The organism is Microbispora sp. H10885, from assembly GCF_014161415.1.
In the GTDB taxonomy this organism is placed as follows: domain Bacteria; phylum Actinomycetota; class Actinomycetes; order Streptosporangiales; family Streptosporangiaceae; genus Microbispora; species Microbispora triticiradicis.
Genome location: NZ_JABBWY010000001.1, coordinates 744,802 through 800,950, shown reverse-complemented (window position 1 = coordinate 800,950; position 56,149 = coordinate 744,802). Strand labels below are relative to the sequence as shown.

The window sequence follows — 56,149 nt, the reverse complement described above, 5'->3', positions numbered from 1 at the left end:
CTGCGACGCCTTGGCCAGCTCGCCCTCGACCGCCGTACGGAACGACCCGAACAACGCGGTCGCCGCGAGCACGGCGGTCGCGATCGCGATGCCCTTGGTGATGGCCTTGGTGGTGTTGCCGACCGCGTCCAGGGAGGTGAGCACGCGGGCGCCCTCGCCCTCGACGTCGCCCGACATCTCGGCGATGCCCTGCGCGTTGTCGGAGACCGGGCCGAAGGTGTCCATGGACACGATCACGCCGACCGTGGTCAGCAGACCGGTGCCGGCCAGGGCCACCGCGAACAGGGCCACGGTCACGTTGCCGAAGCCGAGCAGGAAAGCGCCGTAGACCGCGCCGCCGATGAGCAGCGCCGAGTAGACCGCCGACTCCAGGCCGACCGAGATGCCGGACAGGATGACCGTGGCCGGGCCGGTGAGCGAGCTCTCGCCGATCTCCCGGACCGGGCGGCGGTTGGTCTCGGTGAAGTAGCCCGTGAGAATCTGGATGGCACTCGCCAGGACCAGGCCGACGAGCACGGCGCCGATGGCGATCAGCCGCGGGTCGGCGGTGACCGCCGCGACGTCCGGCGACGCGCCGGACAAGCCGGCGAAGCTCGACGGCAGGTACGCGAACGCCGCCGCGGCCACCAGCACCGCCGAGATCGCGGCCGAGATGAAGAAGCCGCGGTTGATGGCGGACATCCCGGAGCGGTCGCTGGCGCGGGGGGCGGTGGTGAAGATGCCGATGACCGCGGTGATCACACCGATCATGGGGACGATCAGCGGGAAGACGAGGCCCTCGGTGCCGAAGGCGGCCCGGCCCAGGATCAGGCTGGCGACCAGGGTGACGGCGTACGACTCGAACAGGTCGGCCGCCATGCCGGCGCAGTCGCCGACGTTGTCACCGACGTTGTCGGCGATGGTGGCCGCGTTGCGCGGGTCGTCCTCGGGGATGCCCTGCTCGACCTTCCCGACCAGGTCGGCGCCGACGTCGGCGGCCTTGGTGAAGATGCCGCCGCCGACCCGCATGAACATCGCGAGCAGCGCGGCGCCGAAGCCGAAGCCCTCCAGGACGTTCGGCGCGTCGCCCTTGTAGACCAGCACCACGATCGCGGCGCCCAGCAGGCCCAGGCCGACCGTGAACATGCCCGCGACACCGCCGGTCCGGAACGCGATCCGCATCGCGACCCGCTCGCCCGACTCCCGGGCGGCGGACGCGACACGGACGTTTCCGCGTACGGCGAGCCACATTCCGATGAATCCCGTCAGGGCGGAGAACACCGCGCCGACGACGAAGAACACGGATCGGCCGATCCGCTCGCCGGTCGAGCCGGCCGGAAGCAGCAGAAGCAGGAACGGAATGATGACGACGAATATCGCGAGCGTGCGGAACTGCCGCGTGAGATAGGCCGCGGCGCCCTGCTGCACCGCCCGCGCGATGTTCTGCATCCGCTCGGTGCCCTGCCCGGCGGCGAGCACCTCTCGTACCAGTCCGCCCGCGACGGCCAGAGCGAGCAGCGCCACGACGGCGACGACGATGACAAGGGTGAGATGGGAACCGTTCAAAGCTACCGCTGCGCTTTCGCCAGCGGCGTGATAGGCAGACATCCGTCCTCCTCGGCCAGACGGGGTTTCGGTCCTCCTGCCCGGACGACGCTACGGACGAACCCTCTGGCCGTGCGGCGCACTCCCCGGGCGGTTGGCAAGTGCCGCTTCCGGTTGCATCCGCAATACCTTGGCCGGTGCCGGGAGTCTACGCAGCGACGCCGCGGATATGAAGGCCCTCGTGCCCGGGAATCGGGTCGGCGTCCGATGATGAACGAACATTTGCACCACTATGAAGGTGCTTTGACCAGCGCGGTCAGGATCATGTCCGGCACCATTCCCCTGGTTACGACACATCCTTGCTCTGGATTTCGGACAACCAGAACCTCTGCCGACACCTGCCGGCGGACCCGTCGGAACGCGGGCATACCAAAAGATCGAGTGTCACGCCGGGGGCGACACTCGATCTGTACGGTGGTCGGCGCGCGGAGCCGGAGAGCCGGAGCCGGAGAGCCGGAGCCGGAACGCGGGAGTCAGAACGCGGCGACGCCGTTGGCGGAGGCGGGCCAGCTCATGCGGATGCGCATGCCCTTCGGCCCGGGAAGCACCTCGACGTCGTCCGCCAGCCCCGCGATGACCGCGATGCCCAGATTGTCGATCTCGGGCATGAGGCTGCCGTTCGCCTCCAGGACCTGAGGCATCACGTCGTCGCCCGGAGCGGCGTCGGTGACCGTCACCTCGAAACGCCCCGCGTCGTCACGTAACTCGATGCGTACGGGCTCCCCGGGGCAGTGGAGGCGGTGTGCCTCCACGGCCCGCGAGCACGCCTCTCCGACGGCGAGCCGCACCTCGTCCAGGATCGCCTCCGCCACCCCGGTGCGCCTGGCGATGGCCGTGGCGACCAGCCTGGCCGTACGCACATGGGCGGGCAGGGCGGTGAACGTCAGCTCGACGGTGGCCATGGTGCTGGTTCCCCGGCCCTCACTTGTCCCGGCCGTGGGCTTCCTTGGCCTCCTCGACCGAGGCGTAGATCCCGAAGACCTTCGTCAAGCCCGTGATACGGAAGATCTTCAGAATGCGCTCCTGTGTGCAGACGAGCTCCAGGGAGCCGTCATGCGCCCGCACGCGCTTGAGACCGCCGACCAGCACGCCAAGGCCCGTCGAGTCGAGGAAGTCCACCTTCTCCATGTTCACGAGCAGGTGGAAGTTGCCCTTGTTGACCAGGTCGATCAGCAGCTCACGCAGTCTGGGCGCGGTGTAGACGTCGATCTCACCCTCGACATCGACGATGGTGAGGTTGTCCTCGGAATGGTGGTCCAACTTCAGATCCACAGATCCTCCAGCGCCTTACTTGCGTAGGTCTCCATACGGGTCCTGCATCCTGGTAGTCCAGAAGCACGACCCCGACGCGCGGCATTCAACCACGCTACGACTCCGTGTCTATACGAAATCACGACTCCGGGCGACTCTCCCCGCAGATGCCAAACTGGAAACCAGTGACTCCGACTTCTTCGTCCTCTGCCCGAACAGGCGACCTTCTCACCCGCCTGCTCGCGGTTCCCGCACGCCGGGGGCGCGTGACCCATGTGGAGCATGTTCCAGCACGTCATGCGGGTGAGGCAAGATGGCCCGACTGGGCCCCCGATCTCCTGGTCTCACGACTGAGCCTCCAGGGGGTCGAAGGGCTGTGGGAACATCAGCTTCACGCCGCCGAGCTGGTTAAACGTGGCCAAAACGTGATCATTGCCACAGGGACCGCCTCCGGAAAATCACTGGCGTACGTCGTCCCGGCCGTCACGGAGATCTTCTCCGGCGGCACCGTGCTGTACCTCACCCCCACCAAGGCGCTCGCCGCCGACCAGTTGCGAGCGTTGCGGAGGTTACGGCTGACCCAGGTGCGCGCCGCGACGTACGACGGGGGCACCCCGCCGGAGGAACGCCGGTGGGTCCGGCAGAACGCCAACTACGTGCTGACCAACCCCGACATGCTGCACCGGTCGATCCTGCCGAGGCACGCGTCCTGGTCGTCCTTCTGGCGGCGGCTGCGCCTGGTGGTCGTGGACGAGTGCCACGGATACCGGGGGGTCTTCGGCTCGCACGTCGCCCAGATCCTGCGCCGGCTGCGCCGGGTCTCGGCCAAGTACGGAGCGTCCCCGGTGTTCCTGCTGGCGTCGGCCACCGCGAGCGACCCCGCCGCCGCGGGAATGCGCCTGACCGGCCTTGAGATGGCCGAGGTGACCACGGACGCGTCACCGAGGGGTTCGACCACCTTCGCCCTGTGGGAGCCGCCTCTGACCGATCTACGCGGGGAGAGCGGCGCCCCGGTCCGCCGTACGGCCACGGCCGAGGCCGCCGACCTCCTGGCCGACCTCGTGATCGAGGACGTCCGCACGCTCGCCTTCGTCCGCTCCCGCCGCGCCGCCGAAGCCGTGGCCCTGTCCGCGCGGCACACCCTGGAGGAGGTCGAGGCCCTCGTCGACGACGATCCGCCGTACGGGGAGGACCACCCCTGGGCGTCCCCGCTGCCGGACGAACCCGGCGAACCGGCGGAGGCGGCGGAGGTGGAAGAGGCGGTGACGGCCCCTGCGGCCACCCGGAGAGTACGACTGGCGGACCGGGTGGCGGCCTACCGGGCGGGCTACCTCGCCGACGACCGCCGGGTGCTGGAGAAGGCCCTGCGGTCGGGGGAGCTGACCGGCCTGGCGACCACCAACGCACTCGAACTCGGCGTCGACGTGTCGGGGCTCGACGCGGTCCTCATCGCGGGATGGCCGGGGACGCGCGCCTCACTCTGGCAGCAGGCGGGCCGGGCCGGGCGCGACGGGCAGGACGCGCTGGCGGTCCTGATCGCCCGGGACGATCCCCTGGACACCTACATCGTCCACCATCCGGAGGCGGTGTTCGGGCGCCCGGTGGAGGCCATCGTCCTCGATCCGGACAATCCGTACGTGCTGGCTCCGCACCTGTGCGCCGCCGCCGCGGAGATCCCGCTCGGCGAGCAGGACCTGGAGATCTTCGGCCCCTCGGCGCGGGACGCGCTGGACGACCTCGTGAACCAGGGGCTGCTCCGCAGAAGGCCCGCCGGCTGGTTCTGGACGAGCCGGGACAACGCGGCCGACCTCGCGGACATCCGCGGCTCGGGCGGCGCCCCGGTCCAGGTCGTGGAGGCGTCGACGGGCCGCCTGCTCGGCACGGTCGACGAGCCCTCGTCGCACACGATGGTCCACCCGGGCGCCGTCTACCTGCACCAGAGCGAGACGTTCGTGGTCGACGTGCTCGACCTCGACGCCGGAGTCGCCCTGGTCACCGCCGCGGAACCGGACTACGCGACCTTCGCGCGGGACGTCACCGACATCCGGGTGATCGAGTCACTGCGTTCGAGGGACCTCGGCCCGGGCACCCTGCACTTCGGGTCCGTGGAGGTCACCCGGCAGGTGGTCTCGTACCTGAAGCGCCGCACCCAAACCGGGGAGGTGCTCGGCGAGGAGCCCCTCGACCTCCCGCCCCGCACGCTGTGCACCCGCGCGGTCTGGTGGACGCTGCCCGACCCCGCCCTCGCCGGCCTGCGCGGGGAAGGCCGCCCGGCGAATGCCGGAGAAGCGGAGCGTACGGCGGACGCCGGGTCGCGGTCCGCAGGACGCACGAGGGATCCCGGGTCGGGGTCGGCGAACACCGGGTCGCGGTCCGCAGGACGCACGAAGGATCTCGGGTTGCGGTCCGCGGATTCCGGGTCGCGGTCCGCGGGGCGCTCGGCGGACGCCGACGGCCCCGCGGCCGGGCACGCGGTGGACCTCGGCGGGGCGGCGCACGCGGCCGAGCACGCCGCCATCGGTCTCCTCCCCCTCTTCGCGACCTGCGACCGCTGGGACATCGGCGGCGTGTCCACGGAGCTCCACCCCGACACCGGCCTGCTCACGGTCTTCGTCTACGACGGCCATGACGGAGGCGCGGGCTTCGCCGAGCGGGGGTACGCCCGGGCGTCCGACTGGCTGACGGCGACGCGTGAGGCGATCGCCTCCTGCGAGTGCGACCGCGGCTGCCCGTCCTGCATCCAGTCCCCGAAGTGCGGCAACGGCAACGAACCACTCGACAAGGCAGGAGCCATCCGCCTTCTCGACGTCCTCCTGGGCCCCTGAGACTCCCTGGTCGCCCTCGCCAGGCCGCCGTCCCAGCCCGCGGGCCGGAGCCTCGCTGGAGCGGTAAGCCGCGCGCGGGCGGCGGGGACCGGCGGGGCAGCGGAAGGCGGTCACCACCCGAGGCCAGCACCCGAGGCCACGGCCCGCGGTCACTTCCCCAGGCCACGGCCCGAGGTCACCACCCGAGGCCAGCACCCGAGGTCACGGCCCCTGGTGGGGTCACAGGCCGCGGTCCCCCCGTCACGGCCCCGGGCCGGCCGGAAGTCGCGGCGGCGGTCAGAACTCGCGGCGGCGGCCGGAGGTCGCGGTGGCGGTCAGAAGTCGCGGTGGCGACCGGAGTAGGGATCGTCGTCCTCGTCGGTCCACACGTCGGGCTCGGGCTGGCGCAGCGGCCGATCCGGAAACTGACCGCCGGCCATCGCGCCCGCCGCCACCGACCCGGCCGGTACCGTCGCGGCCGGAACCAGCGGGACCTGCTCTACCGGCACGCGTGCCGGGGCGGCGCGCCCGTCACCCGGCTCACGCTGCTCCCGCTCCGTCTCCGTCTCCCGCCCCGGCTGCGTCCCCTGCCCCGGCTTCGGCTCCGGCTCCGTGTCGGTCGGGGACACGGCGGGGCCATGGCCGGGCAGCGTGATCTCGCCGCTCGTGTCGGGCTCGTGGGCCGCGTCCGGGCCGGACCGGGTGTCGGCCTCCGCTTCCGGTTGACCTCCGCGGCTCTTCGGCGTCGCCAGGATCACGGCGGGGCGACGGGTGGGTGCGTTCCCCCGGCTCTTCGCGGTGGCAACGCTGCCGGCCGTCGCGGCACCGCCGACGTCAGCGGCGTCCCCAGCCCCGGCGCTCGATCTGCCGATGATGGGCTTCGGCCGGGCGGCGGCGGGTTCTCCGTCTCCCGTGGTGTCGCCGGTCACGCCCTTGCGCCGCAGCCACGCCCCGAGATTGGCGCCGATGAGCAGCAGAATGACGGCGATCGCCACGTACACGCCGAAGTTGAGGCCGCCGAGCGGCAGAAAGGACGACTGGGCGGTCGTCTTGGGCGCCTCGGTCTGCTCCGGCACCAGGACCGGCTCGGTCTGGTCGCTTCCGCCGTTCGCCTCCGGCAGTGTGAGCTCCCCGTCCTTCGGCAGTTTGGGCTCGGGGTTCGGCACCGTGGTGGGAAGGTGGGTCTTCGGAGTCTTCGCGGCAGGTGACGTGACCGCCGACTGATCGGGCCTCTTCGACGGCGACGGCGTGGCAGAGGGGCTCCGGGAGGCCTTCGGCGCCGGAACCGTCACATAGACGGGGGCGGAGGGGGGAGAGGCGATGGTGCCGCCGACGCCGTCCGCGCGCACCGCGCGCACGCTGACGTCCACCTTCTGCCCGGCCGTCCTGGCCGGGAGCGTGAGGCTCGCCCGGCAGGTGGAGCCGGGGCAGGCGGAGTCGACGGTCACGGAGCCGGACTTCCCGGCCTTCGCCGAGGTGATCTCGTACTTCTGGAGGTCGGGCTCGCTGCCCTTCGCCCAGCTGACGAGGACGGTCGTGGCGTTCTTCAGTTGCGCTCCGACGCCGGAGGGAGCCTCGGGCGGACGGCTGAGGACGAAGGTCGAGGTGGCATAGGTCTTGTGCGTGACCTCGCCGAGAAGGGTCACCGTGAAGGTGCCGTTGGGGGCGTCACCCGGGTCGAACGATCCGCTGATCGTCTGGTTCGCTCCCCCGGAGGCGATCTCCTGCCGGGACACGGAGGGGCCCTCGACGAACAGGGACATCTTCACCTGGTACCAGTCCGTCTTGGCGGACACGGCCACCGGGCCGGGCGCCTTGACGACCTGCCCGTTCGAAGGAGACAGGATCTCGCCGTCCGCCGCTGCCGGGGAGGCGCCCGCCAGCAGCGCGGACACCACCGCGATCGGAACGATCAACGCCGCGGTACCAAGCCTGGGAACCCCGGTCACGACGCATCCCTTCGTGGAGAACCGTCCACCCCTGCCTCGGCCGGCCGAAGGCGTGGGGCGACTGAGAGTACGGGGCACTTTATGCCAGCCGCCCCCTCTTGGACGTTATGTCTAAGAAGATGTGATTCTATTGCGACACAAGTAGTTTCATATCGCGGAAGATCTGAAAAGCGCCGCGTGCCGTCCGTCAAGTAAGCCGCTGGTCGACGGCCTCGATTCGCGTGGCCGTGCCGACTACGCCTCGCCGAGTGCCACCACCGTCGTGGGCGGCGACTTGTCCGCCCGCTCACTGACACCCGCTCCCCCTCATGCCGTCGCACCGGCCGGCCCGGCCGTCGCGGACGCGACAGCCGTCGCCGTGCCGAGGAGCGGCACCTCGAACCGTACGGACACCTCGACCTCCGCGACGCCCTCCGCGATGGCGCAGGACCGCAGGGACGCATGGTTGGCCACCGCGATGGCCTGTGCCCGGCCACACGCCTCCTCCGGAGCCGCGAGGGTCCAGCGGGCGGCGCCGAGCGCGGCGAGGTCCGCGGCGCTCTGCGCCCGGAGCCGCGCGACCCGCGCGAGGCCCACCTGGACGACGACCATCGCCGCCAGCCAGACGACGGCCATCAAGGTGATCGACCAGATGGTCGCCGAGCCCCGCTCCCGGGCAGGACGCACCACGTCCGCACCGGCGGGCGCGCCCCTCATCGGCGTTCCTGCGTTCCGACGTCGTCCAGGTGAGGCGAGGAGCGGCCGCCACCATGCGCTTCGCCCGGGCCGGCGTCCCGCTCCCGCCTCGTCAGCGCTCCGGACATTTTGGGCGCACCCGACGATATGGACAGCGGCGGCAGAGCCGGGGTCGCGGGTCCTGGCGATCCGCGCGGAGTCGACGGCATGGACCGGGCGGGCCCGAGTGTCGCGGAGCTGAGCGACCCGGGCGGGGGCGGGAGGACACCGGGTTCGGTGTCGGAGACGGCGCTCGCCCTGAGGCGAACCGGGGGCAGGAACGACCTCCACAACGGCCGGACGTTCGCGGTCACCTCGACCCGGACGGTGCCCGCTCCCGCAGCGACGGACACGGTGGCGTCCGCCGGAGCCAACCGCAGGACCACCGCACGCACCTGTTCCGGCGCCTCGCCCCGGGCAGCGGCCCGGGCGCCCGCCCGGGCCGCGTCCACACATCGCAGCTGGGCGTCCGTGGCCGCCACCGCCCACAGGGAGGCGGTCAGGACCAGAACCAGTGCCGGAAGCGCGACAGCGGTTTCCGCCGTCACCGAACCCCGCTCCGGCCGGCGCGTCGTCTCAGGCATCTCAGGCGGCCAGCTTCAAGGCCTTCTGGATCAGCGCGGCCAGCATGGACCGCACCTCCGCGCTGGTGACGATCTTGTAGAGGAGCGCGGCGAAGCCGCAGGCGGCGATCGTCCCGACGGCGTACTCGGCGGTGGACATGCCCGCGTCGGCCCTCGTCCTCGCCTGCACCACCCATTGGATGCCCAGCTTCCGCGCCCGGCTTGTGGCCCTTCCGACGGCTCGCCGCATACCCGGCCATCCTCGCTTCGGCCTGGACGCCATGGCCGCGACGACGGCCGGGCCGACGAGCCACGCCCCTCGCCCACAGGCGAGGTCGAGCACCCGCCACACGGCATCGCCGAGCGCCGTCCACCGTCCTGAGCGTGCCCGGTGCCGGCCCGCACCCTCCGCCGATCGCCGCCGGGGCTCGCTGTCCGCCCGGCTCGTCCGGCCGGTCGCCGCCGCGTGCCTGCTCATCGGTCCTCCTGACCCGTGTGGGGCGGCTCGTCCGCCCTCGTCCAGGCCAGGTTGCGGCAGGACGGACGACCACGTTCGGGCCGAACGCGGTTCTGTGGACAACGCTCCCGCCGAGCGCGTTCTCCACATGGACCGCGGCCCTGCCTGAATGCCGATCACGCTGGTCATGACGGCTTCGGCGAACCGCCGCACCCCGCACTGTCCACAGGTGTGGATGGCGGTGTCCACAGGCTGTTCACGGCAGGAGGATCTGACCCGCCAGGCCCGCGACCATGGGGATGACTCCGAGGAGGACGAAGGCCGGGAGGAAGCAGAGCCCGAGCGGAGCCACGGCGTGGACGCCCACCCGTCGTGCCGCCGCCGATGCCGTCGCCCTGGCGGTTCGCCGGGCGTCGTCGGCGAGCCTGGTGAGGACGTCGGCTACCGGCGCGCCGCTCGCAGCGGCACGGACCATGGCCCTGGACAGGGCGGCGAGCGAGGGTTCGGCCGAAAGCCCGGCCCAGGCGTCCTCCGGGGCCGCGCCGAGGCGCAACTGAGCGCCCACCCAGGTCAGCCGCTCGCCCACCGGACCCGGCATCGCGGCGGCGGTCGTCTCTACGGCCCCGCTCATCGGCTGTCCTGCCCGCAGGCAGGCGACCATGAGGTCGACGGCGAACGGGAGATCCGCCTCCATGCGCGCCCGCCGCCGCCCGGCCTCGGCGGGCTCCCGACGACGGACGGCGATGAAGACACCCGAGGCCGCCGCCACTCCTGTCACCAGGCCTGCGGGCCCTCCGACCAGTAGGAAGAGCGCGAACCCCACAGGCAGCGCGACGGCCGCTCCCCGGCGGGACATGCTCTCGCCTTCCGGCGGGCGCGCCGTCGCGCCGGCCTCCCCGCGTGTACGCGGCGACGCGATGGCGGCGAGACGCCCGGCGGCCGAAGGACGAGCGGGCCACGCCAGCACGGCCAGCGTCGTCAGAACCCCGGCCAGCACGCAGATCATCCGTCATCGCCCTTCCGCCGGCGGCATGCGTCACCGGCCTTCCCCTGTGCAGGAACACTCGCTCCCCTGCGCCCGACGCCCGACGATTCCGCGCCCGGCGCTGTGGCACTCGACACCATGGGGTGGGCCGCCGCGCCCCGCGCCCGACCCTGCGCCGACTCCGTTGCCGACCTGTTGCCGGCCCTGTTGCCGGTCAGCGCGGGCCGGAGCCCGGGGGCTCCTCCGCCCGCGTGACGAGCCTGTGGGTCCACCACAGGCCGGCGGCGTCCAGGGCGAGCCCGGCGACCAGGCAGGCGAGACCCGCCGGGCCGCCGAGCAGGAACGACAAGGGGTTCATGCCGAGACCCGCGGCCATCAGCAGCCCGAGCGCGGGCAGGCCCGCCAGCATCCGGGCGGTCGCCCTGGGTCCGGAAAGCTGGGCCGCCACCTCCTCGCGATGCGCCTGCGCCTCCCGCAGCGACACGCACACCCGTTCCACCAGCGCGGTCAGACCACCGCCGGCGGCCACGCTCACCCGCCAGCACGCGGCCAGCCGGACCAGCCCCTCCCCGCCTCGGGCCGGCGCGGCGGCGAGCAGAGCGGCCGCGACGTCACCGCCGTCTCTCGCGGCGGCGATCACCGGGTCGAGCGCCGCGGGGTCCGGCGACCGCACCGACGAGACGGCCCGCGCCAGGGCGTCACCGGGAGGCCGGCCCGCCGCCAGTTCGGCCGCGAGGCCCTGGCACAGCTCCAGGGACACCGCTCGCCAGGCCGCGGCGGTAGCGCCCGGACGCGGGGGCCTGGCGAGCGCCGTCCACAACCGGCCGGGGGCCCTCGTCCCCCGCCGTGCGCCGGTGAGACGGGCCAACCGCGCCGCCGCGGGCTCCGGCCCGGCCCACAGCCAGGCGGCGAGCGCCGTGGCGAGCACCGCGACCAGCCCCAGGGACAGGAACCGGCCGTCAGCGGGCGGCACGACGGCCTCCCGGCTCCGGGCAGAGGTCCCGCAGCGTGCCGAAGGACGGCCCCCGGCTAACCCGGCCCTCCGCGTCGAAGGCCAGCGCCGGCACCGCCGTCACCAGGCCGGACGGCCCACGTTCGAGGACGCAGACCTCCGCGACCCGGCGCCGGCCGCCACCTGGTTCCCGTACGAGGTGGACGACGAGGTCGAGGGCGGCGGCGATCTGGCTGTGCACCGCCTCCCGGGACAGCCCCGCCGCGCAGGCGAGCGCCTCCAGCCGGGCGGGCACGTCCGCGGCGTTGTTGGCGTGCAGCGTGCCGCAACCCCCTTCGTGACCCGTGTTGAGCGCCGCCAGCAGGTCGACGACCTCCGATCCGCGCACCTCGCCCACGACCAGGCGGTCGGGCCGCATGCGCAGGGCCTGCCGTACGAGATCGCGCAGTCCCACGCCGCCCGCGCCCTCCAGGTTGGGCGGCCGGGCCTCCAGCCGTACGACGTGGGGGTGGGCCGGGTGGAGTTCCGCGCTGTCCTCGACCAGCAGCAGGCGCTCGTCCGGACCCGCGAGGGAGAGCATGGCGCTGAGCATGGTCGTCTTGCCGGTGCCGGTCCCTCCGGTGACCAGGAACGCCAGCCGCGCCGCCATGATCGCCCTAAGGATCGCGGCGCCCTCCTCCTCGGCGAGTTCCTCCAGCGCGAACGTCCGCCGCGACGGCAGCCTGAGGGACAGGCAGGTCCCCTCGGCGGCGATCGGGGGAAGCACCGCGTGCAGCCGCACGCCACCGGCGAGCCGGGCGTCCACGTAGGGGCAGGCGTCGTCGAGGCGCCGTCCGGCCGCCGCGGCCAGGCGCTGGGCGAGGCGGCGCACCTCGTCGTCCCCGGAGAACGTCACGCCCGTGCGGCGCAGGCCGTCCCCGTCGTCCACCCACACCTCTCGCGGCCCGTTGACCAGCACGTCCGTGACACCCGGCTCGGCCAGCAGGACTTCGAGCGGCCCGGCGCCGATGAGATGGGCACGCAGGGTGCGCGCGACGGCGAGCACCTCGGCGTCGCCGAGCACCGCGCGTTCCGCCCGCAGGGCCGCGGCCACCTGGGCGGCGGTGGGCGCGGCGTGGGCGTGCGACAGCCGTACCCGGACGGCCTCGACCAGGTCGGCGCTCACGCCGGGCACGGTCGCCGGGCCCTCGCGGCTCATCGGCCCTCCGTCTCCGCCGGCGACCACCCGGCCCGGCCGGTGTCAAGCCCGCCGGGCAGGGAGTCGAGCAGATCCGCGCAGAAGCGCCCGAGCGGGGCGCGGCCCAGCGGCGGGGGGTCTCCCCGGTCCAGGATCTCGGCCAGTCCGCGTATCTCGGGGAGCACGCCCGCGCACGGAACGGCGAGGGAGGCCGCGACGACCTGGGAGTCCAGCGATCCGGCCCGCATCACCAGGCGCAGGTCGCCGGTCCCGGGGCGCAGCAGCGTCACGGTCTGGGCGGCGGCGAGCGCTCCCCGGAGATCGGCGGGGACGACGACGATCGTCGCCGCCGCCCTTGTCAGCGCCTCCGCCTCACCCTCCCCCACATGGCGTGGCAGGTCCACGACGACCAGGTCGCACCCGCGCCGCGCGGCGTCGAGCACGGCGCGCATCGCCTCGCGGGGGATGCGCACGGGCTCCCCGCGGTGCGCCGAGAGCACGGTGAGCTCTCCGAAGGTGGGCAGCGCCTCCTGGAGCGCGGCATAGCTCACCCGGCCCTCCCGTCCGGCGACGTCGGGCCAGCGGGCGCCCAGCGCCTCCTCCTGGCCGAGGAGCACGTCGATGCCGCCGCCGAGCGGGTCCGCGTCGACGAGCAGCGTGCGGAGCCCGCGACGCGACGCCGTGAGCGCCAGGGACGCGGCGAGGACGGTGGCGCCCGCACCGCCCTTGCCGGCGGCGACGCAGACGACCGTCCCGGCCCGGGTCTCCGGCTCGGCCGCGTCGCCGAACTCCTCGACCAGAAGCCGCTCGGCCTCGGGCAGCTCCAGCACGGTGCGCGCGCCCACAGCCACGCATCTGCGCCACATGTCGGGATCGCCGGCCGCCCGCGTGACGACGACCACGTTCGGCCGGGGCGGCGGGCCGGTCACGGCGAGGTCGTCGGCCAGGTCGGCCCCGACCACGACCAGCGGCGCCCGGATCCAGTACGGCCGGGCATGGGCGGCCGCCTGGGCGACGTCCAGTTCGACGCCCGCCGCGGCGGCGATGCGGAGCAGATCGTCGAGGAGTTCCTGATCGTCGGTTACGGCCAGCGGGCGTGGCATCGGCTTCTCCCTGTCGTCCGGGAGCATCACGATGCGGCAGGACCGGAACCCCGGCGGGGCGCGGACCGGGTCCTGTGGACGACGCGCGTTCTGTGGACGACGCCGCGACCGTCCCGCGGGGCCACAGCGGAGACCGATGGGAGGCCGATCGGAGAGCGCACGGAGACCGGCCGGAGCCGGCCGGAGAAAAAGGGCGACCCCCGCCGGGGGGGATAGCGGGGGTCGCCGTGGGTCCGGCTCTGGGGGGGTAGAGCCGGGCCGTTATTCCGAAAGCTTTAAACACGAAGCCGGGGCGTGGCAAGAGGTCCGCCGCTCCGATGACACAGATGCCGCCTCTGGGGGGAGACGCACCCGTATGCTGCCTGATCGGGAGAGGTAGGTCGAGCCCGCCGCCGATTTGAGTAAAATTTTTTCTCCGAGTCAGTGTTACATGTGAACACGCGCAATCGCAACGGTGCGCCAGGGGGCGCATCGCATCACGTGCCCCGCCTCGTCCCATCCTTCACAGGCGTCACAATCAGGAAAAAGGGCCCTAAAGAGGATGAAGCGCCATGAAAGTCGCATACTCTCGGTAAAGCTTCCGCGCCCAGGGCTTTCCATCCCGAGGATTCGGACGTAAAAAGGGATTACGGGCCTGAGGGTCCGCGTACCGCATCGGGTACCCACGCGCGACCAGCCGCGGGAGGCGTGTCGAGACGGGCTTGACCCGCTCCGACAAATACGAGGTGCACGCTTGGTAACCCGGTGACGTGTACTTGCGACGGCGTTCCACACCAGGGACGCCGTCCGCTTTGTCGGCCTGCCGAACGCCCGAAACATCGGCGTGCCGGACGCCCCGGAACATCGGCGTGCCGGACACCCCAGAAGATGCGCGGCTCCCCCCCGGCTTCCCCCGGAAAAAACGCCGGACCCCCCGCAAAAGGGGTCGCTCAGCGGGACATGGCCTCGCAGATCGCCGTCGTCTCCCGCACCCCGAGCACGACGGCCGTGGCGCAGTGCCGGATCCAGGTCCCGACGCCCTCGCCCGTCCCCTTCAGGTACGACCTCAGGCTCTCCGCGTACGCGTCGCCCAGATCGGCGTGCCCCACCTCGACGGCGGCGAGCGACTTGGGATCGAGACCGAGGCCGACGAGCGTGAGCCGTTCGGCGGCGCGGGCGATCAGGCCGTCGGCGACGCCGAAGGGCCGCAGCACCACCAGTTCCGCGTGCACGACCGCGGCGAGCACGAGCGCGGGCACCGTGGACGAGCCGGTCACGAGCCCGGCCAGCGCCGACATGCGGGCCGCGGTCTCCTCCGGGCCGGGGGCCGGGCCGAGACCGAGCGGATCGGCGGTCGTGGGAACCGTACGCGGCCTCCCGGGGTCGGCCGTCAGGCCCGCGGCCGCCAGCGTGTGCAGCCGCGCGAGGACCTGACGCGGGGCCGGCCGCCACGTGGCGGTCAGCCGTCCGAGCTCGGCCGACGCGCGCAGCGCGCCCTGCGCCACCGGGTCGGCCACCTCCCCCGTACGCAGCTGCTCAAGAGGCACGTCGACGCCTTCGAGCGCGGCGGAGGCGCGGGCCCCGCGCAGCGCCGACTCGGCCGACACCTCGGGACCGCGCCGCCGCAGCACCCGGTGCCGGTAGAGCCGGTCGACGGCCTCCCGGGCCTCCTGTACGGCCTCGGGCACACCGGGCAGCCCGGCGACGACGGCCAGCGGATCGCTCACAGCCCCCGACCATACCGGCCGGTAGGACGTCGTTCGCCGAGGAGGTGCGCCCGTTCACCGCAGACGCGCGTACGCGATCTCGGCGGGCTTCCCACCTGTCACTAAGTTTGCCGGTCATAGCCCTGTTACCACGGACAACGCGAAGCTACGGCGTGCCTGCCCGGATTACTTGTACTTGACGCCGCTCGCCTGGTGAAGTGGGACACGACATACCCCAGCTTGGCCGAGGCGGCCGAACGAGAGACAACCCGAAGACGCTGTGAAGGAGTACGGAGTGGCCACCGAGACCCCTGGTCAGGAAACCCAGGAGACGCTGTCGAACCTGCTGAGTGAGACGCGCCGGTTCGAGCCTCCCGCGGACCTGGCGTCGGCCGCCAACGTCACGGCGGACGCCTACGAGGAGGCCGCCCAGGACCGGCTCGCCTTCTGGGAACGCGCCGCGGAGCGCCTCACGTGGGCAGAGCGCTGGGACACCACGCTGGAGTGGAAGCCGCCCTTCTCCAAGTGGTTCGTCGGCGGCAAGCTGAACGTCGCCTACAACTGCGTCGACCGTCACGTCGAGGCCGGCCGGGGCGACAAGGTCGCCTACCACTGGGAGGGCGAGCCGGAGGGCGACACCCGTACGATCACCTACGCCGACCTGCAGAAAGAGGTCGCCAAGGCGGCCAACGCGCTGGAGGAGCTGGGCGTGCGCAAGGGCGACCGGGTCGCCGTGTACATGCCGATGATCCCCGAACTGCCGATCGCTCTGCTGGCCTGCGCCCGGATCGGGGCGATCCACTCGGTGGTCTTCGGCGGATTCTCCGCGTCCGCCCTGAAGAGCCGCATCGACGACGCCGACGCCAAGATCGTGATCACCGCCGACGGAGGATACCGCCGCGGCGCCCCGAGCGCGCTCAAGCCGACCGTGGACGAGGCGGTCGCCGACTGTCCCGGGATCGAGCACGTGCTCGTCGTACGCAGGACCGGGCAGGACGTCCCGGTGAACGAGCGCGACGTCTGGTGGCACGACCTCGTCGAGCGCCAGCCCTCCGAGCACGAGCCCGTGCCGCACGACGCCGAGGACCCGCTCTACATCCTCTACACGAGCGGCACGACCGGTAAGCCCAAGGGCATCCTGCACACCACCGGCGGCTACCTCACCCAGGTCGCGTGGACCCACCACGCCGTCTTCGACCTCAAGCCCGAGACCGACATCTACTGGTGCACGGCCGACATCGGCTGGGTCACCGGGCACTCCTACATCGTGTACGGCCCGCTCGCCAACGGCGCGACCAGCGTGATCTACGAGGGCACCCCGGACACCCCGCACCGGGGCCGCTTCTGGGAGATCGTGCAGAAGTACCAGGTCACGATCCTCTACACCGCCCCCACGGCGATCCGTACGTTCATGAAGTGGGGTGACGACATCCCCGCGAAGTACGACATGTCGTCCCTGCGCGTGCTCGGCTCGGTCGGCGAGCCCATCAACCCCGAGGCGTACGTCTGGTACCGCGAGCACATCGGCGCGAACCGCTGCCCGGTCGTGGACACCTGGTGGCAGACCGAGACGGGCGGCATCATGATCAGCCCGCTGCCGGGCGTCACGGCCGCCAAGCCCGGCGCGGCCATGCGCCCGCTGCCCGGCGTCGTGGCCGACGTCGTCGACGACCAGGGCGAGTCCGTGCCGAACGGCGGCGGCGGCTTCCTCGTGGTCCGCGAGCCCTGGCCGGCCATGCTCCGCACCATCTGGGGCGACGACCAGCGCTACATCGACACCTATTGGTCGCGGTTCGAGGGGATGTACTTCCCCGGCGACGGCGCCAAGCGCGACGAGGACGGCGACCTGTGGCTGCTCGGCCGGGTGGACGACGTCATGCTCGTCTCCGGGCACAACATCTCCACGACGGAGGTCGAGAGCGCGCTCGTCAGCCACCCGAAGGTGGCCGAGGCGGCCGTCGTGGGCGCCACCGACCCGGTGACCGGCCAGGCCATCGTGTCCTTCGTCATCCTGCGCGGCGGCGCGGAGGAGAGCGAGGACATCGCCTCCGAACTGCGCGCCCACGTGGCGAAGACGCTCGGCCCGATCGCCAAGCCGCGGCAGATCCTGGTGGTGCCCGAGCTGCCGAAGACCCGTTCGGGCAAGATCATGCGCCGCCTGCTGCGCGACGTCGCCGAGAACCGTTCGCTCGGCGACGTCACCACGCTCACCGACAGCTCCGTGATGAACCTCATCGCGGAGAAGCTGCCCAGCGCCAAGAGCGACGACTGATCCGCCGGCCCGGCCCCCGGGCGGTTCGGTGATCGGAGGCCGCGGACGGATCGTGGAAGGCGTGGACGGAGCCTGCGTCCACGCCTTCTCCGTCCCGGCTTTCCTGTGGCCCGGCTTTCCCGCGGCCCCGGCTTTTCCACGGCCCCGGCTTTCCTGCGGCCCCGGCGGCGGCGATTCGCCATGACGGGGAGACGCCGGATCGCCTTCGGCGTCATAATTTAGCCGCCTGTGGGCAGGTCCCCCGCATGCCCGCCGGGCGGGCTGAGGTTGTCCACAGGCGGGGGTCTTCCTGTTCGCGTGCGCGGACGGAGACGAGATGATGTTTGATAGTCGCAGATAGGAGATCGCTGATGCCCGAGGACGAATCGCTCGGCGCGCTGGTCGCCCAGGCGAGCCATCACATCTCGACCCTCGTACGGTCGGAGATCGAGCTGGCGAAGGCCGAGCTCAAGTTCGACGCGAAACGGGTCGGGATGGCCGCCGGGATGTTCGGCGCCGCGGCCTTCATCGGGCACCTGTGCCTGATCCTGGCCTCGTTCGCGATCGCGTACGGCCTCGTGGCGCTCGGGCTGGCCACCTGGCTCGCCTTCACCATCGTCACCGTGTTCTACCTCCTGATGGCCGGGCTGCTGGTCTTCGTCGGCTACCGCCGGCTCAAGGGGCTGGCCGGGATGAAGCGCACCATGCGGAGCCTGCGTGGCCTCGCGGGCCCCGAGGAGGCGGAGGCGCCGCTGCCGGAGACGGCCCCCGTCCCCGCCATGGCGGCCGAGGCTCCCGCACCGCCGCCCTACACTGGCCCGACGGCCGGGCAGGTGGGCGCTCACCGGGAGTCCATCCGTGATGGCCACTGACGAGTCGCTGATCGAGGCCGACGGCCCCTGGACGCACCGGGTCGTGTACGCGGGCGGCGTGCGGTTCCACGTGGCGGAGGCCGGAGACGGGCCGCTGATCCTGCTGCTGCACGGGTTCCCCCAGTTCTGGTGGACCTGGCGGCACCAGCTTCCGGCGCTGGCCGAGGCCGGCTACCGCGCCGTCGCCGTCGACCTGCGCGGCTACGGCGGCAGCGACAAGCCGCCGCGCGGCTACGACCTGCCCACGCTGGCCGTGGACGCGGCGGGCCTGGTGCGGGCGCTCGGCGAGACGAGCGCGATCGTGGTGGGTCACGACTGGGGCGGCCTCCTCGGCTGGACGATGAGCGTCCTCGATCCCAAGGTGGTGCGACGCCTGGTCCCGGTGTCGGCGCCGCACCCGCTGCGCATGCGCGCCGCCCTGTTCACCGATCCGCTCGGCCAGCTCAGGGCCAGCCGGTACGGCCTGGGCTTCCAGCTTCCCTTCCTCCCCGAGCGTAAGCTCACGCGGCGGAGCGGCGCCGCCGTGGGGCGGATCATCGACAGGTGGGCCGGACCGCAGTGGCCGGGCGACGGGGCGACCCGCGTCTACCGCGACGCGATGCGGATCCCGACCGTGGCGCACTGCGCCCTGGAGTACTACCGCTGGTTCGCCCGTTCGCAGATCCGCCCGGACGGCTTCCGCTACGCGCGGCAGATGCGCGCCGAGGTCGAGGCCCCGACGCTGCAGATGCACGGCGCGCTCGACCCCTGCGTCCTGCCGCGGACCGCCCAGGGGTCCGGCCGGTTCGTCGCCGCGCCGTACCGGTGGCGGCTGATCGAGGGCGCCGGGCACTTCCCGCACGAGGAACGCCCCGGCCAGTTCAACACCGAGCTGATCTCCTGGCTCGCCGACCCCGAGCCCGACCGCTGATCCCGCCCCGCCGTTCGTGCGTGCCACCCGCGGCCAAGGGCCGGGAACCCTACCCGTGATCTTGCAGAAGATAGTAGAAATGTGCCCTGAAGTGGCCCAACTTCTTGGTTGATCTATCGCGTCCGCCGGGAAGGTCGCTGGTCCTTCGGTCGCCGTGAACCGCCCACGCGCCCTGAGGAGAGACCATGCGTGACCGTGACGAAGCGGGACGTCCCCGCAACGCACGCCCTCGTGACGAGTACGGCAGGCCACTGCCCCGGGGGGCCGAAGGGGTTCCCCGCGTGCCCGACGACTACGCCCCCGGCCCGGAGGAGGCGCTGGAGCAGGCCAGGAGCCTGCTCGCCGACGGACGGCCGTTCCACGCGCACGAGGTGCTGGAGGCCCGCTGGAAGACCGGCCCCGACGAGGAACGCGAGCTGTGGCAGGGACTGGCCCAGATCTGCGTCGGTCTCACGCACCTCCAGCGCGGCAACCTCTCCGGCGCCGCCGCCCTGCTGACCCGCGGCTCCGCCCGCCTCGGCGCGTACGGGTCCACCCGGCCCTACGGGCTCGACCTGCGGGCTCTGGCCGTACAGGCCGACGCGATCACGACCGCGATCGACGAGGGAGACGCCGGTGCCGACGCCGCGATCTCCGCGGTCCGCGCCCTCCTGACCCCGGCCGAGCCCTAGAAGCGCGGAGCTCAGTCGCAGCCCTCGGTGCTCACCGGGCCGACCGCGTGGCTGCCGTCCTGGGCGTCGGGCAGGACCTCCTCGGCCGTCATGGCGAAGCCCGTCTCCGGCGTGTCGGTCGCGGCGGCGAAGATCACGCCGAACACCTTGCCGTCCGGGCTCAGCAGCGGCCCGCCCGAGTTGCCCGGCTGCACCTTGCCCCGGATGGCGTAGACCTCGCGCTCGACCTTCCGCTTGTTGTAGATGTCGTACATCTCGGCGCGCTGCTTGACCCTGATCCGCGCGGCGAGCGGGGTGAAGCCCTGGTCCTTCGGATATCCGGCGATGATCGCGCTGTCGCCCCTTCTGGCGACCGTGTCGAAGCGCAGCGTGCCGATCTGGAGGTCGGGGACGAACAGCACCGCGATGTCGCGTTCGGGGTTGTACAGCACCACCCGGGCGTCGTGCTGGTCACCGCGGTAGTCGGTCACCCGCAGTCCTTCGGTGACCCCGGCGACGACGTGGGCGTTGGTCATGATCCGCTGCCGGGAGTAGACGAATCCCGTCCCCTCGATGCGCTTGCGGCAACTCGGCGCGGTGCCCTGCACCTTGACGATCGCCCGGCGGGCCCGGACCAGGGAGGGGCTCGCGTTGATCAGGGTCTGGTCCGGCGGCGCCACGTTCTGGCCGCCGATGGAGGTGATGACCTGCGGCCAGTCGGAGGTCTCCACGAAGTCCCTGAACGGCTTCTGCAGGGCCCGTACGCCGTCCGGGATGGCCTCGTCGACGGTCTGCAGCACCAGCGAGCCGTTGATCTGCTCCTTGATGAGCGCGAAGCTCATCGAGACCATGAGCGAGCCGATGAGCCAGGCGATGACCAGGACCGACAACCCGCTGGCCACCGACCCGCCGAAGGCGTCGACCATCCGGGCGGGCTCCCAGGTGACGTGGCTCCGGGCGACGGCGCCGATGGTCGAGGACGCGAACTGCCCGATGGTCGCCGCCAGGAAGACGATCACGATCGCCAGCAGCGCCCGCTCGGTGTCACCGCTCACGATCGCCCCGGCCAGCGGAGGCGCGATGAACATCCCCAGAACGGCGCCACCGACGAATCCGATGAAGCTGAAGGCCCCGATGATGAATCCCTGCCGATAGCCGGATACCGCGAAGGCCACAACCAGGCCGATCAGGATGAGATCCAGAAGATCGCCGCTCACAGCTACCACGGTATCCAGCCACGCCATTCGTCGTGCGGGCGTCCCTGGAGTCTCATCGATATCGTGACGACATGGGGGTATCGGAACGGCCACCCGCGGCTGGGGACCGCTACGACGGCGCGCGGGGCCCGGAAGACGCGAAGGACACGGCGGACGCGAAGGACACAGCGGACGAGGCCGCGGGGCGAGGCGACGGCGGCGGGGAGCCCGCGCACGAGCTGATCAGGATCGCGCTCACCGACACGGACCCGGACGGGCCGGTCAGGTGGCGGGCGATCACCACACTGCAGGCGCGGGGGGACCCGGAGACCTTCGCCCTCGCCCGGCGGCTCTGCGTGAGCGCGGACCCCGCCGAGCGGGTGCTGGGAGCCGACATCCTCGGCGAGCTCGGCCGGGACCATCCCTTGAGGGACCGTACGCTGCCCGTGCTCCGCGCGCTGGCGGCGGACGAGGACGATCCGAGGGTGCTCTACTCGGTGCTGATCGCCTTCGGCCATCTGCGCGACGGGAGAGCGCTGCCGTCCGTGATCGACCTCGCGGCGCACGAGCACCCCACCGTCAGGTACGGCGCGGCCTACGCCCTTCCGCATGTCATGGGCGATCCACCCGACGACGCGGGACTGGCGGCACTGCGCCGCCTGGCGGCCGACGCGGACGAGGACGTCGCCGACTGGGCCGCGCTCGGCCTGTCCCTGAACGGCCTGGCGCCGAACGCCGCGCCCGCGAAGCGCAGCTCAGCCTCGCGCGGCCAGGTCGACGACCTCGGGGGGCAGGTCCTCGATCCGTGAACGGTCCCAGGGCCGCTCGAAGCCGGCCGCGGTCAGCACGCCGTCGAGCACACCGGCGGTGAAACCCCACACGAGCAGGCCCCGTACGCGGAACGCCACGGACGGGACCACTCCGCGCGGGTGACGCAGCCGCAGCCGGTTGGCGGGGTCCACCAGCTCCTCGATCGGGACCCGCTCGACGGTCTCGACCTCGTCGGGGGAGGCCGCGTGCACGGCACACGGCGTGTGCCACCAGCCGAGCACCGGCGTCACCCGGTTGTCGCTGTGCCAGATGTAGAGCTCGGGCATGGTGCCGACGACCTCGACGCCGGCGGGGTCGAGGCCGGTCTCCTCCCCGGCCTCCCGCAGGGCCGCGCCGACCGGGCCGTCGTCACCGGGGTCGACGCCGCCGCCGGGGAACGCGGGCTGGCCGGCGTGCACCCGGCCCTTCGAACTGCGCTGGATGAGCAGGATGTCCGGGCCCTGCGGCCCCTCGCCGAACAGCAGCAGGACCGCCGCCGAGCGACCGGCGCCGTTCGCGGGCGGCCGCAGCGCGGTGGGGACAGGGCTGTGCGCGGCCTTCGCGGCGAGCCGGGTCAGCCAGTCGGGAGCCGCGACCACCTCCACCACGACCACCTCCACATCGTCGGGGCGGCCGGGCACGCGGACATGCGCCGGCCGGGTGTGCCGTACAACCATCGGCGTGGGCGCGAACTTCCCGCCGGCCTCCCACCGCTTTCCCGACCGGCTTCACACCGAGGACGCGCCGGGGAGGCGCCGTTCACCGGACTCCCCGCCACCGGGCCGGGAGACGTCAGGAGAACGGGCCCGCCTTCACAAGCTTGCGGGCCTCCTCCGGATCGGTGGGACCGGTGCCGTACGCCGGGCAGAGCTCGGCGAGAGGGCACGCGCCGCAGGCGGGCCTGCGGGCGTGGCAGATGCGGCGACCGTGCCAGATCAGCCGATGGGACAGCATGGTCCACTCCGGCTTCGGGATCAGCTCCCCGACCTCGTGCTCGATCTTGACGGGATCGGTCTCGGCCGTCCAGCCGAACCGCCGCGTCAGCCGCTGGAAGTGCGTGTCGACGGTGATCCCGGGCACGTCGAAGGCGTTGCCGAGCACCACGTTGGCCGTCTTGCGGCCCACGCCGGGCAGCTTGACCAGGTCGGCGAGCCTGCCGGGGACCTCTCCCTCGTGGCTCTCGCAGAGGGCCTGCGCCATCCCGATGATGCTGTTGGCCTTCGCCCGGAAGAACCCGGTCGACTTGATGATCTCTTCGAGCTCCGCGCGGTCGGCGCCCGCGTAGTCGGCCGCCGTCCGGTACTTGGCGAAGAGCACCGGCGTGACCATGTTGACCCTCTTGTCGGTGCACTGCGCCGAGAGGATCGTGGCGACCAGCAACTCCAGGGGATTGCCGAAGTCCAGCTCACAGTGGGCGTCGGGGTAGGTCTCGGCCAGGATCCGGTTGATCCGCCGCGCTCGCCGCACCAGGCCCAGGCGGGTCTCGGCCTCGCGTCGGCGCCGTCGCGGGACAGCCGTGTTCACGGCCGGGTTCGTCGCCATGCCGCAAGCGTAGGCCCTCCGGCGACCGCCCACCTCCCGTCCCGTCGGGTCGACCGCCTTGTCATACATGCCGCATATGCTGCCTGTATTTGCCAATTTGTCCGTACGCAGCGCAATACACTGTGCCCGTAGGGGGACGGCCGGCCGCCCGAGCCGGTCGAGCGCGGGATGGGCGTAAGAATAGGTTTCGCGAAGATTGTCTAGTTTCGCCAGGCGCGACGCACACGACTGCGAGCCGGGGCCGGCGCTCGTACGACGCAACAGGACACCCCGTAATGCGCCGGGAAGGGTGTGGGTCACAATGGCTAGCACGGAGCCGGCGACCGAGCGCGCCCGCAGCAAGGAGGCACCGTGAGCACCGAGGAAGTACTGAGCAAGGCGCCGCTGTTCTCCGCGCTCGACCGCGAGAGCGCCGCGGCGCTGCGTACGAGCATCACCGAGGTGGAGCTGCCCAAGGGGCGCACCCTCTTCAGTGAGAACGAGACGGGCGACCGGCTCTACGTGGTGCTCGAAGGCAAGATCAAGCTGGCGCGCACGGCCCCCGACGGCCGGGAGAACCTGCTCAGCGTGCTCGGCCCGGGCGAGATGTTCGGCGAGCTGTCGCTGTTCGACCCCCGCCCCCGCACCGCGTCGGCGATCGCGCTTACCGACGTCCGCCTGGCCGGGCTCGGGCACGACGACCTCCGCCCGTGGCTGACCGGGCGGCCCGAGGTCGCCCTCCACCTGCTGCGTGCCCTCGCGCAGCGGCTGCGCCGCACCAACGACGTGCTCGCCGACCTCGTCTTCACCGACGTGCCCGGCCGGGTCGCCAAGCAGCTGCTCGACCTCGCCGACCGCTTCGGGCACAAGACCGACGACGGCATCCGGGTGCACCACGACCTCACACAGGAGGAGCTGGCCCAGCTCGTGGGCGCCTCCCGCGAGACGGTCAACAAGGCCCTCGCCGACTTCGCCCAGCGCGGCTGGCTGCGCATCGAGGCCAAGGCCGTCGTGATCATGGACAGGGAACGGCTCTTCAACCGCTCCCGCTAAAGAGTGGTCTTGAGGTAGTCGAGCTGGGCCGCGACCGACATCTCGGCGGCCGGCCACAGCGCCGGGTCGACGTCGGCGTAGATCATCTCCACGATCTCCCGCGCGTCCCTGGCGCCCCTGCGGATCGCCTCGCGGACCTGCTCCAGCCTCATCCGGCGGTGCACGACGTACGCGTTCAGGACCCCGGCGGGATCGGGCAGGACGGGGCCGTGGCCGGGCAGCAACGCGGTGGCCTCCAGCATCTCCGCGCCCTGCCTGAGCCGGTCCAGGCTGCGCAGGTAGTCGCCGAGGTCCCCGTCGGGGGCGATCGTCGTCGTCCCCCGGCCGAGGACGGTGTCTCCGGTGAGCATCGCCCGGTCGCCGGGCAGCCAGAAGCACAGCGAGTCGAACGAGTGCCCCGGCGTGGCGACGACCCTGACCTCCACGTCACCCGCAGTGACGACGTCGCCGTCGTCCAGGCCCTCCTCGCCCAGGCGGTGCCGGGGGTCGAGCGCCCGCACCGGAGCGCCGAGCAGGCGCGCGAGCGGGCCCGCCCCCTCGCTGTGGTCGGCGTGCCCGTGCGTGAGCAGTACGGCCGTCACCCGGCGGCCGTCCACCCGCTCGGCGACCCGCCGCAGGTGCGCCTCGTCGTCCGGCCCGGGATCGACGACCAGTACGGCGTCCGCCCCGCCGACGATCCACGTGTTGGTGCCGTCGAGGGTCATCGGCGACGGGTTGGGCGCCAGCACGTTCACGGCGGTCGCCGTACCCGCCCCGTCCGGGCCCTCCGCGCCGTCCAGGGGAATGCGCAGGCCGCTCACGCGCCCGCCCTCCCCGCCTCGGGGATCTCCTCGGGGATCACCAGCACCATCCGGCCGTCCACCTCGGCAGGGGCGGGCATGATGGTCGTGATCGACCGGGAACAGGACAACACATCGCCGATCGTCTCGAAAGCGGCGATCTCGGTCAACGTCCGCACGGTCGGCGGCATCAGGAACGCCGTACGGTCACGCGCGGCGGCCAGGGCGTCCCCGGGCCGCATCCACGCCACCTCGGACGCCTCGCCGCCCACGTCACGCGTACGCTGCCCGGACGGCAACGCGGCCACGAAGAAGCGGGTGTCGAACCGCCGGGTCTCCATGACCGGGGTGATCCAGTGTCCCCACGCCTTGAGCAGGTCGGACCGCAGCACCAGCCCCCGCCGGTCGAGGAACTCGGCGAACGACAGCGTGCGCGCGATCAGCGCGACGCGGGCGGCCTCCCAGTCGTCGCCGGTGGTGTCGGTCACCACGGTCCGCGGACCCGGCCCGGCGAGGAGCACGCCCGACTCCTCGAACGTCTCGCGTACGGCGGCGCAGACGAGGCCCCGCGCCGTGCCCTCTCCGGTCCCCAGGAGCACACCCCACTCGGCGGGCGAGGGACCGGCCCAGGCCACGGCCTGGTCGGCGTCCCGCGGGTCGACCGACCCACCGGGAAACACGTACGCGCCGGCCGCGAAGGCCATCGTCGCGTGCCGCCTGAGGAGATACACCTCAAGGGGGTCGTCGCGGAGCAGCACCACCGTGGCCGCGTCACGGGCCGGGACGGGAGCCAGACGGCCGGCCAGGATCTCCCGCGCCCGCTCGCCGAGATGACCCGGCAGCGGAAACCCCATGGAGCCCTCCCAACCAGAACAAGGATCGGTCCGACCGGCCCCATGCTCCCGTACGCCGTCCCGTGACCGCAATCGACGGGTCTCCGACGCGCCACCCTGCGGCGGTCAGCGGACCTCCGCGACGACCTCCACCTCCACGGCCGCGTCGAGCGGCAGGACCGCCACGCCGACCGCGCTCCGCGCGTGCCGCCCCGCCTCGCCGAACACCTCGCCGAGCAGTTCGCTCGCGCCGTTGACGACCTGCGGCTGCCCGGTGAAACCGGGAGCGCTCGCGACGAACCCGACCACCTTCACGATCCGCACGACCTGCGACAGATCGCCGACGACGGACCGGATGGCCGCCAGCGCGTTGACGGCGCAGATCCGCGCCTGTTCCTTCGCCTCCTCGGGCGAGACCTCCGCCCCGACCTTGCCGGTGACGCTCAGCTCGCCCTTCACCAGCGGAAGCTGGCCCGAGGTGTGGACGTGGCCGCCCGTCCGTACGGCCGGCACGTACGCGGCCAGCGGAGGCACGACCTCGGGCAGCGTGATCCCGAGATCGGCGAGGCGCTCCTCCGGAGTGGCCATCACTTGGGCCGCTTCATGTAGGCGACCAGCTGCTCCGGATTGGGCCCCGGGATGACGGAGACGAGCTCCCACCCGTCTTCACCCCAGTTGTCCAGGATCTGCTTCGTAGCATGGGTGAGCAGCGGCACCGTGACGTATTCCCACTTGGTCATGGGCAAAGGCTATCGAGGCACAGCCTCTCCGCGCTCGGGGACGACCGGCGCGAATCGGCAGGTGAGCCTTGGGTAGCCTTCCTCACGTGGGCGAGTGGAGCAGGCACGCCGACGGGAACTACCGCGCGACGATCCGCGGAGGCGATCTCGCCGGCCGGCCGGAGGAGGCACGGTGAGTCAGCCGACCAGCAGGCGCGGCGGAGGCGGGGAGACCCGTGACACCGACTGGGACGGCGTGCGGCTGCACGTGGTGAGCGGCAAGGGCGGCACCGGGAAGACGACGGTCGCCGCGGCGCTCGCGCTGGCCCTCGCGGCGGGCGGGCGCAAGGTCCTGCTCGTCGAGGTCGAGGGACGGCAGGGCATCGCCCAGGCGTTCGATCTCCCTCCGCTGCCGTACGAGGAGCGCAAGATCGCGGTGGCGCCCGGCGGCGGGGACGTGTACGCGCTGGCCATCGATCCCGAAGAGGCCATGCTCGAATACCTGGAGATGTTCTATGGCATCAGGCGGGTGGGCAAGGCGCTGACCCGCATCGGCGTGGTCGACTTCGCCACCACGATCGCCCCCGGCCTGCGGGACGTCCTGGTGACGGGCAAGACCAGCGAGGCCGTACGGCGCCGCGACAAGCTGGGCCGGAGGGTGTACGACGCGGTCGTCATGGACGCGCCGCCGACCGGCCGCATCTCCCGCTTCCTGAACGTGACGCAGGAGGTCGCCGGGCTCGCCCGGGTCGGTCCGATCAAGAACCACGCCGACCTGGTGAGAGGCGTCCTCGCGTCCCCGGAGACGGCGGTCCACTTCGTGACGCTCCTGGAGGAGATGCCGGTCCAGGAGACGCTGGACGGCGTCGCGGAACTCCGGGAGACCGGGCTGCCGGTCGGCGGGGTGTTCGTCAACATGGTGCGCCCGGCCCTGCTGCCCGCGCGGGCGCTGAAGGCCGCCGCCGAGGGCCGGTTCGACGCCGCCGAGATCGCGCTCGGCCTGAAGGCCGCCGGGCTGGCCGACGCCTCCGCCGGCGCCTCGGCCATCGCCGAGGCGCTCGCCGAGGAGGTCGCCGAGCACGCCCTGCGCGCGGAGCTGGAGAGACGGGAGCGCGCGGAGCTGGAGGAGGCCGGAACGCCGCGATACGACCTGCCGCTGCTGCCCGACGGCGCCGACCTGGCCGGGCTCTACGAGCTGGCCGACGCGCTGCGCGCCCAGGGTGCCGTGTGACGCCCGCCGACCGATTTCCCGCCCACCGACTGAGAGGCTGAGCTGTGACCAGGACGGCGCCCGCGCTGGACATCGACGCGATTCTGGACGACCCGGACACCCGGATCATCGTGTGCTGCGGCTCCGGCGGCGTCGGCAAGACCACGACGGCCGCGGCCCTCGGGCTGCGCGCCGCCGAGCGCGGCCGCTCCGTGGTCGTCCTGACCGTCGACCCCGCCCGGCGGCTGGCCCAGGCCATGGGCCTGACCGAGCTCGACAACACGCCCAGGCGGGTGGACGGCGCCGACGGCGGCGGGCAGACCGGCGGCGAGCTCCACGCGATGATGCTCGACATGAAGCGGACCTTCGACGAGATCATCGAGGCGCACGCCGATCCGGAGCGGGCCGAGCAGATCCTGACGAACCCCTTCTACCAGTCCCTTTCGTCCAGCTTCTCCGGCACGCAGGAGTACATGGCGATGGAGAAGCTCGGCCAGCTCCGCCGCTCGAACGAGTGGGACCTGATCGTGGTGGACACCCCGCCCTCGCGGTCGGCGCTCGACTTCCTCGACGCGCCGGAACGGCTCGGCCGGTTCCTCGACGGGCGGCTCATCCGCATCCTCACGGCGCCCGCCAAGGCCGGCGGGCGCAGCGCGTTCAAGCTGCTCAACGCGGGCTTCGGCGTGGTCGCCGGCATCCTGACGAAGGTGATCGGGGCCCAGGTGCTCCGGGACATCCAGTTGTTCGTCACCGCGCTCGACGCCGTGTTCGGCGGGTTCCGCCAGCGGGCCGAGCAGACGTACCGGCTGCTCCAGGCGCCCGGGACCGCCTTCCTCGTCGTCGCCGCGCCCGAGCGCGACGCGATGCGCGAGGCGTCCTACTTCGTCGAGCGGCTCGCCGAGGAGCGCATGCCGCTGGCCGGGCTGGTCGTCAACCGGGTGCACCGGTCGCCGGCGCCCTCGCTGTCCGCGGCCCGGAGCTCCGCCGCCGCCGAGGACCTGGAGGCCCGGGGCGAGCACGAGCTGACCGCGGCCGTACTGCGGCTGCACGCCGGAAGGATGCAGCTCGCCGCACGGGAACAGCGCCAGCGGGAGCACTTCACGTCGGCCCATCCAACGGTGCCGATCGCGCAGGTGCCCGCGATGCCGGAGGACGTGCACGATCTGGCGGGACTTCGCCAGATCGGGCAGCTCCTCGCGTCGTGACGTCCGGCGCCCCTCGGGGAGGAGGCCGGCCGCCGGTCAGCCGGCGATCAACTCGTTGGTCCGCTCGTACTCCTCTTTGGCGGACTCGAGCAGGTCCCGCCAGGACTCCACGTCGGGCCGGCGCCTGAGCAGCGCGCGGCGTTCCCGCTCCGTCATCCCGCCCCACACCCCGAACTCGATGCGGTTGTCCAGCGCATCGGCGAGGCATTCGGTACGGACGGGGCATCCACGGCAGATGAGTTTCGCCCGGTTCTGGGCGGCGCCTTGCACGAAGAGCGCGTCAGGATCCGCACCTCGGCAGGCGGCACGGGAGGTCCAATCCGTGATCCACATGTGCGACCCCACTCCCCTTAGGTGGTCAGTCGTTGTTTCGGCCGACGGGCGCGGGCGTCGGGCCTCCTGTATTGCAGTAGCCGCAGAGGAGAACGTACGCAACGAAACGATCGATCCGACATACCCCGGGGGGACCAAATTCGTACATGGTCAAGTCAGGCCATGTGGCCGGGAATGACTAGTCCCCCCTCCCCGGGGTAATGCCGAGCCGTGAGGCCGATGCCTGGTGAGGCACCAAACGGACGTACCCTTGGTTCCGTGCAAGCTCACGGTAAAACACTGGCATCTCGGTCAGCCGCCGTCCTGCGCCTCGTGGGCGCCGCGGGAGTCGCGGGCGTGCTGGCGGCGGCGATTGCACTACCCGCCGTGGGCGGGGCGGGCGTTTCGGTCAAGTCCGGTATCGAGACCCTGAGCCTCAAGCCGGCCGACCTCGACGAACCGCCACTGCCCGAGAAGACCGTACTCCTCGACGCGGACGGCAAGCCGTTCGCCCAGTTCTACTTCGAGAACCGGGAGTCGGTCCCGATGGACCGCATCGCCCCGATCATGCGGAAGGCGATCGTGGCGATCGAGGACTTCCGCTTCTACGAGCACGGCCCGCTCGACCTGGAGGGCACGACCCGCGCGCTGGTCAAGAACATCACCACGGGCGGGGTGACCCAGGGCGGTTCGTCCATCACCCAGCAGTACGTGAAGCAGGTGCTGTTCAACAAGGCGGAGACCGACGAGGAGAAGGCCGCCGCCGTGGCGCCGACCGTGGGGCGCAAGCTCAACGAGATCCGGTACGCCATGACGATGGAGCAGAAGTACAGCAAGGACGAGATCCTCAACCGGTATCTCAACATCGCCTACTTCGGCGCCAGCGCGTACGGCGTCGAGGCCGCCTCCAAGCGCTTCTTCGGCAAGCACGCGTCCGAGCTCACTCTGGCCCAGGCCGCGACGCTGGCGGGAGCCGTACAGGACCCGAACGCCACCGACCCCAACCGGGGCAAGACGTTCCGGGACCGGCTGCTGGCCCGGCGCAACGTCGTGCTCGACCGGATGGCCGAGTTGAAGATCGTCACCGAGGCCGAGCGCGACGAGGCCAAGAAGAAGAAGCTGGGGTGGAAGGACAAGGAGATCCCCGGCGGCTGCGAGGAGAGCGGCTACCCGTACTTCTGCCTGTACGTGCGCAACGAGATCCTCAACGACCCGCAGTTCGGCAAGTCCAAGAAGGCCCGGCAGGACTTCCTGGCGCGAGGCGGCCTGACGATCAGGACCACGCTCAGCTCGAAGATGCAGAAGGCCGCCGAGAAGGCCATCAAGAAGTACGTTCACCCCTCCGACAAGCCGGTCGCCTCCGAGGCGCTGGTCGAGCCGGGCACGGGCGCCATCAAGGCGATGGCCGCCAGCCGGAAGTTCGGCACCAGCAAGAAGAAGAACGAGATGTCGATCAACGTCGTGGCCGACGCGCTGCACGGCGGCGGCGCCGGCTTCCAGGCGGGATCGACGTTCAAGGTCTTCACGCTGATCACCGCGCTGAAGGAGGGCTACAAGTTCAACGACGGCCTCAACACCGGCGCGACCTTCCAGGCCAGCGGCCCCTCGGCGTTCAAGGACTGCAACGGGAACCTCGTCGGCGACCCCCGGGGCGTCCAGCACAACTCCGAAGGCGGCAGCGGCGGGTTCCTGACCCTGCAGACGGGCACCTGGAAGTCGGTCAACACCTTCTTCATGGCCCTGGAGCAGCGGGTCGGGCTCTGTGACGTCGTCAAGACCGCCAAGGACCTCGGCATCAAGCGGGCCGACGGCGGCAAGCTGCGCGAGTTCCAGACGTTCACGCTCGGCTTCAACGAGATGGACCCGGTGACCGTGGCCAGCGCCTACGCGGCCATCGGGGCGCGCGGCAAGTACTGCAAGCCCATGGCGATCACCGAGATCACCGACCGCTTCAACAAGGTGACCTCGTTCAAGCCGTCCTGCAAGCAGGCCATCGAGACCGAGGTCGCGGACGCGGTCACGCACATCCTGGCGGGCGTGTTCACCAAGGGCACCATGTCCCCCGTCGGCGGCATCGGCCGGGACGCCGCGGGCAAGACCGGCACCGGCGACCAGTCCCGCACCGTCTGGTTCGCCGGCTTCACTCCCGACCTCGCTGGCGCCGTCAGCCTCGGCGACCCGCGCGGCCCGATGCGGTACCCGCTCCCCGGCCAGGTGATGGGAGGCCGGACGTACGGCTCGGTCTTCGGCGCCACCATCCCGGGACCGATCTGGAAGGCGACGTTCCTGTCGGCGCTCAAGGGCGTGGACAAGTCGTCGTTCACCAATCCGGACATGTCGCGGTTCGGCGGCTGCGCCCACCAGTGCGCGCCCCCGCCCAAGCCCAAGTCGGAGCCCGGCGGCCATGGCGGTGGTCCCGGTGGTGGTCCCGGCGGTGACGGCGGGCGCGGCGGCGGCAACGGCCGCGGGCCGGACCGGCCGTTCGGCAACCAGCCGTTCGACCCCTTCAACTGAGGTCTTCGACCGGCTTCCCTTCCGATGGGCCGCTCCTCTCCAGAGGGGCGGCCCATCGGCGTACGGGGACTCTCCGGTCTCCCGGGCACTCCGGTCTCCGGGCACTCGGCGGAGGTCGCCCAGCCCGGTGTCGCGGAGGTCAGGCGGACAGACGGGCGCGTACGGCCTGGGCGACGCGGCCGCCCTCGGCCCGGCCCGCGACCTTCGGGTTCAGGACCTTCATGACCTGGCCCATCGCCTTGGGGCCCTGTGCCCCGCTCTCCGCGATCGCCTCGTCGACGAGCGCGTTCAGCTCGTCGTCGCTGAGCTGGGCGGGAAGGTACTCCTCCAGCACCGCCTGCTCGTCCAGCTCCGCCTGCGCCTGCTCGGCCCGGCCGGCGCCCGCGAACGCCTCGGAGGCCTCGCGGCGCTTCTTGGCCTCGCGGGTCAGGATCTTGACAACCTCGTCGTCGCTGAGCTCGCGGGCCTCCTTGCCGGCGACCTCCTCGACGTTCACGGCCGCCAGCGCCATCCGGATCGTCCGGAGGCGCACCTCGTCACGAGCCTTCATCGAGGCCGCGAGGTCGGCCTTCAGCTTGTCCTTCAACGCACTCATGCGTCCCATCTTGCCGTGCCGAGGGCCCGGTCTTCGCCAGGTTATGCGGGAGGCGGCGCGAAGGTCGGGCATCATGGCTGTGTGAGGAAAGCCGCCGCGATTCCCCTGTCAGTGCTCGGCCTCGGCGTCGCCGGTGCCGGTTACGCCGCCGTGATCGAGCGGAACTGGTTCCGGCTGCGCCGGTTCGACGTCCCCGTTCTCGCTCCCGGGCAGCGGCCGGTCCGGATCCTGCAGATCTCCGATCTGCATCTCACCCCCCGCCGCGACCGGCTGATCAGGTGGGTGCGGTCGCTGGCGTCGCTCAACCCCGACCTCGTCGTGAACACCGGCGACACGCTGGCGCACCCCGACGCGGTCGAGGCGTACATGCGTGCCGTGGATCCGCTGCTCGACCGGCCGGGCCTGTTCGTCTACGGCTCCAACGACCTCTACGCCCCCCGGCCGAAGAACCCCGTCCGCTACCTCTGGCGTACGTCGAAGGGCGACTCCCGGCAGCACGTGCCGAACCTGCCCTGGGAGGAGCTCGGCGCCGCGATGCGGGAGGCCGGCTGGCTGGACATGAACAACACGACGGCCCGCCTGAAGGTGGCCGACCTCGACGTCCACGTGGGCGGGATCCACGACTCCCACATCGACCGGGACCGCTACGACGACATCGCCGGCCCGGCTCCCGCCGACGCCGACCTCCGCTTGGGCGTCATGCACTCGCCCGAGCCGCGCAACATGTCGCGCTTCGCCGACGACGGATACCAGCTGCTCCTGGCCGGCCACACTCACGGCGGCCAGCTCTGCATCCCGTTCTACGGCGCCCTGGTCACCAACTGCGGCATCGACCGCGCCCGGGTCAAGGGCCTGAGCAGGCACGAGAGCTCCTGGCTGCACGTCTCGGCCGGCCTCGGCACCTCCCCGTATGCGCCCGCGCGTTTCGCCTGCCCGCCCGAGGCGACCCTCCTGACCCTCGTCCCGCGCCGGCCGGTCGCGTCCGATGGCACAAGCGGCCGCAAAGTCCGCTAGACTTGCCGAGGCGCAGGACGAAAAGTCCAAGCGACCGGGGTGTAGCGCAGCTTGGCAGCGCGCTTCGTTCGGGACGAAGAGGCCGTGGGTTCAAATCCCGCCACCCCGACCAGGTAGTTGCAGTTCAAGGGCCTGATCGCTGGGAACAGCGATCAGGCCCTTGATCGTTCGTTAGCGTGGCGTTAGTGGTTTGAACCCGATCACGTAGCTGTTAGCAACCCCAGGCAGCCCTAAGAATCATCCGGCCCGACGCCTGATTGAACCTCCGTGTCCCGGTCTCCGGGATTCGTAAGGCTAGACGCGCAGTCGCTTTGGCGCCCCAAGCAGCGAGCCTGAGGAGCAGGCCGTGTCGGTGGCGATACCTCGGCTGGCGGCCTCCACAGTCCGCATAGGCCCTCCCGAATGCAGTGCTCAGGCTCACCGGGACGTAGGGACGCCAAGTGCTCTACAACAAACAGTCGGGACCCGGTGTAACTACTGATCAAGGAGGCATCTGTGACGAGTGCGGTGATCCAGGCGTTTGAGGCGATAGACCAGGAGGACGCTGCGGTGGCGCGGAAGAAGCATGAGGCGTCGGATCGGGAGCTGGCGGCCAGGCTGGTCGACCAGGCCCGCGCCGAGGGGCTGGAGCTGGTCGGCGCGAACGGGCTGCTGGGCCGACTGACCAAGCTGGTGCTGAAGTCGGCACTGGGAGGCGAACTCACCAGGCAGGCGGCAGCCACGCCTCAAGAGTGTCGGAACCACGGCCGGGGAGAACGTCGATGCGTTCACCAGTTTCGGCGTCGGTGAGGATGGTGGCGTTTCGGTGGCGGCGCTTGAGAGCGAAGTCATCGACCCCGAGAACACCGCCCCACTAGATTGTTGATCTTCACGACGCCTCAGGCTGGCAGGCAATCACGCAGTGCCACCACCGATTACGGGACAGACCCGTTCGCTGGACAGACCCACTTCAGAAGCTCCTGTCGAAGTTCCGCTGCTGCGCCACCGCGCCACCGCGATCCTCCAGGTCATCCTCGTCCTGCAAGTCATCGAAGACGGCCGCTATTCAGGATGAAACGTTTTCTTGATTAAATTCACGCTTCGAGGATTAGGCGGTCTTACCCTTCGGTATAGCTTCACGACCTCAAGTAGTTATTAGCCCTGAGCAGCAGGACGCAACTTGCAGAATGAGTGATCTCACCCTGGATGACCATTGCGACAGCCTCTTTTAGGGGAAGCCGCATAGCCTCGACCACTTCGCTTGGATCCTCCAGCGCCGCGCCTGTCTCCAACTCCTCCGCGAGAAACATATGATTCTTCGAACGGACTACAGTCGTGAATGGGTCTACGTATCCTAGATACGTCCATCTCTGAGCCTCCAGGCCGAGTTCCTCCTTGAGCTCTCGTTTGGCCGCGCCGAGTGGATCCTCGTGCTCCTCCATACCACCGCTCATCACTTCTATAGAGAACCGCCCTATGCCATACTTGTATTCCTTTACCAGATACACGTCCCCGTCCGCTGTAATCGGGAGAACGGTCGACCCCTCCTTCATGGTGACAATCCCAAATATCCCCTCCTGACCACCGGGGCGAACGACCCGATCTTCGGTCACCTTAATCCATCCGTTGTTGTACACCTCTCTTTGCCCTAGAACCCGATAAGGCGAGTCATATTCAGACATTCGCACCTCTAAAGCTCGAAAGAATGATGGCTGTCCGCGTGGGCTACAGCTCGGTTGTTGTTGACATCATAGTAGACCAGCAACTGATGACCGTGGTCCAAGAGCGGTGGCTGTATCCACTCCTGTAGTTCTCGTACAAGCGGGGGGTGAGAGAGATACTTGAAGCATGCCAACGACCCGTATCCATGTATTCCCATACAGCCTATCAAAGCTTTCTCCCGATTCATCGGATTAGGCATGATGGTGAGAATCCCAACGTCTCGCGTTACGTTCTTTTTGCCCACCCCCTCGCGGATGTCATATTCCGCCCGGATAGTCGCAGCCTTGACTCGGTCATATATGCGTATATCGGTGTAGTTGGGCATCGAATAATCGATAACATAGCGGATGCCGCGGAAGTGATTAAAGTACTCTCGGGTGATGGCATTGGAAACCGCCCCGCCGCTCAAGAGGACATCGTACGCGTCTAAATAGTCCTCCACACCCGGGGTCCGACAGCTTTGATCCTCTACCGGAATTCGGCCGTGCCAGTAGTCATTAAATGCTCTATAGAGCGATCCGATACCTTCGCGGTCCCTATCCGACTGCCAACCCCCATCCCGCATTCTCCGCCAAACCGGCTCTGCATGCAAGATAATTAGCTTGCGGTCTTTGAGAATCATTGACCAAAAACTATTGAATGCCGATTGATTGATCTCCGCCACCAAGCGAAGACGCTCAGCCGATGTGCCCTCTTGCACGAGTAGATCAAACGCCTCGCCGAGGTCTGCTCCAATGGCCTCGCCGTATTCGCTCGACAGTGCGTGTATCTGAGGTTTGAGGATTCGGGGGGCTTGCGACACATGGCAGCTGAGTGCAGCCATTTTGGACTCGTACATGTCGGAGATGTCTACAAAAACACGGGCACGAAACGCTGTATCGTCAACCCGCGACCGTACGAGCGAATTGACTACGGCAAACCCCAGGATAGGACGCTCACGAAAAGCGGCCGTCACGATTTCATTGGCCTCACGGTGATCCTTGTGGCTATCCGCACGCGTGTGAGTGAATACAACGTCCGCATCGATCGAGTGACTCCGTATCAACTCCCGGACCTTTTTCACGCTTGCGCCATTGCATACAAGGCGAGTGTCAGGCAAGTCCGCGAACAAAACCTGGTTCGGCGGAACCCCTAACATCTCGGCTGCCGCTACCGCTTCCAGTTTACGAGTGCCGCCCACGGCGGCATTCTCTTCAGTGGTAAGAATCAAAAACCAGACAATCCAGCCCTTCGACGTGAGCCAACTAACGGTTCCCGCCGCACCTATTTCCACATCGTCGGGATGAGCACCCACGAAGATCGCCACATTAGTGTTGCCAAAGGCCGGGAGAGCACTTACCGCGAAGCCGCTTTCCTCCACTTGACAACTCCCTCACATTAAGAAACATTCACGACCTCGCCCGGAAGGAAAGTCGTAGCGTCGGATACGTTAAGTTCCCTGCACTCAATGACTCCGTCACCGCAAGAGATTATGGGAGCTCCATGCCGAGTCAGCCTCGCTATTGTTCCCGGGGGCAGGCCACAGGGTTGTTGGATTGGATACGCCTCGTGAATCACTACCGTCATGCCCCTGTAGTGAAAATAGGCACCCGGATAAGGAGGAGTTAGAGCGCGGATAAGTCTATCGACCGCCGTGACTGAGTCACTGAAATCTATAAGGCCGTCTTCCCGCGTACGTCTTGGCCATACTGACACAGCGTTCTGGCTCTGTTCTACCCAGGTTAGCCGCCTTTCGGCCAGGAGAGGCACAAGCGCACGGCCAAGTTCTCCGTGAATCCGGCCCATGCGTTTGAACAAGGTAGTAGCGGTTTCCCTCTCGCCCACAAGTAGTTTTCGCTGCAAAACGATCCCGCCGGCATCAGGCTCCTCCTCCAGCAGAAAAGCTGTCACTCCCGACGTCCGGAGCCCTTTGATTATCGTCCAAGGAATAGGTGCCCTGCCTCTACCTTCCGGCAACAAGGTGGGGTGCATACCGATGACTCCGTGTCCACTTCCGTGTCGCCTGCTGGCTCCTACAGTAGTCATCGGAGCGTCGAGAATCGAGGTGGGAGCAAGCTCTGACAGCCCAATGACCATTACGTAGTCCGGAAAAGCCTCCGCGACAATCCCCACAGCCGACTCTGACTTGACAGACTCAACAAAACGATGCGGTATCTCGTGAGCCTCAGCCAGGGATTCGAGAGTGGCTACCCCTGTAGTCGCGATGGTCGTTTTCTGCCGAACAGATACTGCCAAACCAATAGATAGATTGTGGCCATCCTGATTTAGACAGGCGATCATCGCAGACAAGCACATGCACCCGAATTCATGCCCAGAAATGAAGGCCACGCGAGGAAGGGAATCATTCACCCAATAACTCCCTTGAGTCGCGACCCGGATACACTCGGGCGAAGGGAATAGTGCGACTGTTCGGGTAATGCTCTAATCGGTACTGCTCGGACATTTCTACTAGCCACTTAAAGCCGCTCTTGTAAGGGCCACCTCCTCTCAGGTGTGTCTCTCGCTCAATAAAAAGGGATAATTGATGCCAAAGGCGCAACACGATCGACCACTCAGTGGCCAATGTCTGATCTTTTGGGATCACACCGCACTGAGTGCGGCTTCCAATAAGATCGTACTGGTTCAGGACGGACTCGATGCGCTCCAGTTCTTCGTCGTTCTTAGGTACCGCAAGCTCTTGGGGAGTCGCCGCATAAATGCTGCGGATCGCTTTTTGCATCTCAGGTTTTAGCAATTCCTCATGCAATGTTGTGAGCGCCATCTGTTTCAGCTGGCGACCTTGGTTCCGGAGTTGGAGCAGAACCAGGCCTAGAGCGGCGACAGCGGCAATGCTGCTGACTGCAGCCGCTACGGTGGCGACTGTCTCCAATTGCACCTCTTCTCATGGTCGATAGCTGCTCATAGAATCCCGCACCTCCTCGATCAGGTCAAGGCAGCAACATGCAATTGGTCGCTCTTGCCGCCCGGTCCGCCGTACCACGCGTCGCGTATGTAACGAGACTTTCTTGGAACCGCGAAGTACAAGAGCAGCAGCTCTGAGGATCGGCAGTAGCTGCCGCCATGTGTTACCCGTCGTCGCAACGCAGACGACCACGGGCAGGATCAACCCGCTGATGGTCACCAGCCTTCGTGAGCCCCTTTGGTTGACTGGCCTGCCTGAACCCCAGGGAGAGGTCAACATACCGAGGAGCTACCCCCCCCCGGAGGTCCGTCGCAGTTCTAGACCTTCTGAAGGCAGGCCAGACCGTACAGCAGGCGACCGCCAATCTGCAGATCAGCGACCAGACCATTTGCAACTGGCGCAAGAAGGATCGCATTGATGCAGGGCTGAAGCCCAGCGTCCCCTCGGACGATCAGGCCTTGTTGGAGGCCGCCCGGCGCCGACCTGCGCTGGCGCAACGCCAACGCCCGCCACCCCGACGTCCTCGCCGCGCAACGCCGAGAACGCGCCCGAGTTCGCAGTGAGCAGGGCGTCCGCCAGGGCGGCCGACCGCTCTCAACCGTGGCCTGACGACCGCCCAACCCGGTGATCGTTTCCGGTCATTGCACCAGTGTCCTGCGCCTGGAATTCGTCGGCAATATTGTGCGAGGGATTCGAGGATCTCCTCTGCGGTCTTCTTCCATACGACGGCCGAGGGTTGTTGTTCCACTGAGCGATCCAGTCGCGGATGTCCTTCTCCAGGGACTGGACGCTCTTGTGCACCCCGCTCCGGATGAGCGGATCCGTCAGGAACCCGAACCGCCGCTCCACCTGGTTGATCCAGGAGGAGCCGGTCGGGGTGAAGTGCATGTGGAACTGCGGGTGGTGGGCCAGTCACGCCTTGATCACCGGAGTTTTGTGAGTGCCGTAGTTAAACTTCTTGGACTCGGCGGCGCGCTGCTGGCGCTGCAGCTCGTGGACTTCGACAGTCCGCTGCGACGAGCCATCGATGCCCAGGACCAGTGCGTGGCGTCTTCGGGCGTCCTTTCCAACGTGTCCACTACTACCCGCTCGACCTGGTCAAGGGTGACGGACGGTGGCCGGCCAGGCCGCTGTTCGTCCATGAGCCCATCAAGGCACAGCTTGACGAACCGGTTGCGTCACTTGGACACCGTGTCGGGGTGGGGCCGCAACTGCTGGGCGATCTGCTTGTTGTCCTTACCGTCCGCGCACGCCAGCACGATCTTCGAGCGCATCGCCAGAACTTGCGAGGACTTACTGCGCCGCGCCCATCGTTGCAGAGTGGCGCGTTCGGCGTCGGTCAGCGTCAACCCGGCTTTTGGCCGCCCCGTCCGGGGCCTGTCGAGCAGGGCGTTCCTTCCCCCTTGGGCAAAGGCGGTCCGCCACCGGCGGACCGTCGCCACGCTCATACCGAGATCCCGTGCCACCTGCGCATTGCTGGCCCCGGACTGGGCACAGGCCAGTACGATCTTCGCTCGGCTCGCCAGCTCTGACGCCCCCGCTGTGAGGCCGTGCAGCCAGGCCCGCTCAGCATCGGTCAACTCGATCGGTACAGCGGACGGGCCCGGATATCCCCATACGCATCAGGATAAGTATTTATCCACGAATTTCAGGCGTATGGCACTAGACACTGACGATCATGAGGGGTCGCGTTTGTCATCCCCGCGCCGGGGCGCCCTCATCCACCGGCCCTTCCTAGGGTGCAACCGTCTCACGCAGCCGAGAGCGTTCGAGCCCTGGCCAGGCCAGCGTCCGCGAGTACGTGACCTCGATCTTGCGTCGCCAATCATCACGGTTGCGTCGGCTGGAGTCGCTATGGCTGCAAGCAGTTGGGCCTGTCCTTAACACCGTCGCCGAAGCAGAGCGGAAAGCAGGAGCGCAGCCCTAACCTGGAAGCTCAAGATCCTCAGGGGCGTGTCCAGCCGAAAGGTATGGAGACGCCCCGAGTCAGCTCGCTCGTCCGCCCGCGTCCGCACCAAGAACCTTCATGAGGTCTGCGGTGCAGACACGGTAGAGGTCGCCGATGCGGATGATGCGAACGGGGAACTCTCCGTCGCGTGCAAGTTGGTAAGCCTTCGACCGGCCGATGCCGAGGGCACGGGCAGCGGTCATCAGGTCGATCGTGGGTGGCAGGTCCTGTAGATCGCGGAATGTCATCGATTTCATCGCATGCCTCCCGATGCCGCTCCAGCCTCTCGGATCCTCGCGCCAGCAAGTCGGATGAACGGTGCGTGCAGTTCGATGCCGGCGAACTGCCGTCCGAGTTGCCGCGCGGCAATGCCTGTGGTGCCGCTGCCGGTGAAAGGGTCCAGGACGGTGCCGCCGGGGCGGCAGCCGGCGGCAATCGCCCTGAGCGGGATGTCGATCGGGAATGCCGCGAAGTGCTCCGCCCGCAGTGGCCGGGTGGGGATCGACCAGACGTCCCCAGGGTTCCTGCCGTTGGGGTGCGCCGCGGCATGCGGCTCACCCGTGGGCCGCATCGCCGTCCCATGCTGCTGTTTGACGAGCAGGAAGATCAGCTCGTAGCGGTTGGACATCCGGTCGCGGACGGACTGCGGCATCGCATTGGGCTTGCTCCACACGATGGCGTTGCGGAGGATCCAGCCGTCCTCCTGCAGAGCGAAGGCGACCCGCCACGGCATGCCGAGCAGATTCTTCGGCGGCACGGCCAGCCGCGCCTTGGGCCGCACCTCTGGCTGGCGCGGGTTGTAGTCCCTGCCGCGGGACCAGCCGTCGGAGTTGGCCGCGTAGCAGTCGCCCACGTTCAGCCAGCAGGTGCCGTCGTCGGCGAGCACCCGGCGGGCCTCGGCAAAGGTGGCACGAAGGTTCTCCACGTACGCCTCTGACGTGGGCTCCTGCCCGTACTGGCCCACGCAGTAGTTCCGAAGCCCCCAGTACGGCGGGCTGGTGACGATGGAGTCCACCGAGCCCTCGTCCATCTCGGCCAGCACCTCGCGCGCGTCCCCGTGGTAGATCGCCGCGTGGTCGTCGTGCCAGTACGGCTCACGCAGCTCGCTCATCGGCGTCCCCCGGCGTCCCGGATCGCCCACAGGACGCGAGCGACGTCACCGGCTCGACTGCCGGTGTGCCACCCGATGGGCCTGGGGACGACGCGGAATCCGGCGTCCCACAGGTCGGTGCCGGGGTCGTCGATGCGGGTGTATGCGATCAGGCGCCAGCAGTCCAACTCGCGGACCAGGAGCCAGACGCCACAGAGCAGCGTTCGGCTGGCGTCGGATGTGCCGTCGGTGGCCAGGGCGAGGACCTCGGCGGTGTCGCCGTCGTCGAAGGCCCACGCGGTGGGCCAGCCGATGAGCGCGACACCAACGAGGGTGCCGTCACCGGTCTGGACACCGAGCGCGAACGCGGCACCAGCCGACAGAGCGAAGCGGGGCTGGGTCCAGGCGATGAATGCCCGCGCGGTCTGAATCGGCACCGGCGAAATCACCAGCTGCTGACTCTCCGGACGCTCGGGGCTGTTCAGGCCCTCGCGCTCGTTGGCGATTGTCTTCTTGTCATTCCTGCTTCCCATCGTGTAGTCGGGACACGTTTCTCCGGATGCGTGCGCCATCGGGCCCGCTGGGCGGTCCGAGGCGCATGACCAGGGATAGCCAACGACTCAGAGAGCTCTCAGAGAGCGAGCCCTCAGAGCCGACTCTGCGCCGGCAGGCGCCGACTCTGAGCAACTCAGAGGCCACAGGCGGCGGGTTATGCGAAAAGTCTGCGGCGAAACTCTGAATCAGCTATGAGCAAATTCTGAGGCGGTGCGTAAACCAGTTTCGAGGCCAACAAATTCCTCTCGGACTGGAGCAAGAAAATGAGCACCGACCCCGTCGCCGGTTCCCCGCTGGACACCGCGGAGACCTCGTTCCGGCTGCTGACCACCGGGCCGGGCGCGCTGTCCCTGAACTGCACCACACTCGCCCCCGCCCTCCCCAGAGGCGAGGTGAACCTCGCGGAGTTGCGGATGCTGCTCACCAGCCGGCACGTCGGCGACGAGACGCGTGACGCCGTCTGGCGGGAGCTGGTCACGCGGGCGCGGGTGCGTAAGGGAGCGTGGACGGTCGCCGCCGTAGGGATGGGGATGCCCGCCCTGCGCACGATCGCCGCGACGCTTACCCGGGACCTTCCCTACGGGGACCCGGCCGACGTCGACTCCGAGATCCTGGGCGGCTACCTGCGGGCCCTGCGCCGCCTGGACCTGGACACCACGGACGTACGCACCCGGCTGTGCCAGGCCGCGCGGTGCGCGGGCGAGCGTGCCGTACGGCCCATCGTTTCAACGAGCGAGCGGCGGAGACTCCGGGATGAGTCCCCTCCCCTGCGACGCCCGCGGCCGTCCCCCGAGCTGGTGCTGGCCGACTCGGTGGCCCTCGGCGTGCTCAGCGAGCAGGACGCCGAACTGATCCTCCTGACGCGACTGGGTGGCATGCCGCTGCGGCAACCGCCCCCCGCGACTCCCCCGCCCCCCGCTTCCTCGGTGAACGAGGAAGCGCCTACGGCTTCCGCGCGTGGATACAGCCGATCCGGAAGCACAGATGCGAACCGCTGGTGAGTCGGCCACGGACACGCAGAGGCGGGCGGGTGCTGCGCGGTTACGGCGGATGGCCCGCCGCTATCCGGCGCATGCTGCGGCGCTGGAAAGTCTCATTGAGGCGCTGGAGTTCACGCCTGCGACGGAAGCCGCCGAGATGTGAGTGAGGACGGGGGGAGGAGTTTCGGGCGCTGCTGTACCTGGCGCGGCTCGGAGCCGCCGTCCGGGCGGCTCCTGATTGGCGGGAACAGGCCGCGGCTCTGGACGCGGCAGTGGGGGCGGCCCACCGGTACCGGGCTCAGGGGATGAGTCTGGACAAGATGGCTCGAGCACTCGGCCTTCCTGTGGATGAGGTCCGGCAGCGGATCGACGCGGCCGCGCCGAAGAGTGTGCCGCAGCGTGCGTCGCTGGATACCACCCCGCGCATCCGCCGGGAGCTGGTGCGCGGCGATGGCCAGGCCTTCATGGATGCCGACGACGATGGAGTCGCGGATGAACGTGGCCAGGGCTGCAAAGATGCGGCATCAGCCGACGTCGGACCTGGTGATGTCGGAGTTCTCGTCTGGGCCGCGCTGCGTGGCCAGCGCGAGATCCTGCTGGATGAGGCGACGGTGGCGGATCTGGAGGTCGCGGACGGATGACGGTCGCTGCGGCGGCCTCGTTGATGGGGTCGAGCGCCAGTGCCTGTTCCATGACTTCTAGAGCCCGCTTGGGCCTGCCGGCCTTCTCGTGGATGCCTCCGAGCTGGAGGAGCGCCCGTACGGAGGCGAGAGTGAGGGGATCTCTGTAGTCGAGATCGAGCCAGAGATATGGTGCCCTGCGGGCGAGATGCCCCCGGCAGACCTCGGCGGCTCTGTCCAGAGCGGCGGCCTTGGCCCCGGAGTCGGTAGCCTTCCGTGCCTCGGCCCGTCAGCCGCAAACGCAGATGCTCTTCAGGGTCCTGGTAGCGCAGGAACCACCATCGGGCCTGCTCGTGCCCGCCGACAGCTTCGCGCTTATAGGCGACTGGACCCGTACGCTTCGCCGCACCGGTCTGATCGGGCGCGTGCAGTGGGACACCGACTTCCCGGAACCATCGACAGCCGATACGCGCGGGCCCCCGATGATGGCGGTGACGATGTCGAGCATGCTCGCTGCGGTCAGAGCGCGTACGTCGGGGCCGCTCTGGACCACCAGGACCTGGCCGCCCAGCCCGGCGGCGCACAGGTCCTCTCCTGCTGGTCCCGGAGGAGGGAAGCGTTGATTGCCTACCGGGGCGTACTGAAGGAGACCGGCAGCCACATGGGTGTTCTGCTTCCCGAGCTGCTGCATCTGCACCACGTCCGCATGGCCGGGACCTCGTTGGAGAACGAGCGCGTCTGCCTGCATCTGACCCGTGCCGCCGCACTGAGCTGGACGGCGCGAGCAAGGAGAGGATCGTGATTGGTACCGACCGTGAAGTGTTGGCCGTAGCTGAGGCCGTCGCCGATGCACTGTCGGATCCGCGAAACGTGTGGACCACTGCCTCGCCGCCTGGGGGGCGGGCGTGGCCGCAGTCGCTGGCCGGCGGCGCGGCGGGCATCGCCCTGCTGCACATCGAGCGCGCTCGTTCCGGCCTGGGCGACTGGAGCACCGCCCACGCCTGGCTGTCGGTGGCCGCCTCCGGCGAGCTGACCGCGGCGGCCAACGCGGGCCTGTTCTTCGGCGTCCCGGCCCTCGCCTTCGTCATGCACGCGGCCGCCGGTTCCTCGGGCAGATACCGCCGCGCGCTGACCACCCTGGACGAAGCGGTCATCGCCATTACCCGTACGCGCGTGGCTGCGGCGCACGCACGCATCGACCGAGGCGACCAGCCCGTGATGAAGGAGTTCGACCTGATCCGCGGACTGACCGGCCTGGGCGTCTACCATCTGCGACGCCACCCGGACCACCCGATCACCCACGACGTGCTGTCCTACCTGGTGCGCCTGACCGAACCGCTGCCCTCGGGGACCGAGCTTCCGCCGTGGTGGACGAACGTCGCGCCCAATGGCGAGCCGAACCTGGAATACCCGCAGGGGCATGGGAACTTCGGCCTGTCCCACGGCATCGGCTCGGTCCTGGCCCTGTTGTCGCTGGCCGTGCTGCGCAACGTCCCCGTGGCGGGGATGACCGACGCGATCGAGCGGATCTGCGAGTGGACGGATCACTGGCGACAGCAGGACGACGCGGGACCGTGGTGGCCCGGTTTCATCACCTTCGACCAAATCCGCGAGCAGCACGTCAGTCCGTCGCTGCGGCCCCGGCCCTCCTGGTGCTACGGAGTCGCCGGTACGGCCCGCGCTCAGCAACTGGCCGGCATGGCACTCGGAGACACCGCGCGACAGCAGACCGCGGAGGACGCGATGCTCACCGCGCTGCGTGATCCCGCACAGCTCGATCTGCTGCCCGAGATCGGGCTCTGTCATGGGAAGGCCGGGCTGCTGCAAGCCGCCTGGCGGATGGCCGCCGACGCCCGCACCCCACGCATCGCTGCCGAACTCCCCCACCTGGCGAACCAGCTCGCCGCACAGCTGGCCCGCTCCCTACCCGACCCGGAACTCCTGGACGGCACCGCTGGGGCCGTACTCGCCCTGCACACCGTCGGCAGCAACGCCGTGGCATCGGACTGGGACGCCTTCCTCTCGCTGGCCTGAACACTGGAGCCAACCCCGATGGACCCCTGCCCCTGGCGTCAGGTCAACGTCGCCTTCCCTCACTGGGCCACGGCCGAGCAGACCGCCGCGGCACACCTCGCTCCCCCGATGACCGAGGCCGAGACCGAAGGACTTATCACCGCCTGGTTCTTCATCCGCAAGGCGCCCTGCTGGCGCCTGCGCTACCTGCCCGGCCGTGACGCTGCTCGGGCCGATGCCCACCTGCGTCGTCGCCTTGAAGACCTCAAGAGCAAGCGGCTCGTAGACGACGTCAGGCGCGTCGTTTACGAGCCGGAAACGCATGCCTTCGGCGGCCCAGAGGCTATGCGGGTCGCCCACGAGCTTTTCCACCGCGACAGCCGCCACATACTGGCCCGCACTGTCGGGCCCTTTCCCGCGCTCGGACGCAGGGAGACGACGATTCTGCTGTCCGCCGTACTGATGCGCGCCGCCGGCCTCGACTGGTACGAGCAGGGCGACGTCTGGGCCAAGGTCGCCGAGCACCGGCCCGGTAAAGCGTCCTGGCCGCCGGAGCGCAAGGCCGAACTGTCCCAGGCCATGCACCGTCTACTGACCGCGGACGTGCAAGCGATGTGTGACGCCGGGGGCGCTCCGCTGGCCGCCTGCCGCCCATGGGTGTCCGCCTTCGAGGATGCCGGCCGAGCCCTGGCCGACCTCGCCGCTCAGGGTCGGCTGCTGCGCGGCCTCCGCGCTGTTCTCGCCCACCATGTGATCTTCCACGCCAACCGGGCGGGCCTACCGAGCAGCGATCAATCGACCATCGCCGCGCTCGCGCTCCACACGGTGTTCAACGGGTTTTCCCACGATGGGGATGGGCGCGGATGAATCTCACTGAGACCTTCGCTCGGTTTCCGCTCGTCGCCCGGCCACGCCCGGCATGCGCCCCACTCGAAGGACGCGTACGTGGCCTGTGCGATCTGGCCCGCTCAGCCGAACGCAGCAACGATCGATCGATGGCCTCGGCCGTCTTCAACCAGGCCGCCCTCCTGGCCAGCGACCTCGGCCTGCCCCACCTGGCCAGGGACTGGTGCCATCAGCATGCCGCCCTCTACCTGCGCATGCGCCCTCTCGACGGCGCTGCTGCCCGCCATGCCCTCGAACCACTCGTGAACCTCGTCCGTCTACGCATCCGCGCCGGCGACGGTACTGGCGCGTTCGAGATGCTCAACAGCTTGTACGAAGCTGTCACGACGAGCACCGACACCGTTATTGATGGGCTGCACGTGCCCGTGTCCGAGCTCACCGCCACCGCGGACGATCACCGGGAACTCCGACGGTGGCTGTGGACCGTCCATCTCGCCGACGGCACACGTGCCCTGACAGCCGCAGGCCGATGGCAGGAGGCCCTCTATCACCTGCGACACCACAACGGCATCGGCCAGCGCATGCTCGACGGCCGCCAAGTCGCCGTCATCGCACACACCATAGCCGGCGACCTGGTCACGGCCAGAGAACTGCTGGAGGCCACCCAGCCCGGCGAGCCATGGGAGGACGCCGTAACCACGTGCCTGGCCGCACTCTGCGAACCCGGACGTCCGGAAGGCAAGGCCCTCGCCGTGATGCTGGACCGCTACCGGAGGCTCGACCACACTGCATCCGGTCTGGTGGTGTTCCGTACCCGGCTGGGCTTGTGCGTAATCGACGCCGTCGGCGGCATGAAATGCCCAGAGGGACGCACGGTCGCCGACATGCTAATCACGCGGGTGGTGGCATGCCAGGACGGTTACGCCGCCCGGGAACTGCTCGGACACCCCGGATTCGCGACGTCGCCGGGAGAGAATGACGCCGTCGCTCTCACGCGCATTCTTCAGATAAGCGGGCTGGAACGTGGCCAGCTGCCGGAGGCACTCATGAGCGAGCTCGTAGCCGCACTGGCCAGCAGTAGCTCAGTGATCATCAAGGGCCTCGCCGTGGTGAGACCTATAGGCGACGCGCAGCTATCCGACGTCAGTAGCAAAGCGACCGCCTATGACTAGGGGCCTCGAAGTAGAAGAGCCCGAGGCCAGTCAGTAAAAGATTCTTCCAGAGCCCGCTGCCGCCCCCTTAGGTGTTCGCACGGTACGAGGCGGTGCTTCCGGGAGCCGCCGAGCCCATTCTCGCTATGACCGAGAAGGTCGCGACGGGTCACGTCGGCAACGAGCCGAAGCTGATCAACGCGGAGATCGAGACTGCGGAGACCGGGCAGGCGATTGCCCGGCTTCTCACCCTCGTGGCGATGACCGCGTCCATCGTTTCTCGCCATCGGCAACTTGATCGCGGGCAGCGTCTTCCTGTCGTTCCCTGTCGTGATGCCCATCAAATCCTTCCTGGACGGCAGGGCGTCGTCGAAGGAGCCGAAGGACACCAAGGAGCAAAAGGAGAAGTAGGGGTATCGGCCTCTACGTCGTTCTGCCGGTGGCTAGGTCTGCTGTCCGGCTTGGGTCTGCTCGGTCCCATCAGCGCCGTCTCTCACACGGGGGATGGCGCTTTCGTCATACCCCCAGTCCCTGCGCCGCCGCTGCTCCCGGGTGACTCACACCAGATCGGCGTTTAGGCGGTCGTCGGCGGTCTTCCTCATGCCGGCCATCCTGACGCCTACACGCGAGCCCCGCCATCTGGTATGCAGGATCCTCGAAACCGGAAAGCCGCCTCCCGACCGGGAAGGCGGCGTTTCGCGCGACTAGGGCAGGACTCTAACCCTCAAGGGCGCAGGTGCCCCCGAGCAGGCGGTCGGCCGCAGTCAGTTCGTTCTCCGGAGATTCACCGGCAAGGGCCCGGACCTGAAGCCCTTCGCCAGCCAGAGCCTCCGGGGCGAGCTTGGCCGCCTCCGACTTCTTCTCCAGGGAGAACTCAAACGGGTAGAGATACACACGGGCCTGGTCCTGCTGCACGAAGAGGCAGACTCCTCCCGGGAAGGGTGTGTCCCGGGGGATGCCCTCATCGTTCTCCCGTACGAAGAACCCGGCCTTCGTGAGAGCGGCCTCAGCCCGGTCCCTAATCTGCTCTGCGTCCACGCTGTCGCTCCCATCGCTGGTGTTGCTGATGCAGGTGGGACGTCCGGGGGCCCATTGCGGGTTCCCCGGGTCGTGTCCCTAGGATCGCCCCGTGCCAGCGCACCACCCGGGGGACTGATGGCCGGCAACGACATCCCGGACGACCTGTTCGCGCTGCAGCGCGCCTATGACCAGGCGACGGCAAGGTGCAGGAACTATCGGGGGGATGAGCACCAGCGAGGTGCTGAAGGGCCCGAGAGCAGAGAGGCTCCGCCTCGTCGAGGAACTCCACCGCCACCCGTTCTGGTGGACAACCACCACGCCCCTGGCACGGCGCTTAAGCGAGCCGCGAGGACCTGACACTTTCCTCACCGGCAGGCGCCTACCGGAGATACGGAGGTGAAGGCACAGTGTGGCTGTGCCCAAGGACCCCCACAAGCGCCTGCTCCTAGGCGCGGCCACCGTTAGCGCTGCGCTACTCACCCTGGCCGCAGTCGTTGCAGATGCTCTCGACAGTTGGATACCACTAGGAGTGGCTGGCGCCCTGATCGGCCTCATATGGCTAGTCGGCGTGATGATGCTCGGCACCGACACCATCGTGGACTCGGAGGAGCTTCGTGAGGTTAGGGCGCTGGCGGAAAGGCTCCCCACGGACGTCGACCTTCCGAGCGGCGACGTCTTCCTCAGAATTGCAGCCCGCCATCCAATGGACCTTGCCATCGTCAGGGTGTCGCGTGAGGGCCTTCTGGATGCCCACCTTGACCTACAGGACAACTCCGTCAGCACCTTGTCGTACGACCGGTTCAGCATCGGCGGCGACAACCTAATTGCACGCCATCATGCAGTGCAGAAGGTAAGGAGAGGGGACTCGGGTCTTCTGGAGACCTTACCGGAGCCGGACCCCACCTTCAGGGACTTGTTCCGCTACTTCCGGTTCGTCAGGAGTACGCGGGCGCTGCAAGTGACCGAGACGGAAATCGTAGAGTTGCGGGACCAACTTCGTCGAGCCTTGGGGTCATGACCGCCCTGGCAAGGCGACCACTTCGACCAGGTCGGCGAGGTCTACCAGCTGGGCCGCCTCTCACACGCTGGCGCAGTACGCGATGTGGTACTCGATGGGCCGCACCCTCAGCAGTTGGCGCCCGTTCAGGCAGGACGGCCTCGACCTACGGCGAAACCGAGTGAGGTCTCCTATGCGCTGGCGCTTCAGCGCCAGCGACGGCGTCGCCGACGTATGTACTTGGTGCCCCGGACGTAAGGCGGTATCCCGATGACGATGGCCGCAACAGACGCAGCAATAGCGAGACCGCTCCCAGACATAGCGCACGGACTGGATGCGCCTTCAGATGTTGGCCCCCTTGGTCGAGGCGTACTTCCGCCGTCCCGGCCACAACGCGCTGGCCGAGATCCGGCAGAACGAATCCCTCCTCGGCGCGACGGTCACCGACCGCATGCGCCTGCGGATGAACAAGACCGACAACAGCCAGAAGAGCCCCGACAAGCCCGACTCGCTCCCCGAGAACGTCGCCGACATGAGCTGTACCGGCAGCTCGGGGGTGCCTGATCAAGGCCGAGGCCGACGCAGCTCCATCCTAGCCCTGTGTAGCTTCTCGGCCTTCAGCGCCGACGTCTCAGCCTCTACCTGCTTGTTGTAGTAGCCCGCGCGAACCGTCTGGAACCACGCGCCGACCCGGTCGGGGTGTTTGATCGCGAACTCAAATCCCGTCCACAGCAAGTCCACGACCTTACGAACTAATTCCTCGTCCAAGGTAGTTCGATAGGGCTGTTCATCAACCGGTCCACGCCTGCGGTCGAGTGGGGTGCCCTCACCCCGAGCTAACTCCGTCACAAATCCCAGATCGTAGTGCCCCCCGCAGACAGGGGGGAGGTTTCCTGCGCAAATGGGCAACACCTGCCACGAGTGCCGGCCAGCCTCCAGCTAGGAGGTGCCTGGTCAGCTCTGAAGCTCGCGCATACCCGCCGGCGCTGTCATTAGGGAACTCGGCCAGGTTGGCCGCCGTGTCCGGCAGATCAAGGGTGAACCCGTCGATCGCCATTAATCGCCAGCGTCCCAGCCACGCTCCCGCGGTTACCCGTGTCGCAGCCGGGCGCGCAACCCGCCCGAACACCTCCCGGACGACCTCGGCCCCCAGACGCTGCCGGGCCTGGGTGACCGCTCCACGCGTCGGCGGCTCCCATTGTGATCCCGGCATAGCCGCGAGCAGACCGGTCAGTTTCTGCGCGACTTCCTCATAGTCATCATCCGCGAACAGGCACAACGCCATCAGCAAGTAGACGACCACATGAGCTGGGAGTTTCCGCACCCGTTCCTCGCGGCATCCATGCAAGTCGATTGCCTCGTCCAGGACGTGCCGTGGCACCAGCGACGTCAACGCCCCCAGCCCAACCAGATCCGTCAGCCAGCCCGACCCGCCGACCTTGATCCCCTCCACCATCCGGCGGACACTACCAGCGCAAACCTCTATCTAAACGACATTGGCCCGAGTGGCCAGGTGGAACTTGCGGACTACGGGACGGATTCGCAAATCTGAAGGTCGCCGGCTGTAGCCCTCGGCCGGTTGACGGTGCAGTCTCCCCAGTTCACCACAACTACCCGTCACACTCCGAACAGGGGTGATGGTCCGGTTAGGGAACTTCGACGGCTGCGACGATATGGGACTTTCCATTGCTTGCGGAGACGACGGACAGCCGCCCATAGGCGTAGGCCCGTAGGAGAATCCGGACCGCATCGTCAAGCCCTATGCCGTCCTCAGCGGCTCGGGCTCGAGCGGCTTCCCAGACCAGTTCCGACACCTGGATGTCGCCCAAGCTCTGAACATGACTCCCAGCGTCCGACATTCACACTCCTCCGTACTGACCATCGTGCCGCACACGGTAGCCGGCGCATCAGTCCTCAACTGATACTCGACGGGAGGCCCTCAGATGATCCACAAGCCGGGCTTCTCCCGCGGGAGTCACACCTGCCAGCATCCTCGAGCCTCGCTCTTAACACATGTCGAACAGATATGCAAGTTTCAGGCCGTCGAGGCGCTATCCCGACGTACCCTGAGTCGTTAAGTGATCAACAGCGCGTCAAGGGGCGCGCCATCATGCTGCGGCGAGGTTGATGCCTCGCCCAGTTCGACGCGTCTGCTGGCGGATTGGGGTACGGAGGAATATTGAAGATCACTCCTTCATCGCGCATCTTGAAGATGCTGGGCGAGATCGAGTTCGATGAGTGGCAGTGCATCGCCGAGCTCGTGGACAACGCTTTCGATGACTTCACGGAGATCAGGAAGTCCGGGGTGCCTTGGGCTGGCGGTTTCAAGGTGAGCGTGAGCTTGCCGTCCCTTGGCGCGAAGTCCCACGAGGCGAAGGTGGTCATCCAGGACACCGGTCGCGGGATGAGCTATGAGGAACTGGAGCTGGCCGTTCGGGCTGGCTGGTCGAACAACGACCGGTTCGACAAGCTGGGCCTGTTCGGGATGGGGTTCAACGTCAGCACCGCGCGCTTGGGCCGGCGGACCAGGGTTCTCACGACGCGGGCGGGCGACCCTCACTGGATCGGGGTCGAAATCGACCTCGATCGGATCAAGGACGACTTCGAGGCCGAAGACATCGTCGAGCCAAAGGCCGACCCGAACGAGCACGGAACGAAGATCGAGATCTCCCGGCTCCACGCTGAGAGGGCGGACTGGCTGCGCAGAAACGCGACCAATCTGCGCACCACGCTCGGTCGCACATACTCCTACATCCTGGAGAACAACGGCTACGAGCTGTGGGTTGGCGGCCAGAAGGTCAAGCCGCGGCGGCACTGCCGCTGGGGCGACGACCGACACGTGATCTACGGGAGCGGGGCGTCTTCGGAGAGGATCCCGGCATATATCGAGATCGATGAGCGGTTCGAGCCCGCAGAGGCCTGCGCCGACTGCGGGAACTGGCAGGTCCCGAACAAGGGCAAGTGCGAGCAGTGCGATGGCGAGCGGCTGACGCTCCGCGAGCGCCGTATCCACGGATGGCTGGGCATCCAGCGGCACCTCCACAAGCGCGAGTACGGCATCGACTTCATCAGGAACGGCCGCAAGATCCTTCAGTGGGACAAGCGATTGTTCGAATGGTCCAACCCCAACGATCCGCAGGGGCTGGTCGACATCGAGTACCCGGTCGAGATGGCACACCAGGGTGGTCGAATCATCGGAGAGATCCACCTCGACCACGTTCCGGTCACCTACCAGAAGAACGCGTTCGAATACGGGGACCGTAGTTGGAGGGCCGCCGTTGACTACCTCAGGGGTCCGGGCCCTCTGCAGCCCGAGAAGGCCAAGCGTCTGGGGTATCTGGAGAACCCGAGTCCACTCGCGAACCTGTTCAAGGGTTACCGGCGTAATGACGCGGGTCGTCGTTGCCTGATTCCCGGTGACGGTACCGGGCCGATCCATGACACCACTCGGCGCTGGGCGGATATGTTCCACCGGGGGGACGCCGAGTACCAGAGTGATCAGCTCTGGTGGGACGCCGTGGTCGCTCACGACGCGCAGGGGAAGAAGGCCAAGCTCGACGTCGCTCAGAACAACTCCCCCATCCAACCGGACGAGGCGGCCGTGCTCGACGCGCTCGGCGTCACCCCGAACGGCGCGCCGTCTTCCGCCTTCAAGCCGGGAGACGGCGACGTAACCGGTTCGCGCGACGGGAACCCGCCCGCGATCAAGAAGGAGACCACGCAGGATCGCTTGGCACGGTATCGGGCCGGTTCCCGGGCGATGCCCGAGCTGTCGCGGGACTTCGGATCCCCGAGGGTGGGCTTCCTGCATGTCGAGACCAGGTTTCTGGAAGCCGGCCAGCTCATCGACGACCAAGGGCTCCCCACACCGGTGCTCGTGGTCCAGGGCGCGGGCGGTAAGGCGACCGCCTTCATCGACGGGAGTCATGAGGTCTTCTCCAAGCTCGGGGTCGAGCCAGTCGACCTGTTGCTCGTCGAGCTAGCCACGATCCTGAAGGTGAAGGCGGAAACCGGGCTGACACACGCCCAGTTGGTCGCCGATCTTCGTGCGGGATGCCTTCCTGATCACGCGCTGAAGGCCGACGTCGTCGCTGGCCAGGCGAGAGAGCTGCTGGCCGACTTGCGGGTCCGGATGGCCAGCAGAGTCGATGTCGATCCGGCGCGCGCTTACCAGTACCTATCCCCGGACGAACTGACCGCGACCGAGAACGAGATGATCGCCAACGGCCAGGTCGGCCTGACCGGGAAGCTGGGCGAGACCAGCGAGTTCCTCCTGTACGCCCCGCCCTTGTTCACGGTGAAACTTTTGGAGTCGTGGCCGGAAGCGTTCATGGACGGCAACGTGTTCGTCGGACCGTACGCCTCGGTGTCGTCGATGTCGGCGCGCCGGCTCAGCCTCGCCAAGGTGGTTGGGTACCTGACCGACATCGCCACCCTGGTCAGCTTCAACGCCGCCGATCCTGGTCCTCAGCAGTTGCTACGGACCCGCTTGAGCATCAAGCTGCTCTCCGACGAGATCGCCAGCGAGACATGAGCGGCGGTTTTCTGTCGGCGCGGGCACTCCTCGATGGCGGACCCAGCGGGCTCCCCCACGCTGTCGAAAGGGCACTGTGGCACCTGGGATTCGTGGACGTCCGTGTGGTGGACGGCGCGAACGACCAAGGCGCTGACCTCCTCGCTGTGAGGGACCGGGAGCAGTGGGTCTTCCAATGTAAGTGGTCGAGCAGGAAAGCGATCGATCGCAGCGGAGTCGACGACATCGAGCGTGCCCGGACTCGCTATAAGGCTGATCGCGCGGTCCTGGTGACGAATCTCGGACTGAACCGCTCCGCGGACGAGCGTCGGCGCGCGCTCGAATCGGTCGGTATCAAGATCACGGTGTGGGACGGTCCCACTCTGGTCGCGATCTGGGAAAGGATGCCCGACCGAGTCCCAACGGAATACGCCCTTCGGGACTACCAGCTCAAGGCGGCGGACGCCGTGTGGGCGGACCTGTCGAATACCGGCCGCGCGCTGCTCGTGCTCGCCACCGGCCTCGGTAAGACAGTGGTGGGTGGGGAAGTGATCCGCCGCCTCCTGGAAGCCAAGCCCGGTGCCCGCGTGCTGGTAGCCGCGCACATGAAGGAATTGGTGGAGCAGCTCGAACGAGCACTATGGCGCCACCTCGACAAGAAAGTTCCCACGCGCCTACTGACGGGAGACACGAAGCCGACGTCGTTGGACGGCGTCCTGGTCGGCACCGTGGAGTCGGTGCTCGGCGCGGTCCGCGCCGGATGGTCTCCGGGTCTCGTGATGATCGACGAGACGCATCATGTGGGCGAGAACGGGCGTTTCGCCGAGTTGCTCGACCTGTGCGGCGAGGCCGGCCAGTTCGGGGTGACGGCGACGCCTTGGAGAGGGGACAAGTTCGACATCACCGCGAGGTTCGGTCGGCCGAGCTTCACGATGGGGATCGCGGAGGGAATGGCCGCCGGCTACCTTTCCGCGGTCGACTACCGGCTGTTCGTGGACAACCTCGACTGGGAGGCCGTCCGTGACAACAGCAAGCATGGTTATTCGATCAAGGAGCTGAACAAGACGCTGTTCCTCCCCCAGCGGGACGAGGAGATCCTCGAACAGCTGCGGGAGGCTTGGCGGGAGACCCCCGATCCTCGGGCGATCCTGTTCTGTCAGACGATCGAGCACGCGGAGCGGATGGCCACCATGTTGGCCACCGCCGACGGCGCCTGGCGGCGGGCTTCATACCTCCACAGCGGCCTTGCCCGCCAGCGTCGTCAGATCCTCCTGAACGAGTTCCGGCTCGGACGGGTCCCGATCATCACTTGCGTCGACGTGTTCAACGAGGGCGTCGACGTGCCGGACGTCAATCTGATCGCTTTCCTCCGGGTGACGCACAGCCGACGCATCTTCGTCCAGCAGCTCGGCCGCGGGCTGCGGCTCAGCCCCGGCAAGAAAGCCCTCAAGGTTCTGGACTTCGTGACCGATATCCGCCGTGTCGCGGCGACTCTGGACCTGCGGCGCACACTGGAGGCCATCGAACACGAAGACCTTCGGATGCGTCTCCCCCATGGATCCCGCATCGAGTTCAGCGACGAGACCGCAGGTACCTTGCTTGACCACTGGATCCAGGACGCGGCCAGCCTAGAGACCGCCGCCGACGAAGTACGCCTCCAGTTCCCCGAATGATAGGCCCCCCAACATGTCCATGAGCAAAGACCTCGAAGACAAGATCGCGAAGAAGCTGTTCGCCGACGCCGAGGCGCTCGGATGGTCATACCTGACCGGAGACCAGCGCAGCGCGGCCTACAGCCAGTGGATGGACGACCCGGAGGTGGGTGGTCGCCTCCGCGAGTTCCTGAGCAACGAGAAGGCCCGCGTCTGGATCAAGGACGGGCCCATGAAGGAATACGCTCGCGCCCGGTACGGAGTCGGCAAGTACGCCCAGTACGTCGAGAACCCGGCCGCGGGGGCGAGAGATCTTGTGGAACGGGCCTTGGGGCCCGACTGGGAGGTCGTTCCGGGAAGCCGGAAGATCAAGCCGCTGCGCGTGCTCATCCGGCGCGGGGAGGATGAGCGCCACTTCGCATGGGCACCATCCGGGCAGCTCAAGCACCTTGTCTGGGTCGCGATCAAGGCTGAGGCATTCGGGGATGCCAGA

53 protein-coding genes, 1 tRNA gene and 7 pseudogenes (2 of these 61 running past the window's edge) are annotated in these 56,149 nt (G+C 68.9%); 26 read left to right on the top strand and 35 right to left on the bottom strand.

The annotated features are described in order from the left end of the window. The 3 genes from HHX37_RS03515 to HHX37_RS03505 all read right to left on the bottom strand — a co-directional run. On the bottom strand, positions 1 to 1,587 hold the 5' portion of the coding sequence (locus tag HHX37_RS03515) for a sodium-translocating pyrophosphatase (RefSeq protein WP_182883875.1). The gene continues 747 nt to the left of window position 1, outside the view; the window shows 1,587 of its 2,334 coding nt (coding positions 1–1,587); its start codon is at positions 1,585 to 1,587; its stop codon lies off the left edge, out of view. Between the two features lie 470 nt (positions 1,588 to 2,057). Further along, entirely contained in the window at positions 2,058 to 2,486 is a 429-nt protein-coding gene (locus tag HHX37_RS03510) for an ATP-binding protein (RefSeq protein WP_111700492.1), read from the bottom strand. Positions 2,487 to 2,505: 19 nt separating this feature from the next. Next, positions 2,506 to 2,856 carry an STAS domain-containing protein gene (locus tag HHX37_RS03505; protein ID WP_030506779.1) on the bottom strand — a complete coding sequence of 117 codons (351 nt, stop codon included), beginning with the start codon at positions 2,854 to 2,856 and terminating at the stop codon, positions 2,506 to 2,508. 404 nt (positions 2,857 to 3,260) lie between these two features. Between HHX37_RS03505 and HHX37_RS36180 the strand changes: the two genes are divergently transcribed. Beyond that, on the top strand, positions 3,261 to 5,660 hold the full coding sequence (locus HHX37_RS36180) for a DEAD/DEAH box helicase (RefSeq protein WP_396774637.1): 2,400 nt from the start codon (positions 3,261 to 3,263) through the stop codon (positions 5,658 to 5,660). 314 nt (positions 5,661 to 5,974) lie between these two features. On the opposite strand, the gene HHX37_RS03485 is transcribed toward HHX37_RS36180, so the two are convergent. The 9 genes from HHX37_RS03485 to HHX37_RS03445 form a co-directional block, all read right to left on the bottom strand. Next, positions 5,975 to 7,588, bottom strand: a complete 1,614-nt coding sequence (locus HHX37_RS03485; protein WP_182884472.1) for a hypothetical protein — start codon at positions 7,586 to 7,588, stop codon at positions 5,975 to 5,977. Between the two features lie 306 nt (positions 7,589 to 7,894). After that, positions 7,895 to 8,284 (bottom strand): Rv3654c family TadE-like protein, encoded by a 390-nt coding sequence (locus HHX37_RS03480; RefSeq protein ID WP_182884471.1) that lies wholly within the window; start codon positions 8,282 to 8,284, stop codon positions 7,895 to 7,897. Next, a complete protein-coding gene (locus tag HHX37_RS37535; protein WP_182884470.1) occupies positions 8,281 to 8,886 on the bottom strand; it encodes a TadE family type IV pilus minor pilin in 606 nt (201 codons plus the stop codon). The genes HHX37_RS03480 and HHX37_RS37535 overlap by 4 nt, the downstream gene beginning before the upstream one ends. A 1-nt stretch (position 8,887) precedes the next feature. Next, positions 8,888 to 9,343 (bottom strand): DUF4244 domain-containing protein, encoded by a 456-nt coding sequence (locus HHX37_RS36170; RefSeq protein ID WP_259406146.1) that lies wholly within the window; start codon positions 9,341 to 9,343, stop codon positions 8,888 to 8,890. A 235-nt stretch (positions 9,344 to 9,578) separates the two neighbouring features. Beyond that, positions 9,579 to 10,328 (bottom strand): type II secretion system F family protein, encoded by a 750-nt coding sequence (locus HHX37_RS03465; protein WP_182884469.1) that lies wholly within the window; start codon positions 10,326 to 10,328, stop codon positions 9,579 to 9,581. Between the two features lie 193 nt (positions 10,329 to 10,521). Beyond that, the gene (locus tag HHX37_RS03460) at positions 10,522 to 11,280 is read right to left on the bottom strand and encodes a type II secretion system F family protein (RefSeq protein ID WP_310740252.1); all 759 of its coding nucleotides are present in this window, start codon (positions 11,278 to 11,280) and stop codon (positions 10,522 to 10,524) included. Next, complete coding sequence (locus HHX37_RS03455) at positions 11,267 to 12,457, bottom strand: TadA family conjugal transfer-associated ATPase (RefSeq protein ID WP_182883880.1); 1,191 nt, start codon at positions 12,455 to 12,457, stop codon at positions 11,267 to 11,269. The genes HHX37_RS03460 and HHX37_RS03455 overlap by 14 nt, the downstream gene beginning before the upstream one ends. Further along, complete coding sequence (gene ssd, locus HHX37_RS03450) at positions 12,454 to 13,539, bottom strand: septum site-determining protein Ssd (RefSeq protein WP_182884468.1); 1,086 nt, start codon at positions 13,537 to 13,539, stop codon at positions 12,454 to 12,456. The genes HHX37_RS03455 and ssd overlap by 4 nt, the downstream gene beginning before the upstream one ends. Before the next feature lie 929 nt (positions 13,540 to 14,468). Continuing rightward, complete coding sequence (locus HHX37_RS03445; protein WP_182884467.1) at positions 14,469 to 15,245, bottom strand: Fic family protein; 777 nt, start codon at positions 15,243 to 15,245, stop codon at positions 14,469 to 14,471. A 274-nt stretch (positions 15,246 to 15,519) separates the two neighbouring features. Here HHX37_RS03445 and acs point away from each other — a divergent pair, with 274 nt between their 5' ends. The 4 genes from acs (at position 15,520) to HHX37_RS03425 (ending at position 19,928) form a co-directional block, all read left to right on the top strand. Beyond that, positions 15,520 to 17,496, top strand: a complete 1,977-nt coding sequence (gene acs / locus HHX37_RS03440) for an acetate--CoA ligase (protein ID WP_182883883.1) — start codon at positions 15,520 to 15,522, stop codon at positions 17,494 to 17,496. 350 nt (positions 17,497 to 17,846) lie between these two features. Continuing rightward, entirely contained in the window at positions 17,847 to 18,347 is a 501-nt protein-coding gene (locus HHX37_RS03435; RefSeq protein ID WP_182884466.1) for a phage holin family protein, read from the top strand. Further along, positions 18,337 to 19,257 carry an alpha/beta fold hydrolase gene (locus HHX37_RS03430; protein WP_182872934.1) on the top strand — a complete coding sequence of 307 codons (921 nt, stop codon included), beginning with the start codon at positions 18,337 to 18,339 and terminating at the stop codon, positions 19,255 to 19,257. The genes HHX37_RS03435 and HHX37_RS03430 overlap by 11 nt, the downstream gene beginning before the upstream one ends. A 185-nt stretch (positions 19,258 to 19,442) precedes the next feature. After that, positions 19,443 to 19,928: a DUF309 domain-containing protein gene (locus HHX37_RS03425; protein WP_138459526.1), complete on the top strand. Its 486-nt coding sequence runs from the start codon at positions 19,443 to 19,445 to the stop codon at positions 19,926 to 19,928. An 11-nt stretch (positions 19,929 to 19,939) separates the two neighbouring features. Here the strand turns inward: HHX37_RS03425 and HHX37_RS03420 are convergent, their stop codons facing one another. Next, positions 19,940 to 21,124: a MarP family serine protease gene (locus HHX37_RS03420; RefSeq protein ID WP_182872935.1), complete on the bottom strand. Its 1,185-nt coding sequence runs from the start codon at positions 21,122 to 21,124 to the stop codon at positions 19,940 to 19,942. A 71-nt stretch (positions 21,125 to 21,195) separates the two neighbouring features. Here HHX37_RS03420 and HHX37_RS03415 point away from each other — a divergent pair, with 71 nt between their 5' ends. Further along, the gene (locus HHX37_RS03415; protein ID WP_182884465.1) at positions 21,196 to 21,912 is read left to right on the top strand and encodes a HEAT repeat domain-containing protein; all 717 of its coding nucleotides are present in this window, start codon (positions 21,196 to 21,198) and stop codon (positions 21,910 to 21,912) included. Here the strand turns inward: HHX37_RS03415 and HHX37_RS03410 are convergent. After that, on the bottom strand, positions 21,859 to 22,554 hold the full coding sequence (locus HHX37_RS03410) for a CoA pyrophosphatase (protein ID WP_310740251.1): 696 nt from the start codon (positions 22,552 to 22,554) through the stop codon (positions 21,859 to 21,861). The two genes, HHX37_RS03415 and HHX37_RS03410, sit on opposite strands and share 54 nt — an antisense overlap. A gap of 151 nt (positions 22,555 to 22,705) precedes the next feature. After that, positions 22,706 to 23,455, bottom strand: a complete 750-nt coding sequence (gene nth, locus HHX37_RS03405) for an endonuclease III (protein ID WP_138459528.1) — start codon at positions 23,453 to 23,455, stop codon at positions 22,706 to 22,708. Positions 23,456 to 23,806: 351 nt separating this feature from the next. Here nth and HHX37_RS03400 point away from each other — a divergent pair, with 351 nt between their 5' ends. After that, positions 23,807 to 24,487 (top strand): Crp/Fnr family transcriptional regulator, encoded by a 681-nt coding sequence (locus tag HHX37_RS03400; RefSeq protein WP_111700476.1) that lies wholly within the window; start codon positions 23,807 to 23,809, stop codon positions 24,485 to 24,487. On the opposite strand, the gene HHX37_RS03395 is transcribed toward HHX37_RS03400, so the two are convergent. The 4 genes from HHX37_RS03395 to HHX37_RS03380 form a co-directional block, all read right to left on the bottom strand. Beyond that, on the bottom strand, positions 24,484 to 25,287 hold the full coding sequence (locus HHX37_RS03395; RefSeq protein WP_222867862.1) for an MBL fold metallo-hydrolase: 804 nt from the start codon (positions 25,285 to 25,287) through the stop codon (positions 24,484 to 24,486). The genes HHX37_RS03400 and HHX37_RS03395 overlap by 4 nt on opposite strands. Further along, a complete protein-coding gene (locus tag HHX37_RS03390) occupies positions 25,284 to 26,120 on the bottom strand; it encodes an NUDIX hydrolase (protein ID WP_182884463.1) in 837 nt (278 codons plus the stop codon). The genes HHX37_RS03395 and HHX37_RS03390 overlap by 4 nt, the downstream gene beginning before the upstream one ends. A 105-nt stretch (positions 26,121 to 26,225) precedes the next feature. Beyond that, complete coding sequence (locus HHX37_RS03385) at positions 26,226 to 26,687, bottom strand: RidA family protein (protein WP_182884462.1); 462 nt, start codon at positions 26,685 to 26,687, stop codon at positions 26,226 to 26,228. After that, positions 26,687 to 26,839, bottom strand: a complete 153-nt coding sequence (locus HHX37_RS03380; protein ID WP_076440089.1) for a DUF4177 domain-containing protein — start codon at positions 26,837 to 26,839, stop codon at positions 26,687 to 26,689. Before HHX37_RS03380 ends, HHX37_RS03385 begins: the two co-directional genes overlap by 1 nt. A 172-nt stretch (positions 26,840 to 27,011) precedes the next feature. Here HHX37_RS03380 and HHX37_RS03375 point away from each other — a divergent pair, with 172 nt between their 5' ends. Then, complete coding sequence (locus HHX37_RS03375; protein WP_310738404.1) at positions 27,012 to 28,049, top strand: ArsA-related P-loop ATPase; 1,038 nt, start codon at positions 27,012 to 27,014, stop codon at positions 28,047 to 28,049. 44 nt (positions 28,050 to 28,093) lie between these two features. Beyond that, positions 28,094 to 29,233 (top strand): ArsA family ATPase, encoded by a 1,140-nt coding sequence (locus tag HHX37_RS03370; protein WP_182884461.1) that lies wholly within the window; start codon positions 28,094 to 28,096, stop codon positions 29,231 to 29,233. A 36-nt stretch (positions 29,234 to 29,269) separates the two neighbouring features. Here the strand turns inward: HHX37_RS03370 and HHX37_RS03365 are convergent, their stop codons facing one another. Further along, entirely contained in the window at positions 29,270 to 29,566 is a 297-nt protein-coding gene (locus HHX37_RS03365; protein ID WP_030506755.1) for a WhiB family transcriptional regulator, read from the bottom strand. A gap of 312 nt (positions 29,567 to 29,878) precedes the next feature. Here HHX37_RS03365 and HHX37_RS03360 point away from each other — a divergent pair, with 312 nt between their 5' ends. Continuing rightward, positions 29,879 to 32,059, top strand: a complete 2,181-nt coding sequence (locus tag HHX37_RS03360) for a transglycosylase domain-containing protein (RefSeq protein ID WP_310738405.1) — start codon at positions 29,879 to 29,881, stop codon at positions 32,057 to 32,059. Positions 32,060 to 32,198: 139 nt separating this feature from the next. Here HHX37_RS03360 and HHX37_RS03355 read toward each other — a convergent pair whose 3' ends face one another. Further along, entirely contained in the window at positions 32,199 to 32,654 is a 456-nt protein-coding gene (locus tag HHX37_RS03355; protein ID WP_111700472.1) for a GatB/YqeY domain-containing protein, read from the bottom strand. A gap of 81 nt (positions 32,655 to 32,735) precedes the next feature. Here HHX37_RS03355 and HHX37_RS03350 point away from each other — a divergent pair, with 81 nt between their 5' ends. Beyond that, the gene (locus HHX37_RS03350; protein ID WP_182884460.1) at positions 32,736 to 33,668 is read left to right on the top strand and encodes a metallophosphoesterase; all 933 of its coding nucleotides are present in this window, start codon (positions 32,736 to 32,738) and stop codon (positions 33,666 to 33,668) included. Positions 33,669 to 33,703: 35 nt separating this feature from the next. Then, positions 33,704 to 33,780, top strand: a tRNA-Pro gene (locus HHX37_RS03345). Between the two features lie 603 nt (positions 33,781 to 34,383). On the opposite strand, the pseudogene HHX37_RS03340 reads toward HHX37_RS03345, so the two are convergent. The 5 genes and pseudogenes from HHX37_RS03340 to HHX37_RS03320 all read right to left on the bottom strand — a co-directional run. Continuing rightward, positions 34,384 to 34,512: pseudogene (locus tag HHX37_RS03340) on the bottom strand (transposase); the annotation flags it as partial. A gap of 271 nt (positions 34,513 to 34,783) precedes the next feature. Continuing rightward, positions 34,784 to 35,284 carry an NUDIX domain-containing protein gene (locus tag HHX37_RS03335; RefSeq protein ID WP_182884459.1) on the bottom strand — a complete coding sequence of 167 codons (501 nt, stop codon included), beginning with the start codon at positions 35,282 to 35,284 and terminating at the stop codon, positions 34,784 to 34,786. 53 nt (positions 35,285 to 35,337) lie between these two features. Beyond that, the gene (locus HHX37_RS03330; RefSeq protein WP_182884458.1) at positions 35,338 to 36,729 is read right to left on the bottom strand and encodes a PIG-L deacetylase family protein; all 1,392 of its coding nucleotides are present in this window, start codon (positions 36,727 to 36,729) and stop codon (positions 35,338 to 35,340) included. Between the two features lie 17 nt (positions 36,730 to 36,746). Next, complete coding sequence (locus tag HHX37_RS38090; RefSeq protein WP_396774783.1) at positions 36,747 to 37,664, bottom strand: methionyl-tRNA formyltransferase; 918 nt, start codon at positions 37,662 to 37,664, stop codon at positions 36,747 to 36,749. A 46-nt stretch (positions 37,665 to 37,710) separates the two neighbouring features. Continuing rightward, a complete protein-coding gene (locus tag HHX37_RS03320; RefSeq protein WP_182884456.1) occupies positions 37,711 to 38,238 on the bottom strand; it encodes a hypothetical protein in 528 nt (175 codons plus the stop codon). A gap of 278 nt (positions 38,239 to 38,516) precedes the next feature. Between HHX37_RS03320 and HHX37_RS38085 the strand changes: the two are divergent. Beyond that, positions 38,517 to 38,666, top strand: a pseudogene (locus HHX37_RS38085) (hypothetical protein); the annotation flags it as partial. 82 nt (positions 38,667 to 38,748) lie between these two features. Next, positions 38,749 to 38,880, top strand: a pseudogene (locus HHX37_RS37530) (IS630 family transposase); the annotation flags it as partial. Positions 38,881 to 38,920: 40 nt separating this feature from the next. Here HHX37_RS37530 and HHX37_RS03315 read toward each other — a convergent pair. The 5 genes and pseudogenes from HHX37_RS03315 to HHX37_RS03300 all read right to left on the bottom strand — a co-directional run. Next, positions 38,921 to 39,659: pseudogene (locus tag HHX37_RS03315) on the bottom strand (helix-turn-helix domain-containing protein); the annotation flags it as partial. 9 nt (positions 39,660 to 39,668) lie between these two features. Then, a pseudogene (locus tag HHX37_RS38080) lies at positions 39,669 to 39,851 on the bottom strand (helix-turn-helix domain-containing protein); the annotation flags it as partial. Positions 39,852 to 40,257: 406 nt separating this feature from the next. Further along, complete coding sequence (locus tag HHX37_RS03310) at positions 40,258 to 40,476, bottom strand: helix-turn-helix domain-containing protein (RefSeq protein ID WP_182884455.1); 219 nt, start codon at positions 40,474 to 40,476, stop codon at positions 40,258 to 40,260. Next, positions 40,473 to 41,330: a DNA-methyltransferase gene (locus HHX37_RS03305; protein WP_220502554.1), complete on the bottom strand. Its 858-nt coding sequence runs from the start codon at positions 41,328 to 41,330 to the stop codon at positions 40,473 to 40,475. Before HHX37_RS03305 ends, HHX37_RS03310 begins: the two co-directional genes overlap by 4 nt. Further along, positions 41,327 to 41,881, bottom strand: coding sequence for an XF1762 family protein (locus HHX37_RS03300; protein ID WP_182884454.1), 555 nt, complete (start codon positions 41,879 to 41,881; stop codon positions 41,327 to 41,329). Before HHX37_RS03300 ends, HHX37_RS03305 begins: the two co-directional genes overlap by 4 nt. Positions 41,882 to 42,127: 246 nt before the next feature. Here HHX37_RS03300 and HHX37_RS03295 point away from each other — a divergent pair, with 246 nt between their 5' ends. Continuing rightward, entirely contained in the window at positions 42,128 to 42,865 is a 738-nt protein-coding gene (locus HHX37_RS03295; protein ID WP_182884453.1) for a hypothetical protein, read from the top strand. A gap of 284 nt (positions 42,866 to 43,149) precedes the next feature. Beyond that, positions 43,150 to 43,485, top strand: a complete 336-nt coding sequence (locus HHX37_RS35460) for a hypothetical protein (RefSeq protein WP_220502553.1) — start codon at positions 43,150 to 43,152, stop codon at positions 43,483 to 43,485. Between the two features lie 22 nt (positions 43,486 to 43,507). Here the strand turns inward: HHX37_RS35460 and HHX37_RS38075 are convergent. Further along, positions 43,508 to 43,705 (bottom strand): annotated as a pseudogene (locus HHX37_RS38075) (tetratricopeptide repeat protein); the annotation flags it as partial. 46 nt (positions 43,706 to 43,751) lie between these two features. Next, positions 43,752 to 44,048 (bottom strand): annotated as a pseudogene (locus tag HHX37_RS38070) (lantibiotic dehydratase C-terminal domain-containing protein); the annotation flags it as partial. A gap of 77 nt (positions 44,049 to 44,125) precedes the next feature. Here HHX37_RS38070 and HHX37_RS03285 point away from each other — a divergent pair. From HHX37_RS03285 to HHX37_RS03265, 5 genes are all read left to right on the top strand, one after another. Continuing rightward, the gene (locus tag HHX37_RS03285) at positions 44,126 to 44,266 is read left to right on the top strand and encodes a hypothetical protein (RefSeq protein ID WP_182884452.1); all 141 of its coding nucleotides are present in this window, start codon (positions 44,126 to 44,128) and stop codon (positions 44,264 to 44,266) included. Beyond that, entirely contained in the window at positions 44,263 to 45,498 is a 1,236-nt protein-coding gene (locus HHX37_RS03280) for a lanthionine synthetase C family protein (protein ID WP_220502552.1), read from the top strand. Before HHX37_RS03285 ends, HHX37_RS03280 begins: the two co-directional genes overlap by 4 nt. An 18-nt stretch (positions 45,499 to 45,516) precedes the next feature. Then, complete coding sequence (locus HHX37_RS03275) at positions 45,517 to 46,344, top strand: thiopeptide-type bacteriocin biosynthesis protein (RefSeq protein WP_182884451.1); 828 nt, start codon at positions 45,517 to 45,519, stop codon at positions 46,342 to 46,344. Between the two features lie 128 nt (positions 46,345 to 46,472). Continuing rightward, positions 46,473 to 47,495: a hypothetical protein gene (locus HHX37_RS03270; RefSeq protein WP_182884450.1), complete on the top strand. Its 1,023-nt coding sequence runs from the start codon at positions 46,473 to 46,475 to the stop codon at positions 47,493 to 47,495. A gap of 125 nt (positions 47,496 to 47,620) precedes the next feature. Beyond that, a complete protein-coding gene (locus HHX37_RS03265) occupies positions 47,621 to 48,052 on the top strand; it encodes a hypothetical protein (RefSeq protein ID WP_220502551.1) in 432 nt (143 codons plus the stop codon). 139 nt (positions 48,053 to 48,191) lie between these two features. On the opposite strand, the gene HHX37_RS03260 is transcribed toward HHX37_RS03265, so the two are convergent. Then, positions 48,192 to 48,512: a hypothetical protein gene (locus HHX37_RS03260; RefSeq protein ID WP_182884448.1), complete on the bottom strand. Its 321-nt coding sequence runs from the start codon at positions 48,510 to 48,512 to the stop codon at positions 48,192 to 48,194. 397 nt (positions 48,513 to 48,909) lie between these two features. Here HHX37_RS03260 and HHX37_RS03255 point away from each other — a divergent pair, with 397 nt between their 5' ends. Both HHX37_RS03255 and HHX37_RS03250 read left to right on the top strand, forming a co-directional pair. Next, complete coding sequence (locus HHX37_RS03255) at positions 48,910 to 49,512, top strand: hypothetical protein (protein WP_182884447.1); 603 nt, start codon at positions 48,910 to 48,912, stop codon at positions 49,510 to 49,512. Between the two features lie 337 nt (positions 49,513 to 49,849). Then, positions 49,850 to 50,146, top strand: a complete 297-nt coding sequence (locus tag HHX37_RS03250) for a hypothetical protein (protein ID WP_182884446.1) — start codon at positions 49,850 to 49,852, stop codon at positions 50,144 to 50,146. 171 nt (positions 50,147 to 50,317) lie between these two features. Here the strand turns inward: HHX37_RS03250 and HHX37_RS03245 are convergent, their stop codons facing one another. Beyond that, positions 50,318 to 50,947 carry a transposase domain-containing protein gene (locus HHX37_RS03245; RefSeq protein ID WP_182884445.1) on the bottom strand — a complete coding sequence of 210 codons (630 nt, stop codon included), beginning with the start codon at positions 50,945 to 50,947 and terminating at the stop codon, positions 50,318 to 50,320. Between the two features lie 756 nt (positions 50,948 to 51,703). Between HHX37_RS03245 and HHX37_RS03240 the strand changes: the two genes are divergently transcribed. The 3 genes in view from HHX37_RS03240 to HHX37_RS03230 are tightly spaced (at most 19 nt apart) and all read left to right on the top strand, a layout consistent with a single transcriptional unit that may run on beyond the window. Further along, positions 51,704 to 54,025 (top strand): ATP-binding protein, encoded by a 2,322-nt coding sequence (locus HHX37_RS03240; RefSeq protein ID WP_220502550.1) that lies wholly within the window; start codon positions 51,704 to 51,706, stop codon positions 54,023 to 54,025. Further along, positions 54,022 to 55,677, top strand: a complete 1,656-nt coding sequence (locus HHX37_RS03235; RefSeq protein ID WP_182884443.1) for a DEAD/DEAH box helicase family protein — start codon at positions 54,022 to 54,024, stop codon at positions 55,675 to 55,677. The genes HHX37_RS03240 and HHX37_RS03235 overlap by 4 nt, the downstream gene beginning before the upstream one ends. A 19-nt stretch (positions 55,678 to 55,696) precedes the next feature. Next, positions 55,697 to 56,149, top strand: partial view of a hypothetical protein gene (locus HHX37_RS03230; protein ID WP_182884442.1) — the 5' portion only. It continues 120 nt past the right edge of the window; 453 of the gene's 573 nt are visible here — the first part of the coding sequence; the start codon lies at positions 55,697 to 55,699; its stop codon lies off the right edge, out of view.

What these genes read in the sequence shown, in the direction of transcription:
- HHX37_RS03310 (WP_182884455.1), bottom strand. Translation starts at nt 40,476, where the DNA reads ATGAAATCGATGACATTCCGCGATCTACAGGACCTGCCACCCACGATC.
- HHX37_RS03245 (WP_182884445.1), bottom strand. Translation starts at nt 50,947, where the DNA reads ATGGTGGAGGGGATCAAGGTCGGCGGGTCGGGCTGGCTGACGGATCTG.
- nth (WP_138459528.1), bottom strand. Translation starts at nt 23,455, where the DNA reads ATGGCGACGAACCCGGCCGTGAACACGGCTGTCCCGCGACGGCGCCGA.
- HHX37_RS03295 (WP_182884453.1), top strand. Translation starts at nt 42,128, where the DNA reads ATGAGCACCGACCCCGTCGCCGGTTCCCCGCTGGACACCGCGGAGACC.
- HHX37_RS03305 (WP_220502554.1), bottom strand. Translation starts at nt 41,330, where the DNA reads ATGAGCGAGCTGCGTGAGCCGTACTGGCACGACGACCACGCGGCGATC.
- HHX37_RS03240 (WP_220502550.1), top strand. Translation starts at nt 51,704, where the DNA reads ATGCTGGGCGAGATCGAGTTCGATGAGTGGCAGTGCATCGCCGAGCTC.
- HHX37_RS03385 (WP_182884462.1), bottom strand. Translation starts at nt 26,687, where the DNA reads ATGGCCACTCCGGAGGAGCGCCTCGCCGATCTCGGGATCACGCTGCCC.
- ssd (WP_182884468.1), bottom strand. Translation starts at nt 13,539, where the DNA reads ATGCCACGCCCGCTGGCCGTAACCGACGATCAGGAACTCCTCGACGAT.
- HHX37_RS37535 (WP_182884470.1), bottom strand. Translation starts at nt 8,886, where the DNA reads ATGCCTGAGACGACGCGCCGGCCGGAGCGGGGTTCGGTGACGGCGGAA.
- HHX37_RS03355 (WP_111700472.1), bottom strand. Translation starts at nt 32,654, where the DNA reads ATGAGTGCGTTGAAGGACAAGCTGAAGGCCGACCTCGCGGCCTCGATG.
- HHX37_RS03480 (WP_182884471.1), bottom strand. Translation starts at nt 8,284, where the DNA reads ATGAGGGGCGCGCCCGCCGGTGCGGACGTGGTGCGTCCTGCCCGGGAG.
- HHX37_RS03510 (WP_111700492.1), bottom strand. Translation starts at nt 2,486, where the DNA reads ATGGCCACCGTCGAGCTGACGTTCACCGCCCTGCCCGCCCATGTGCGT.
- HHX37_RS03430 (WP_182872934.1), top strand. Translation starts at nt 18,337, where the DNA reads ATGGCCACTGACGAGTCGCTGATCGAGGCCGACGGCCCCTGGACGCAC.
- HHX37_RS03270 (WP_182884450.1), top strand. Translation starts at nt 46,473, where the DNA reads ATGGCCTCGGCCGTCTTCAACCAGGCCGCCCTCCTGGCCAGCGACCTC.
- HHX37_RS03300 (WP_182884454.1), bottom strand. Translation starts at nt 41,881, where the DNA reads ATGGCGCACGCATCCGGAGAAACGTGTCCCGACTACACGATGGGAAGC.
- HHX37_RS03415 (WP_182884465.1), top strand. Translation starts at nt 21,196, where the DNA reads ATGGGGGTATCGGAACGGCCACCCGCGGCTGGGGACCGCTACGACGGC.
- HHX37_RS03265 (WP_220502551.1), top strand. Translation starts at nt 47,621, where the DNA reads ATGACCGAGAAGGTCGCGACGGGTCACGTCGGCAACGAGCCGAAGCTG.
- HHX37_RS03235 (WP_182884443.1), top strand. Translation starts at nt 54,022, where the DNA reads ATGAGCGGCGGTTTTCTGTCGGCGCGGGCACTCCTCGATGGCGGACCC.
- HHX37_RS38090 (WP_396774783.1), bottom strand. Translation starts at nt 37,664, where the DNA reads ATGTGCTTGTCTGCGATGATCGCCTGTCTAAATCAGGATGGCCACAAT.
- HHX37_RS03425 (WP_138459526.1), top strand. Translation starts at nt 19,443, where the DNA reads ATGCGTGACCGTGACGAAGCGGGACGTCCCCGCAACGCACGCCCTCGT.
- HHX37_RS36170 (WP_259406146.1), bottom strand. Translation starts at nt 9,343, where the DNA reads ATGAGCAGGCACGCGGCGGCGACCGGCCGGACGAGCCGGGCGGACAGC.
- HHX37_RS03390 (WP_182884463.1), bottom strand. Translation starts at nt 26,120, where the DNA reads ATGGGGTTTCCGCTGCCGGGTCATCTCGGCGAGCGGGCGCGGGAGATC.
- HHX37_RS03380 (WP_076440089.1), bottom strand. Translation starts at nt 26,839, where the DNA reads ATGACCAAGTGGGAATACGTCACGGTGCCGCTGCTCACCCATGCTACG.
- HHX37_RS03455 (WP_182883880.1), bottom strand. Translation starts at nt 12,457, where the DNA reads ATGAGCCGCGAGGGCCCGGCGACCGTGCCCGGCGTGAGCGCCGACCTG.
- HHX37_RS03435 (WP_182884466.1), top strand. Translation starts at nt 17,847, where the DNA reads ATGCCCGAGGACGAATCGCTCGGCGCGCTGGTCGCCCAGGCGAGCCAT.
- HHX37_RS03275 (WP_182884451.1), top strand. Translation starts at nt 45,517, where the DNA reads ATGGACCCCTGCCCCTGGCGTCAGGTCAACGTCGCCTTCCCTCACTGG.
- HHX37_RS35460 (WP_220502553.1), top strand. Translation starts at nt 43,150, where the DNA reads ATGAGTCTGGACAAGATGGCTCGAGCACTCGGCCTTCCTGTGGATGAG.
- HHX37_RS03365 (WP_030506755.1), bottom strand. Translation starts at nt 29,566, where the DNA reads ATGTGGATCACGGATTGGACCTCCCGTGCCGCCTGCCGAGGTGCGGAT.
- HHX37_RS03465 (WP_182884469.1), bottom strand. Translation starts at nt 10,328, where the DNA reads ATGATCTGCGTGCTGGCCGGGGTTCTGACGACGCTGGCCGTGCTGGCG.
- HHX37_RS03285 (WP_182884452.1), top strand. Translation starts at nt 44,126, where the DNA reads ATGGGTGTTCTGCTTCCCGAGCTGCTGCATCTGCACCACGTCCGCATG.